The following is a 57,671-nucleotide window of genomic DNA, read 5'->3' on the forward strand; positions in this document are numbered from 1 at the left end:
GGGACTGCAAAGGTAGAAAACCTTTTCTATTTCGCAAACTTTATTTTTTTAATTTTCCGTTCGCTTTTTCCCCTTTTCAACACCCGCTTCATTACTGATTTGGCGGGCTGCAAAGGTGCAGATTATTTTGGTTTTTGTCAAGTGAAATATTCACTTTTCTTTAACTTTTTTCTATCTGCCTGATGTTCAAAAAACAACGCCCCTTTCGTTTGAGCGGATACAAATGTAAGGAGAAACATGCTATCGTCCCAAAAGAATTTTCAAATAATTAAAACAATATCCTAACTGCCTGAAAATTAATTACAAGCTACAACCCATATTGTGTGCAATAGCTACCATGACTCTTGTATCCGGCTCTCATTACCTATCATCCCCATTTTTAAAACGCGCGGAGCAACCTCTCAGCAGCCAACAATTCTGCCCAAAAACACAAAATGGGCGCGGTTTTTTTTCCGTAAGTTTGAAATAGATATGGATACACCTTCTTTTCCGCCGCATTTTTTAGAGCAATTAAACGCCGAACCGGGCTTTGATAAGGCAAATTTTGTTGAAGCGCATCAATCCGGCGCACAAATTACTTCGATAAGATTGAACCCTTTTAAGCCTTCGGGCATAAAAACGGATAAACAAGTGCCCTGGTGCGCCGATGGCCATTACCTGGATACCCGCCCCTCCTTTACTTTCGACCCATCCTTCCACGCGGGTGCTTATTATGTACAGGAGGCATCATCTATGTTTATCGATCATATGCTGAAAACCATTCGCTCCGAAAAAGAAGATACTATTAAGGTGCTGGACCTTTGCGCTGCCCCGGGTGGTAAAAGCACGCTGCTTAATTCGGCTTTGCAAAGCACCGACCTGCTGGTGGCAAACGAGATCATTAAAACGCGTGTACCTATATTAACGGATAACCTGAGCCGCTGGGGAACATCCAACACCATCGTCACCAATAACGACCCGCGGGACTTTACTTCGCTTAAAGGTTTTTTTGATGTGGTGCTCGTTGATGCGCCCTGCTCGGGCTCGGGCATGTTCCGCAAAGACCCCGCCGCCATGAACGAGTGGAGCGAAGCCAACGTAAACCTATGCCACCAGCGGCAGGAACGCATCCTGGCTGATATTTACCCCGCCATAAAAGAGGATGGATACCTTATATATAGTACCTGCAGTTATTCGCACCAGGAGAACGAGGATATACTGGATTGGCTATGTGCGGAATTTAATATGGAGAGCATTCGTATACCTATATATAAGGAGTGGGGAATTGTGGAAACCGAGTCGCCGCTGCAAAAGGCATGGGGCTACCGCTTTTACCCGGGCAAGGTTATGGGCGAGGGCTTGTTTGCCGCCTGCCTGCGCAAAAAGGAAAGTACCGGTGGCGCAAGTAACTATAAGAACAACGCCCACCAGAAACTGGCCGCCGCCGAGCTGGATATTGTGCGCAGCTATGTAAACGAGCCCGACGATTTCTACTACTTTAAAGTAGCCGACGACTGGCTGGCCATTAACCGCGAACACAAGGAAAGCCTGAACATGCTGCACCGGCAGCTGTACATCAAAAAATCGGGTGTGCGGATTGGTAAACTGGCCGGCCGCGACCTGATCCCCGACCATGAACTGGCCCTGAGCCTGCTTATTAACAAGGATGCAGTTTTATCTACTTCTTTAAATAAGGACCAGGCCATCCAATACCTGCGCCGCGATAATATAGATATTGCCGTAAATGATAAAGGCTGGAGCCTGATGGAATACGAGGGCCTTGCTTTGGGCTGGGCGAAATTGCTGCCGAACCGCATCAACAATTATTATCCGAAGGAGATAAGGATAATGACACAGCAAATCAGTTAGCAGTTTGCGGTGGGCAGTTAGCTTAACCACTGCGTCATTGCGAGGCACGAAGCAATCTCTAAGCTTTGTATAAACGCTCTGCATTCCGGGAGATTGCTTCGTACCGCGCAATGACGTGGTGGGCGACGGCGCTTGTTACAAAAAAGGAGGCACAGTTTCCTGTGCCTCCTCCAAATAATCCAGGTGATACTTTAATTATTCTGCATCATGGCTGGGTGTAACATCAATTTTAGCTTCGCGTTGCAGCTTTTTTAGCATTTCGTTACCTATCAGTGCATCTATCATACCGTTACCACCACCGTTCTGGCCGTTTATCAGTATCTCTGGCACTAACTTGATCCCGTTCATGGCCAGGGTTTCGGCTACGCGCACTATGGCGTATTGTTCGGTACCCATGGCTTCGGTTTTTTGTTTGGTAACTTCGGCTTCGGCCAAACCTATTGCTTTAATTTTACCGGCATCGGCATTACCGTTCACTTCGGTAGCGGCTGCATCGGCTTTGGCATTGATGGTTTTGGCTTCGGCATCGGCGCGGGCAATAATGGTTTTATTTTCCGCATCCGCTTTAGCGTTGATCACCCTCGATTCGGCATCACCCCTCGCGGCAGCAACTTTAGATGCAGCCATCTGGGTGTTTATCTCTACCTGTCGGGTAGATTTTACAACCTCAGGCTGCATATCGGCGCCGGCTTTGGCGCTTTCAAATTCCTTACGCTCTATCTGGGCGCTTTTTTGTATTTCGTAAGTAACGCGTTCTTGCTCGGCTATTTTACGGTCGGTAAGGGTACGCATTAAAGCTTCCGGAGGTACAATGTCGCCTATCAGCGTATCCACGCCTTCTACGTTGTACTCGCCAAGCACCTTTCCTATCTGCGCACGGGCGTCTTCCTGCCTGTCGGACCGGTTGGTTAAGAACTCTATCACACCACTTTTTTGTGCCGAGTTACGGAAGTAGTTGGCGATGGTGGGTTCCAGCACCTGCGATACCAGGTTTTTCATATTACCGAAACGGGCTATCACCTTTGGTGCATCGTTACGCGGTATGTGGATGATCTGCGATACGTCCAAATTGAACGTAAAACCATCGTGCGACCTTACGCTGATGGTACACAGATGCTTATCCAGCTCGTGCGATTCGGTGCGGCTGTTTGCCCAGTTGAGCACGATGTTGGTGGTAGGCACAATTTCTACCGAGTGGGTGTAAATGTTTACGGGGTGCTTACCTGGGTCAAGTGGCTCGTCCCAAACACCTTTATCATATTTCTTCACGATGTTACCATGGGTAAAGCCCACGCCGCTGGTGTCTTTACCTTCGGGACCAACGAAGGAGTTTACTACGCCCACGTAACCAATGTGGATGTGGATCATCTCCACCTGTTCTACCACGGCAAACCATGGGTTAAGGTAGTAGGTACCGGCCAGTATCACATCTTCCTGCAAGCCTTTGCGACCGCCGGCCTGTATAAAGGCCATCGGGTCCTGGTAGTTACGGTGCCCCGCAACCGAGCCACCGGCAATGTCACCTTTTTCAAGCGGTTCGCCATCTAACGTGGTAACAATACCTACTTTGTTCTCCTGTATCCGGGTGATAGGCACCATGTCTATCTCGAACAGGAAAGTGTTGATACGGTAACTACCCGGCGTTAAGAACGCAGCTTGCGGGCCTTTTTGCCCATTGTTTTCCAGGAAAGCCTGCGAATCCTGGAACTTATCGCAGGGTACAGGTTTACCCAGCACACGACCGCTATCCATTGGTGCGCCGTCCTTTGCTTTTACCAGCCCCAGCTTATCCTGCGGGATAACGGTGAACTGCTCCATGGTAATGGTGTACTGCCAGGGCCACATGCGCCAGTACAAACCAGGGGCAAGCGGCTTTCCCTGCATACCGGCTTCGCCATTTACAGCGATGATACGGCCATCCGGCAGCCGCTTGTCCCCATAGAGGGTAAACTTTTTAACAACCAAACCAATACGGTCATCAGGAACGATGATCATACCAAAAAAAACCTGCAGTACAAATTTGTACATAAAAAGGGCGGCACACAGCGGCAGCACCCACCAGAATTGGAGAATTGGAATAGAATCAGACATTTTGTTTTTTGATTAATTTACCGGAGCCCTTAAGGTGCGGGTTCCTCACAATAACTTACAGCTTTATGAGACCTTGGCTGTATAGCGTTTAATATGATTCCGCAGGTTTATTGTTGTTACAAAAAACTATGAAATTATTTTTTAGATAAGTTATCTGCCACGGCTTATCCTTTCTTTCCGGCCTTAAAGACGCTTTTGCTCGTCATTCGTACCGCTGTTTTTGCGGGATGCTTTGTTATTGCTGCCCAGCGAGCGGGAATAAGATAGTTTGATGATAGGAAAGCTACGCGATTCGGGGTTGTAATTTACCCTTACTTTAGAATTAAAGGCATCGGTAGTGAGCAGCCCCATTTGGCCGCGATAAATTGCGGTACTAAAAACATCAGATACACTGAGTTGCAGGGTACCGCTTTGGCCGGAAAGCTCCTTTTTAAACCCAAAGTTAACCACGCCGTTACCGGCTGAACGGTAGTTACTATCATAGGCCGATGAATTGTAGTATCCCGACAACTCCAGCGCATAATTGCGGGGCAGCTTAAAGCTTTCGGTAAAATTCAAATTATAGCCGAAATAAGTTTTCTTTAGCAGCTGCGGAAAATAACTGATCTCATAGTGGTGTACGCCGCCCAGGAAGCCGTAACTCATCTCCCACCATGGCGTTGCTTTTATAGGAATAGTTGCCTGGAAGGTGATGTTATTTTGCAGGTCGGCATTTTCGGGGATGAGGTAAACCAGGCCGGCGGTAGGGCCGGGCATAATTTGCGTACCCAAAATGGGATTGATATCCCTGCTGTACATAAGGGCAAATAAATAATCGCCCCTGTTAAAGGCCAGTTTTAGGTTATGGGTGATGGTGGGTTTAAGGCCCGGGTTACCTGTGAATACAGAAACCGGGTCGTTGTAGGAAACATACGAAGCCAGATCGGCAAAGGAAGGCCGGGTGACACGTTCGGTGTACGATAACTGCAACTCATCGCTGGTATTAAGCTTGCGTGTAAGAAAAACGCTCGGGAAGAGCTTGCTCAAGCGGCGATCTATCAAGTAAGCGGCGTTAAGCGATTGATCGGTACTGTTGCGCGAATACTCGTACCTGGCACCGGCAGATATATTAAAAAGGCTATCGGGCTGCCAGTTTATAATGGTATAAGCAGCGCCAATAAATTCTTTTGTACCTAAATCGTTGGAGGTGCCCGCGCCAATGTTTACCCATTTATCTCCCACCAGTTTTTCAATGCCTGCAGTGCTTCGGCTACGGGTGTAGGTGCTTTTCAAACCGCTTTCCAGCCTCAGCTGTTTGCTGAAGGTATTGGTATAATCTAATTTGACTACACCAACTTTGATATTGGCATTGGCCACATTACGTTGAATTTCTCCAAACAGGCTGTTACTAAAATTACTTTGTATCTGCGTTAGGCCGTTGCTGTTGTGGCTGAAATAATCCAGGTCGATGTTTAGTTTTTGATCCTTGCTTATATTTTGTTCCAAATAAAGGCTGGGATGCAGGTAGCGCGTATGATTATTGCCCGCCAGTTGCGAGTCGAAAACCAGGTTGGTATCGGGCAGCAGGTAATTGCCAAAGTTATGGTTGTTGTTTTGGTCGATAGTGATATCGTAGTAAACACTACCACCTATGGTAATTGCAGAATCGGGGCGAAAATCCAACCCACCGCCAAAACCATGGTAATTAGAAAGGGGTTTACTTTCTCCATTATAATGAAAAGCGGTTTGCCCGCCAATAATCCCCACGTTCTCGGTGCCTTCGGCCTGCAGCAGTGCATAGCTGCGGCTGCGGTAGTAGCTATAGGAAAGCCGCTGGCTCCACTTTCTACTGTTATGATTGAGGTTGAGGTCTGTAGACCCTTTCTCCCCTTTACCATACCCGGCAGATGCGGATACCGAGCCGCTGGTACCCGTCTTTTTATTCTTTTTGCTTACTATATTAATAAGGCCTGCGTTGCCGTCTGCATCGTACCGGGCGGGCGGCGTGCTTAACAGTTCTATCTTGTCAACATCATCTGCCGACATGCCGTTTAGCAGGGCCGATACCTGTGCGGTGGTAAGTCGCAGCAGTTTACCATCCAGCATTACCATTACCCCGCTTTTACCGTTAAGACTTATCCCGCTATGTTGCGGATCGATCACCACACCGGGCGAACGTTGCAATACCTGTAAAACGGAACTGCCTTTGGCCATCAGGCTGCTTTGTACGTTCACCTGCAGCCCGCCGGCAAGCTGCTGCACCAGCGGTTTTCTTGCGCGGATAAGCACTTCGCCCAGTTGTTTGCTGGCAGCAGTTAATATAATTATCCCTGCATTATAGTTGGGTTGTGCGGCATTGAGCACAAAAGAATGCGAAAACCAGGTAGCATAACCAAGGCTGCTCACTTTTAAAATATAATTCCCGTTTGGTAGACCGTTTAAAACAAAGTTTCCGCTTTCATCAGACAAAACGGAACGAACGGCAGAACTATCCGGGTTTTTCAGGATCGACACCGTAGCAAAGCCGACAGCCTCGCCTCCTGTCGAAACCAGCTTACCGCTGATTTGGCTATGGGCAGATAAATTAAAAAGCATTGCAATAAGCAGGGTGGATAAAGTTTTCATGCTGCAAAAAAACCTTTGCCGGAAGCCTGCGAAAAATGGAATTGATGAACGGTAACAGCTAATTGACAAGCGGCAGTTAAATGCCAAAAGCACCAGTTTGAGCAGCGTGCAAACTGCAATTTGCAGCTTATCCTTTGCCGGAGGCATTTCGTCAATTAAAACCGGCAGTTAAACTACCTGCCTGTGTTTATTAATGCAATAGCTGTAACTTTAACCATCATGGCATCCATTACCAGGCAACAAAACTGGCTGTTTAAATACAAGCTTTATCACATTCCTTTCTGGATGTTGTATAACTACGTGTTTTGGGCACTGGCAATAGACAGCCCATACCGGGCCGCACAGGAAATATTTTTTTCTGTCTTCTTCGTCAAAAGTTTCTTTTATGTGATCTTCCCTGCGTTCGCGGTATATTTCAACTTGTATTTTCTTATCCCGCGTTACCTGCAAAAAGGGCGTTACGGTTGGTATATTCTTTTCCTGGCCCTGGCTATCATCGCCTCGTCTTTGCTTATCGTGCCGGGCTATTACCTCAGCGCCTGGCTGGCCGGCAGCAATGCCGAAAAGATGTTTGGCATCACCAGCGACTGGAACGGTTACTATCACCAGGCGAAATCGGAACCTTTGAAATCCACCATAGCCGCCATTACGTTAGCCATGAGCATTAAGCTCACCAAAAATTGGATAGAAGGCCAAAGACGGCAGCAGGCGTTGGAAAAAGAAAAGCTGGAAACGGAATTGAAGTTCCTCAAATATCAGTTTAACCCGCACTTCCTGTTCAACAGCATCAATTCCATTTTCTTTTTGATCCATAAAAACCCGGATATGGCTTCGGCCTCGCTTGCCAAGTTCTCGGAGCTATTGCGGCACCAGCTTTATGAATGCAACGATCACCTCATCCCATTAAGTAAGGAGATCGCTTACCTGGAGAACTTTATCGAACTGGAAAAACTCCGCCAAAATGAAAGCCTTATTGTAGAGTTCGACTTGGAACACACCTATCCTCCCGATGCCCGCATCTCCCCATTTATCCTGATGACCTTTGTAGAAAATGCCTTTAAGCACGTATCTAAAGATAAAGACCGCTCAAACCGGATCAGTATATCACTAAAAGTAAAAGGTACGCAACTCCAATTCAGCGTTGCGAACAGTGCTTCGGCAAACGGATCGGCCGAGGTGATCAATTATGGCGGCATTGGCCTGCAAAATGTAAGGCGCCGGCTCGATCTGATCTACCCCGCGGCTTATCTTTTGGATATTGAGCAAAGTCCGGAGCGTTTTAGCGTAAAATTGGAATTACAACTGATGCAGGTGGAAACCGCTCCATCAACACAATTAATAGCCGGCTAACATGATTAACTGCGTAATTATAGACGATGAGCCCCTGGCCAGGGAAGGTTTGGCAAGCTATGTAAGGGAGGTAGATTTCCTGAGCCTCGCCGGCGTGTGCGAGAACCCGCTCGAATTGCTCCCGCTGATAGATCGTGGTGCCGCCGACCTGATCTTCCTGGACATCCAGATGCCTAAAATGAATGGCATCGAATTTCTGAAGATACTGCAAAAGCCGCCGATGGTAGTTATTACCACCGCCTACCCTTCTTATGCTTTGGAAGGATTCCAGCTTAACGTGCTCGATTACCTGCTGAAGCCCGTTACCTTCGAACGTTTTTTTAAAGCGGCGGCAAAAGCAAGGGACTATCATAAATTGCTTACCCCCGACCCCGCAAAACCTGCCGAAAACTATTTTTTTATTAAATGCGGCAGCAAATACGAAAAGGTTTTATTTGACGAGATCCTGTACGTAGAAGGCATGCAAAACTATGTAACCATTTACAGCACACGGGGTAAATACGTAACCATGCTTTCACTCAAAAACCTGGAAGAAAAAATGGCAGAGAACGCCTTTATCAGGGTGCATAAATCTTTTATTGCTGCTATAAGCAAGATAGACGGTATTGAAGGAGGCGAATTATTTATCGGCAGCAGCCGCATCCCCATCAGCCGCACTTACCGCGACCAAGTGATAGAACAGGTAGTATCCAAGCGGCTTTGGGATAAAAAATAGGCCCCATGTGCAACACATCTATTTAGCTTCTTCTGGCGCGCAGGGCCCTTCTCCCGTAAAAGTATTATCTACAATGGCGCGGATAACCTCATCGATCTCGTTACCCACTACCAGTAAAAGATCAATGGCTTCTTTATTCTCCTGGCTGCCGAAGTCGTCAAAATCTATCACATTGATAAGCCCGAGCATACTGGCCACCGGGCGGCGCAATTCGTGCGAGCTTAGGGAGGCTATCTGGCGCAGACGTTCGTTTTGGGCAACAATCTCCCTTTCGTTTCGTAAACGCGCCGTTATTTCTCTTGCAAAGCAGCCTGTACCCACAATTTCCTTTGCATCATTATATATAGGATTAAAGCTCACCTCAAAATATAAAGGCTCGCCCGGCCCCGAGTGTGTATTCTCATATATAACGGTATACCGCTCGCCACTAAGTGCCCGGCGGTAATATTCGTTCCATATCGCTATAGTTTCATCAGGGCCGTAAACAATAACCTCATTGCCGTTAATCGGCACAATGCCTGTTTCTCCATAAACCACATCGCGATACGATGCGTTGAAATAAACATAGCGGTTATTTTTATCTAAAGACCAGATCAGGTCGTCGGTATTATTAATAAGCGCTTCCAGGTTGCTGCGCGCCCAGTTTAATTCCTCTTCAGCAACTTTTTGCCTGGTTATGTTTTTAACAAAAACAGTTAAACCTTCGGCAGATGGATAAGCAGCTACACGGAACCACAAGTTAGGGCGGGCGAAATACTCGGTAAACTTCAGCGTTTCCTGAGTTTCCATCGCACGCTTCAGCATTTCTTCTGTTAGCCGCCCCTTCAGCGTTGGAAAGATCTGCCAGATATTATTGCCGATAAGCTGTTCATTTGTCTGGTGCGCTACAATTCGAAACGCTTCATTGGTTTTAATAAAACGCCATTCTGTATCTAAAATGAGGAATGAATCGGTGATGCTCTCAATAAAATTATTCAATTGTGCTGCCGTGCGCTTTGCTTTGTCTTCGCTCTTTAGTTTTTGGCTGATATCCTGCCCTACGCCCTGGATCTCGCTCACATCACCCTTCTCGTTTATAATAGATATAAACTCCCATTCGGTTGGATGGCGTTCTCCTGCTTTATCCAGTTTTTCCCGCAGCAACGGTATTATTTTACCAGGGCTGGCAAGGCACTCTTCGAAAGCCCGTTGGCAACGCTCCATATCCTCGGGCGCAGTATTAATAACAAAATGCTGTCCGATCAAGTCTTTTTCGGTATATCCGAAAACATCGCAATAACGTTTATTTACAAATGTAAAACGGCCCGCATTATCCAGGCGAACCAGGAAATTAGTCTGAGAATTTATCAGCGACTGTAAAAACTGTTCGCGTTTAAGTTCATTGCCGGAGACCACATCTTCTACAATCGTTTCTGGTGGAGCATATTCTTTAAGTACGCTTAAAACAATTTGATGGCCGGTAATGATATCTGTGTAAATGCTTCGCCTCTCGGTTATATGATGCTCCTGCGCTCCGTTGCCGGGCACAATGCGGTAACTCACTTCAACCGGCATATCTTCCGAAAGCTCATTTAAGGCTTCGCGCAGCTTACAAACGTCTTTCGGGTGTACCATCGTGTGCCAAAAATCAGCCGATGTGGGCACCTCGTTTTCGTTATATCCCGAAAGCATACTTATCCCTACGCCGATAGTAATATACTGTTGCAGCTGCAGGTTAAATGCTATAACACATTCGCTTATTACAGGCAAAACGCTTGTTTGCATACGTGATAATGAGGTCCAATTATAAAGTTATAACATTTTAAACACTAAATGTTATTCCATCAGCTATTTAGCACTAATTTGTGTATTATATTCAATTAATAATAAGGCTTTTAATTTATTATAAATTTATTTACCTTTGCATCCCCGCAGAACAGACTCCGGGGACAATGTTGAATACATAACAATAAAAAATGGCAACTAAGATCAGACTGCAAAGACACGGTAAAAAAGGAAAACCTTTTTACTACATTGTAGTAGCAGACGCCCGCGCACCACGCGACGGCCGTTTCATCGAGCGTGTAGGTTCATACAACCCTAACACTAACCCGGCTACTATCGACATCAATTTCGAAAAAACTCTTGAGTGGGTTAACAACGGCGCACAGCCAACAGACACTTGCCGTGCAATACTTTCTTACAAAGGTGTTTTATACAAAAAACACTTAGAAGGCGGTGTAAAAAAAGGTGCATTAACTGCAGAACAAGCAGAAACCAAATTTGCTGAATGGTTGGACCAGAAAGATAGCAAGATCACCGGTAAAAAATCAAATCTTAACGCTGCAAAAGACGAAGCCCGCAAATTGGCTTTAATTGCTGAAGCTAAAAAGAAAGATGATAAAGCCGCTGCTATTGCTGCTAAAAACACGCCACCTGCCGAAGAAGTAGCAGAAGAAGCTCCGGCTGCTGACGCTACTGAAACAGAAAGCGCTGAATAATTATTTTAAAGAGGCAAGAGCACAAGAAGCAAGAGACAAGACAGAAAAATCTTGATTCATGATTCTTTCAATCTTGATTCTAATCAATGGCGAAGCAACCAACAGGTTCTTCGCCATTGTTATTTAATAAGGAATTTTTAAGATGGATAGAGAAGGTTATTTCCGGATAGGTACAGTATTGAAAACCAAAGGGCTAAAAGGCGAGATGCAGTTATATATGGATTTCGACGGCGTTGAGAACATAAAGATCACTTCGGTATTTTTGGATATCGCCGGCAAGCTGGTGCCCTTTTTTGTTGAATCGATAAAACACAACCAAAAGAACAGCGCCTATCTTTACCTGGAGGATATCGACACCATCGAAAAAGCGGCAATGCTTGTGCGGAAAGATATCTACCTGCCCAATAAAGCCAAGCCTAAAAAGAGGAAAGAGGAATTTACCCTTAAAGACCTTAAAGGCTTTATCGCGGTTGATATTTACGAAGGCAAGTTGGGCGAGATCATCGATATCCACGAATTTCCACAGCAACTGATAGCCGCCGTTAACTATAAAGGCAACGAAGTGTTGTTCCCGCTGAACGAGAGTATTATACAGGGCATAGACAGGGTGAAGAACATAGTAACTGTTGACCTGCCCGAAGGCCTGCTGGATATTTACATGGAGTAACTACTCCCCGGCAAACACCACCGATTTGGATGCCATCTTTTTATTCACGCCTGTTATATCTTCCCTGTTTCTCGGGTTAAATCGATACCGGGATACGGTATCGCCTGTTTTTGTAGAAATAAGAGCGATCTCGTAATCAAAATTGTTCGCTTTAGCATATTCAAACTGAGGCGGGTTTCCCTCACTATCCGCCGGCAAAACGCAGCTCAATAAGGTTAAGCCTATGTTAGTCCATGTGGCTGAGCTTTGCGACATAAAACGCTCCCTATCCATACGTACCTTTATTACCAGGTCGGCGCCAAGCATACGGCCAACACTATCAGCCGGCATTGTCCAGGCGGTGCGCAGGTCGGCCATTTTGGTAAGCAGGCGTTTATTAACCGTATCCATACTCATCATTACTACGGGGTATTGTTTGTCGCGGCGGGGGTGGCTGTTTTTAAAATCCAACAGGGCTTGTTCCACTTCTGCCTGCAACTCCCGGCTGGCTGTTTGCTCCTGCAAATACCAGTCGTCCTGCTTTGGCTGCTTACCGCTGTAATACACGTCGGCTGGCAAAACGGCCAGTGTTTTCCCATTGATGCTATTGTTTGAAAGATAGGTTTTGTTTATGTAGACACCGCTGTAGCACGACGATATCAGCAGCGTTATAAAGATAAGGGCAGGTAGTCTTGTTTTCATATATCAGCAAGACGCAGATATTATACATAATATTACAACCCTGCAGAATAATTTGGTTCTATTTTTGAGCCTTTGTTGAAAACCAATCAGGTTTGCTTAATTTCGCATTAATGGGAAACACCGCAGAGGAATTTTTAGAGGCTTCGGAGCTGAAAGTGTTTGAGATGGACCACCGGCGCATCATCAACCATAACATTGGCAAGTATGATGTTTCGGTAGCACGTGGGCTTTCGCGGATGATCAACCTCGATAATTCTAAAAAGAAGGGGCATGCCATTAAATGGAAGGTGATGGAGAACCTGGACAAGTTTTTGCCGGAGTTTGAAGCCAACTTTCAAAAACGAGGCGGCAAAGTAATTTGGGCCAACGATGCCGATGAGGCCACCCGCGAGATCCTGAACATCCTTACCAAAGCAAAGGCCAAAACCGTCATCAAATCCAAATCGATGGTGACGGAAGAAATTCACCTGAATGCTTTCCTGGAGAGCAACAATATCGAATCGGTAGAGAGCGACCTGGGCGAATACATTGTACAACTGCTGGGCCAGCGCCCATACCATATTGTTACCCCGGCCATGCACTTATCCAAGGAGGATATAGCCAAACTTTTCCACGAGCGTTTTGGTACACCGGCAGATGCCACGCCCGAGCAGCTTACCCAAAAAGCGCGTGAACTGCTGCGCGAAAAATATCTGAAAGCCGATGTAGGCATCACCGGCGCTAATTTTTTGATAGCCGATACCGGGAGTATAGCCATCAGCGAGAATGAGGGGAATGCAAGGCTTACAACCACCTTCCCAAAAATACAGATCAGTATTGTGGGGATAGAGAAAATTATCCCATCCATTGCCGACCTTGACTTATTTTGGCCCATGCTATCTACCCACGGTACGGGGCAAAACCTCACCGTTTACAACTCCATTTTAAGTGGCCCGCGCCAACCCGGCGAAACCGACGGCCCCGAAGAAATGTACGTGATATTGCTGGATAATGGCCGCACCAACCTGCTGGCGCAGAAAGAACAGCGCCAGGGTTTGTACTGCATTCGCTGCGGGGCATGTTTAAACGTTTGCCCGGTTTATAAAAATATTGGCGGCCATACTTACGAAACCGCTTACACCGGCCCCATCGGTTCGGTTATTACACCGCATATGCGCGGGATGGAGGATTTTAAACACCTCAGCTACGCATCCAGTTTATGCGGCGCCTGCACCAGTGTTTGCCCGGTAAAAATTGATATCCATAAAATGCTGCTGCTCAACCGACGCGACGCGGTTAATGAGGGCCTCGTCCCTAAAAAAGAGAAATGGGGCTGGGCCATCTGGAAAAAGGGTATGCTTAAACGCAACTTTACTGATTTTTTTGGCGGCAAAATGAAGAACCGCATCCTGCGGATATTCTTTAAAAACTCGTGGGGCCACTTTAAAGATATGCCCGAGGTTGCCGAAAAATCGTTCAGCAAGCAATGGATAGAGCGCAGCCAAACCCCAAAAAACGAGGAAGATTAATGCGTAAAGTTATCCTGAACGTTGCGGTAAGCCTTGACGGGCTTATTGAAGGACCAGATGGCGAATACGATTGGTGCCTGGATGACCAGGACTACGGCCTTACCGAATTCTTCGGGAGCATCGACGCCATATTTATTGGCCGCAAAAGCTACGACATGATCCGCGCACAGCCTAACATGTTCCCCGGGAAGAAAATGTACGTTTTTTCGGATACGCTGACACCACGCGAAAACGAAGATGTAGAAGTTATTAGTTCTGCAAATTTTGAGCAAACTGTCGCAACCATCTTAAACACTGAGGGTAAAAGCATCTGGCTGTTTGGCGGCGCCAGCCTGGTTACGGCGTTTGCAGCTAAGAATTGGATAACAGAGCTGCAGTTGTCCGTCCACCCTGTTATCTTAGGTGCGGGCAAGCCCTTGTTCGAAAATATAAAGGAGCGGTTAAACCTGCAGTTTATACGTCAGCAAGTGTACAGCAGCGGCCTGGTACAGCTGCATTACGCCTTAAGTCCAAAATTTGATATGGAGATGCTGAAGTTGCTATAGAACAGTTTTATTCCATTTAAATCTTACTGAAAGTCAAAAATCGTCATGCTGAACTTGTTTCAGCACCCCATCATAAAAGTCGCCACTATATTAATTCAATCTGCACGTTGGTTACCTGCCATATGAGGTGCCGAAATAAATCGGCATGACGGAGGGAATCAAACCGCCCACTGCAAACTGACTAATGTTTATCCCCGAAACCAAATTCTTTATAAGTATTTGGCAATTCATCGCGATTACTAAAAGCGAAGGAGTAGGTAGCAAACCAGGTCTCAAAATCGGCATCGTTGGTTTTTGATGCCTCGATATGCACACAACGAATCATGTAGATGCCGTCGCGGCTCGGGCTAAAGTAAATTTGCCCTGTAGCATCGGTGGCCAGTAGTTGGGGGTGTACGTTTCCGCTCGCGGTTTTAATGTACAGCAATACATTGCTGTTTTGTAAGGGCTTACCCTTAAAATATACAGCCGCGGTAATATCATCGCCATAGCTTTTTTTGTACGGGTTTTGCTTAAGTATTATCTCCAGATCGTTGCCCAGTAGTTTACTGTATGCGTTGCCGCCGCCATTATCAACGTTAACCAGGGTTTTTAAATAATAGCGGTATTTCTCTACCAGGTTTAAGCGGCTGTCGTCCTTAATTTTCTCGGCTAAATTATCATAGCCCTGTTTGGTAAGGTAAGCCACAAAATCCTCGTGCGGCAGCTCGATGATATCGTCCTTGGTATTCATTTCAACCATTACCATCCCGCTGCCGTTTACGGTATAATTTAACACGGGGCTGGCGCTATCTTTAGCCACCTTAAGCAGGTCGGTTAATTTGGAGCCCTCGTAGATGCTGAATTTGGCTGTCTTTTTAAAGTTGAACCTGTATTCACCGTCCTGCGTCAGGTTATCACCGGTAAGGAGGTGTACATTCAGCTGGTCGCCTTTATGCAGGTAAAAGCTCTCGGGGAGTAAAAAACTATCGGGCGCAAAGGCGGTTAGGCCAATTATGGCAAACAAAAAAAATAAAATAGCGTAAAAGTGCTTCATAGCAAAAAGATGGATTGCGTAAACATACAAAGTTTTAAAAACTTCTTAGCTTTACGGTAATGATTTTCGACCGTAAACATATCGATAATGACGGTTTAATAACGTTCTACAAGAAATTATTATTGCCGAGGCTGGTTGAAGAGAAAATGCTGATCCTGTTACGGCAGGGTAGAATCGGCAAATGGTTTTCTGGTATTGGGCAAGAAGCAATAGCTGTAGGCAGTACCCTGGCCATGGATGCCGACGAGTACATTTTACCCATGCACCGCAACCTGGGCGTATTCACCGCCCGCAATATCCCCATTTCCCGTTTAATGGCGCAATGGCAGGGCAAACTCTCCGGCTTTACCCGCGGGCGCGACCGCTCCTTCCATTTCGGCACGCAGGATTATAAGATTATCGGGATGATATCGCACCTGGGCCCGCAAATGGCCCTGGCCGATGGCATTGCACTGGCTGATAAGTTAAGCGCCCGCAAAAAAGTAACCTTAGTATATACCGGTGAAGGCGCTACCAGCGAGGGCGATTTCCACGAGGCCATTAACATCGCCGCCGTTTGGGACCTGCCGGTAATTTTCCTGATAGAGAACAACGGCTACGGCCTCTCTACCCCGGTTAATGAGCAATACCGCTGCGAGTCGTTATCCGACAGGGCCATTGGCTATGGTGTTGAAGGGCGTAAAATTGACGGCAATAATATCCTCGAAGTTTACCATACCATTAACGAGCTGGCGAAAGATATGCGCGAACGCCCGCGCCCCGTTCTGCTGGAGTGTATGACTTTTAGAATGCGCGGGCACGAAGAGGCATCGGGCACCAAATATGTACCACAGGAGCTGTTTACCGAATGGCAGAAGAAGGATCCGCTGGAGAATTTTGAAAAATACCTGCTGGATGAGCAGGTGCTCCGCCCGGAGTGGGTGCCTTATTTACGAAATGAATTTACCAAGCTGATAGATGCCGAAATAGAAAAGGTTTTCAGCGAACCGGATATTATTCCGCATCTGCAAACCGAGGTAGACGGCATGTACAGGTTGTATAATATGCCTAAACAACCCCCGTACGAAGTTTTATCCAATAAGCGCTACATAGATGCCATAAGCGATGGGCTGAAGCAGGCGATGCGCAAACATAGTAACCTGGTGATCATGGGCCAGGATATTGCCGAATACGGCGGCGCCTTTAAAATAACGCAAGGCTTTGTGGAAGAGTTTGGCAAAGAACGTGTTCGCAATACGCCGATATGCGAATCGGGTATTGTGGGTACGGCGATGGGCCTGGCGTTAAACGGCTATAAGGCTATTGTAGAAATGCAGTTTGCCGATTTTGTAACCTGCGGCTTTAACCAGATCATTAACAACCTGGCTAAAACCTATTATCGCTGGGGGCAGGCAATTGATGTGGTGATCCGTATGCCGGCTGGTGGCGGCACCGGTGCAGGGCCATTCCATTCGCAAACCAACGAGGCATGGTTCACCAAAACACCGGGACTTAAAGTGGTTTACCCCGCTTTCCCCGATGATGCCAAAGGTTTGCTGATGGCGGCTATAGACGACCCGAACCCGGTAATGTTTTTTGAGCATAAAGCCCTATATCGCAGCATCTCGGGTAACGTACCCGATGATGATTACTACGTAGAAATAGGTAAAGCAAACATTGTACGCCCGGGCACCAAAGCCAGTATTATTACTTACGGCATGGGTGTGCACTGGGCCATAGAATACGCTGAAAAACATCCAGAGCATTCCATCGAGATCCTCGATCTGCGCAGCCTGCAGCCCTGGGATAAAGAAGCGGTTATAAAAACCGTAAAGAAAACATCCAAGGTGATGATCCTGCACGAAGACACCCTAACCAGCGGCTTCGGCGGGGAAATTGCAGCCTACATCGGCGAGCACTGCTTCAAATACCTGGATGCCCCCGTAATGCGCTGCGCCAGTTTAGATACTGCCAGCCCCATGAACAAAGCCCTCGAAGACCAGTTTTTGGCCAAAGCCCGGTTGGAGGAATGTATGGAGGTGTTGTTGAAATTTTAGTTATCTTAGTGATATGCTAACGTTAAAAGAAATCTATGAACTCGACCCGAACCAACGTTACATCGACGAGGGAGCAGGTTGGGGCGCCGAGCAAATGCTTAAAGCAGGCATTCCTATTTTTTATCGTGATGAACAATACCCCGAAACCTTAAAAGGCGAGTTTTTTGTTAAAGAGCACCCCAATGGCGAAAGGTTTATTGTTCGGAAATATTTAGCAGAAAATTTCGAATTGTTAGAGGAAGCAGTAAGGCCTATAAACTCTTTATAATGCCTGAATTAGTTATTGTTGGTGGACCTAATGGCTCTGGGAAAACAACTTTGACTTCTTTTCTTATCAAACACAAACGAATTAAAACTGCAATTATTAATCCGGACGAGATTGCATTAAATCAATTTGGAGACTACCGTTTTCATGTTAAAGCCGCACGTGTCGCATTAGATGCCAGGCATTCTGCAATTGCTCAAAAGAAGGATTTTGCGTTCGAAACGACATTTTCCGGCAACTCCGAAATAAGGGACATTCTTGCTGCGAAATCTGCCGGGTATAAGACAATACTTTATTACGTAACGCTGGAATCTATAATAGATAACATCATACGAGTAAAAGAGCGGACAGATACCGCCGGTCATGCCGTTCCAAGGGAAGATTTAGTGCGTCGGTATGAGAAAAGTCGCATTAATCTTCTAAAAAACATTGCTTTGTTTGACCAAGTGTATCTGTACGATAACTCATGGGCAATGCGGTCTAGGGTCGCCATTTTTGCTTTGGGCAAATTACTATGGCTCAATCCTAAACACAAAAATCATTCATTTTACAAAGAGCTATTAGCCTCCAACAACTCCACCTCCGCCACTGGGCTAAATAAATAAACCCTCCGGCTACTCACTTCCACACATTTATAGCGCTTGCGCAGCTTTTCTTCCTTACGGAAGATGCGACCATCTTTTAGTTTGAACAGGGATTTTATGGGCAGCTTCTCTACGGTATGCACCGATTCTTTCGGCGCGTCGTATTTACGCAGGGAGCGGAACAGCGTCAGATCCGAACAGCTGGATGCTGCAGGGTTATTTAAATAACTGACGATGGCCTGCTTAATATCCGGCGGGAAAACATCCTTCTCGAAGAAGGGCTGCATCATTTTTTTGAAGTTAGCTTTCCACTCGGTGCCGTGTGGCTTTGCTTTTTGTTTATGCTCATTCCATGTATGCAGGTGAGCAAACTCGTGCACGGTGGTCACCAGGAACGCGTAGGGGTTCAGATCGAAATTAACGGAGATACGGTGGCCCTTGCCGTCGTGAGGGGCGCGGTAGTCGCCAAACTTGGTTCCGCGGTTGCGCGAAATTTTGAACTCGCATTTAAAGTAATCTATCCAGCGCCCAATTAATGGTGCCGCATCCGGCGGAAGATATCTTTCTAAAATTTTTACTTTATCCAATGGTTACCTCTACTCAAAGATAGTTTATTGGGCTGAAAGTAAAAGGCGAAAGGCAAAAGGTTAGGAAGCGATGACAGAGGCGAACTCTTTGTTACTTCAACAGATTATACACCAAAAACGCTGCCCCATAAGCCAGCAAGGTCATGTAAACAAACTGGGTAGCGGGCCAGCGCCAGTCTTTGGTTTCGCGGTAAACTACCGCTACGGTGCTGGCGCATTGCATGGCAAAAGCGTAGAACATCATTAAGGAGAAGGCAACGGCCAGCGTAAATACCGGGCTGCCATCGGGGTTTTTAGCGTTGCGCATTTTTTGCTGTACCGAGTCTATGCGGTCGGCATCGCCATCAACGCTATAGATAGTTGCCATGGTGCCTACAAATACCTCGCGCGCGGCAAACGATGTTATCAAAGCTATCCCAATTTTCCAATCGAAACCCAGCGGCCTTATCACAGGCTCGATAGTATGACCTAAAACACCCGCGTAGGAGTTTTCCAACTTTTCGGTAGAGATCACCCGGGCAAGGCTATGGGGTTTCATGCTTTGCGCGTATTGGGGTTGACTGTATTTTGTTTCGATGTTTTTAAACCTGTCGCCGGGGCCATAGGAGGAAAGCACCCAAAGGATAATAGATACCGCGATGATCACCTTCCCTGCTTCCAGCACAAAGGTTTTGGCTCGTTCGTACATCGAGAACAGCACATTGTTCCACCTTGGCATACGGTACACAGGCAGTTCCATGATGAAGTATCCGCGTTCGCGTGATTTTAAAATAAACTTCATTACCCAGGCCACGATCACTGCCGATACCAGGCTAAGCACATACATACCGGTAAGCGCGAGCCCTTGCAGATTAAAGATCCACCAAACGTTACGACTGGGCACCACCAGGGCGATGAGCAGTGTATAAACCGGCAGGCGCGCCGAGCAAGCTACCAATGGTGTTACCATAATGGTGATCATCCTGTCCTTCCAATTTTCAATGGTGCGGGTACTCATGATAGACGGTACCGCGCAGGCAAAACCGCCAATCAGCGGCACTACCGATTTACCATTGAGCCCCACCTTGCGCATGATCTTATCCATCATAAACGTAACGCGGGCCATGTAACCGGTATCTTCCAGTATGGATATAAAGGCGAACAGGATGGCTATCTGTGGAATGAAGACCAGTACGCCGCTTAAGCCGGCAACTACGCCGTCTATCAGCAGGTCCGTTAAAGGGCCGGTGGGCAAGGCATCGCGCAGGCCGCGCTGGATAAGCACAAACAGGTCTTCGATAAGCGACATCGGGTACGCCGACCAGGCAAATATCGACTGGAACATAAACAACAAGATCCCCATAAAAATAACAAACCCAAAAACGCGGTGGGTAAGTACCTTATCTATCTTGTTACTGTGGCTTTCGTCCTGCGCGGTTACGGGCGTTTTTACCGTATCGTATAAAACATCGTTGATGTAATTATAGCGGGCAATGGTTTCCGTAGCCTGTGCTTTTTGCGAGTGAAAGGAATGTTCCTTTTCCAGCTCCTCTATCCTGTCGCTTTGGGCGGGCGTTAAAAATTTTAAGGTTTCGTGCTGGTGCGCCAGTTGCAGGGCAAAGTACGGGTTTTCGGTGTCTATTTCCTTGCAAATGCTGTCGATCAGATCCGGCGCTATGGCTTTCACATCTATGCTCCCCTCCTGCAAGGCAAACTTATTGGCGAAAGAAATGGCAGCTTTTAAATTGGCAATACCGTCCAGCTTTCTTGCTGAGATAGGTATCACAGGCACACCCAGTTTTTTTGCCAGCAGATCAATATTAATAACAACCCCGCCTTTTTTGGCAAGGTCTATCATATTGAGGGCAATGATCACCGGGATCTTCAGATCGGCAACCTGTGTGTATAGTAAAAGGTTTCTTTTAAGATTGGTAGCATCAAGTATAACTACAACCAGGTCTGGCGTAAGTTCGGTCGCTTTCTCGGCCAATACCGAAAATACGATAGATTCATCGCGGCTTTTGGGGTATAAACTATATGTGCCGGGAAGGTCTATTATTTCGGCGCTGCGGCCATCCGGTAACTGGGAATAGCCGATCTTTTTATCAACCGTAACACCCGGAAAGTTTCCTATTTTTTGGTTTAAGCCGGTTAATGCGTTAAAAAGTGTTGATTTACCGGTATTGGGATTACCTACAAGCGCTACTCTGATATCAGCTTTCAATGACTAAACAACTACTGCAAAATAATGGTTGATGCTTCAAATTTGCGCAGGCTTAATTGATAGCCTGATACATGGATAGCGATTGGATCGCCAAGCGGTGCTATACGCGATACCCTTACTTCTTCGCCGGGCAGGCAACCCATCTCCATCAGCTTAACAGACATCTCCAGATCGGTAAATTCCTTTACTATACCTGTTTCTCCTACTTCAAGTTGCGAAAGTGTCATCTGTGTAAATTTGAACACAAATGTAAGCTTATTTATATTAAATCCAAATAAGATGAGCGGGTATTTTGACGCTGATTGTTTAAGCCCTGTAAACTTTAACGGGAGTCTTTTTCATGCCGAAATGGGGGCAGTTGCAATCTTTTTTAAAGATGCCGCAGGAAGATAAAATAACTGTCGCCACAGCCGCTATAAAAACATACTTAAATACTCTCATGATTCAACGCATTAGATGTAACCAAAACACCAAATATGCCCATACATGCACCAACGGTATCGGCAAACAGGTCAGCCGCTTCGCCGCTGCGCCAGGTAAACACGTACATTTGCAGCATTTCTATCAGTGCGCCGTAGCTAATTAAAACAATGGTGTTTTTCATTGCTATTTCAATGCGCACTTCGCGGGTTTTAAACTTGCGGATGCTGCCGTAGCAGTACAATACCGCCAGCACAAAAAACAACCCGCAATGTGTCAGCTTATCAAAGCCGGGGAAAAACAGGTGCGACGAACCAATACCCCCCATGGGTACACTGCATATCACCAAAACAAATATGGCCCACAAAATAGCGGGCCAGTATGGTTTAATGCGGGTTAACATTACGCTCCTACCAAGCTTGCATAGTCGTCTGCAGACAATAAGCCTTCTGCATCAGCTGCATTGGTTAAACTTATCTTTACCATCCAGCCATCGCCATAAGGGTCGGTGTTTACCAACTCGGGCTGGCTATCCAGCAGAGGGTTTATTTCTAAAATTTTCCCGTCGAGCGGCATAAACAGGTCCGATACTGTTTTCACAGCTTCAACGGTACCAAAAACATCTTCTTTGGCAACATCCTGGCCTACGGTGTTGATATCCACATAAACAATATCACCCAATTCACCTTGTGCAAACTCGGTGATACCAATTGTTGCTGTATCGCCTTCAACGCGTATCCACTCGTGGTCTTTTGTATATTTTAATTCGGCAGGAAAATTCATGTCTGTTTATTTTATGTGTTCAAAAATAATAAAACTTTAAGGTATAACAATAACCCGTACGATTTTAACATTATAGCGATGGGGTATTGCAGAATGGCGAGTTGACTCACCCGACCAACGCTATCGCTGGGCCACCCTCTCTGCTCCGCAAAGAGGGTTAAGATGATTATACTTTCTAATGTAGCTCGCCCTCTTTTCGCGCAGCGAAGAGAGGGCCGAACAGCGATAGCGCATTCGGGGTGAGTAAATTGCCACGCTGTGATGTCTGTTTGACGGGTTGCAGCCGTCCAATGGATTCTTTGGGTGCTATTTCTTTCCCCTCCAGTGTACAATACTATTTCATTTAAAACTAAAAGCAGTTAAATATGTTAACTATAAAAACAAAAAATAACCTACAAAATGAAAAAGATTAGTTTAGTAGCAATGATAGCGCTCGCAGCATTATCATTCCAGGCATGTAACAACGCCGCAAAAGACAGCAAAGAAACCGCCGACAGCGTAAACGCTGTTAAAGACACCACCACCGACGGCAGCACCGGGATAGCGGTTGATGAAATGGATGCAAAATTTGCAACCGATGTAGCTAATGGCGGCATGGCCGAAGTAGCATTGGGTAAAGTAGCTGCCGAAAAAGCAACCAACGCGCAAGTAAAAGAATTTGCCGCAATGATGGTAGGAGACCACAGCAAAGCCAATGAAGAATTAATGGCGATAGCTAAAACAAAAAACATTACGCTGCCTGTTGCACCGGATGAAGAGCATCAAAAAATGATGACCGATATCTCTGCCAAAACAGGTACCGACTTTGATAAAGCATACGTAGATGCCATGGTAGACGGGCATAAAAAAACCGTTAGCTTGTTAGAAGATGGTTCAAAAAATTGCAAAGATATGGAGCTGATGGCATTTGCTACCAAAACATTACCGGTAGTAAAAGCACATTTAGCTAAAATAGAAGCTATTCAAAAAAGCTTGAAATAATTTTTGCTGAATATTACTTTAAAAGGGAGAGGCAAATGCCTCTCCCTTTTTTGTGCGCCATGGTTGCATAAGGCCGCTTAATTGAATAATTTAGGCAGATAAAACCCTTCGCGCAATGAAAAAGTATTTCCCTGTATTATTACTGCTGTTACTTGGCTGTCAACTCTTAAAAGCTCAAAGCATTCAATCCAAAACACAGGGGCTCACCAAATACAGCGGTTACTTTAATTTTTACTGGGACGAGAAAGCAGGTAAGATCTACCTGGAGATAGATAAATTGAATCAGGAGTTTCTTTATGTAAACTCACTCCCCGCAGGTGTGGGCTCTAACGATCTCGGCTTAGACCGCGGGCAAATCGGCGATAGCCGTATCGTTAAATTCATTAAAATAGGCCCAAAGGTAATGCTGATACAACCTAACTACAGCTATAGGGCTATAAGCAACAATGCCGATGAGCGCAAATCGGTAGAAGAAGCATTTGCACAATCGGCCATCTGGGGGACTGCTGCGGTTGCCGATGATGGCGATAAAGTATTGGTAGACCTTACCCCTTTCCTGCTGCGCGACAACCACCGCATTGCCGACAGATTGAGCGGCAACGACCAGGGCAGTTTTAGTGCCGATGAAAGCCGCTCGGCCGTTTATCTGCCCAATACCAAAAGCTTCCCGGAGAATACAGAGTTTGAGGCGATGATAACCCTTGCCGGGAAAGCCAGCGGTGCGGAGATCAGTTCGGTAACGCCCGATGCCAATTCGGTAACCGTGCGCATGCACCAGTCATTCATCAAACTGCCCGATGATAAATATAAGCCGCGCAAATTTGATACCCGTTCGGGCTACTTCGGCATCGAATACATGGATTTTGCCACCCCCATTGGCGACCCGATAGTTAAACGGATGCTGAGCCGTCACCGTTTAGAAAAGAAAGATCCATCGGCAGCCGTAAGCGAGCCGGTAAAACCCATTATTTATTATGTTGACCGTGGCGCACCCGAGCCTGTACGCAGTGCTTTAATAGAAGGCGCCGGCTGGTGGAACCAGGCGTTTGAGGCGGCTGGATATAAGAACGCCTTCATCGTAAAATTACTTCCCGAGGATGCCGACCCGATGGATATCCGTTATAACATTATCCAGTGGATCCACCGCTCTACCCGTGGCTGGTCTTACGGGGCATCCATCAATGATCCGCGCACGGGCGAGATCATCAAGGGGCAGGTATCCCTGGGTTCACTGCGCGACAGGCAGGATTATTTAATTGCTGAAGGCTTGCTGCAACCCTATGAAGATGGCAAACCGGTAAGCGATAAAATGCTGCAGCTGGCCCTGGCAAGGCTGCGCCAGCTATCCGCACATGAGGTTGGGCACACACTTGGCTTACAGCATAATTTCACTGCCAGCGTAAACGACAGGGCATCGGTAATGGATTACCCGCCGCCCGTGGTTAGCCTGAATGCTGATGGTACCATTGATGTAAGCAAAGCCTACAAAACCGAGATTGGCGGTTACGATAAACGAGCCATCCTTTACGGATACCAGGATTTTGCGAAAGGAACTAACGAGGATGAGGCTTTAAAGGGCATCATATCCGAAACCATTAAGCAAGGCTATTTATATATTTCTGACGAAGACGCACGCCCTGCGGGAGGTGCCCACCCGCAGGCCCACCTTTGGGATAGCGGCAATAACGCTGCCGATGAACTAAACCGGCTGATGGTTCTGCGCAAGCAGGTGCTGTATAATTTTTCGGTGAAAGCCATCCGGCAGGATGCGCCAATGGCTACGCTGGAAGAAGTTTTGGTGCCTATGTACCTTATCCATCGCTACCAAACCGAAGCCGCATCAAAAATGCTGGGCGGTTTATATTACAGCTTCGCACTCAAAAATGATGGGCAAACCATTACCAAAATGGTACCCCCCGCCGAGCAGTGGAAAGCTTTTGATGCATTGATGGGAACCCTGAAGCCGGATGCCTTGGCGTTGCCCGAGAAACTGATAGCCATGATACCGCCACGCCCCACAGGCTACCCGCGCACCCGCGAAACCTTTAAATCGCGTACTGGTGTTACGTTTGACCCGATGGCGGCTGCCGAATCTGCAGCAGGCACAACATTATCGTTCATGCTGAATCCGGAGCGCGCTGCAAGGCTGATAGAATATCAGTCGCGCGATAACACTCAGCCGGGTTTACTGCCTGTATTAAACAAATTAGTTGCCCAAACATGGAAAGCGCCGCAACCAACAGGCTACAATGGCGAATTGCAAAGGCTGGTGAATAATTTAACCCTGAAACAAATATTGCAGTTAGCCGCCAACACCAACGCCGCCGAAAGCGTACGCAGCATGGCCTTACTACAAATAGATGATCTAAAAAAATGGATGCAAAGCGCCTTGCCAACAGCTACAGACAGCCGTAAAGCAAATCTCCTGTTCGGGCTATCGCAGATAAGCCAGTTTGAGAAAACACCGGATAAATTCCAGCCGGTAAAAGCCCTGGCCATGCCCGATGGTTCTCCTATTGGCGCGGATGAGGATGGTATTTATTAATAATTAAACAAAAGCCCCTATCTTGTGGTTCTCTTAAATACAAATATATGGCAACACCCATTATAACAGGTTTAATGGCTTACGGCATGTCGGGCCGCATTTTTCATGCCCCCTTCATCCACAGCAATCCCGGTTTTACGCTAAAAGCTATTGTTGAGCGCAGCCAGAAAAAGGCATCTGCCGTTTACCCGGATATTATCAGCTATGACAATGTAGAGGAATTGCTGAATGATGCAGAGATAGAGCTCATTATTGTAAACACGCCCAACAACCTGCACCTGGAGCATGCCATAAAAGCTATGCGCGCAGGCAAACACGTATTGGTGGAAAAACCTGCCGCTGCTACTGTTGAACAGGTAAAAGAACTATTTGATGTTGGCCGCGAAACCGGCAAGCATGTAATGATATACCAAAATCGCCGGTACGACAGTGGATTTATATCAACTAAAAAGATGATCGAAAGCGGCCGGCTGGGTACGTTGCAGGAGGTGATCTTCCGGTTGGACCGTTATAAAATGCAAATAAATGCAAAAGCATTTAAAGAAACCAAAGAAACCCCGGCCAATGGCCTGGTGTACGACCTTGGCGCGCATTTAGTTGATAATGCTATTGCTTTATTCGGCCGCCCCTTGTCGTTCAATAAAACTACCGGCATTTACCGCGAAGGTTCGGAAGTGCCTGATTATTTCCATTTCCATTTAACTTTCCCCAACCAGTTAAATGTATTTTTAATATCGGGCCTGCTTATAGCACAGGAGCAGCCGGGCTTTATTGTGAACGGCACCTTAGGCAGTTTTGTGAAAGCACGTACCGACGTACAGGAAGGGCAGTTAGATAAAGGCATGATGCCAACTGATGACGGTTATGGCATAGAACCCGAAGGGCACGAAGGCACGCTGACAATCGTCGGCGTAGATAATGTAAAGAGCACCGAGCCGGTACCATCCGATAAAGGCGACTATATGCAAATATTTGATGCCGTTTATCATACAATTCGCAATAATGCGTTATTCCCTGTAACCGAGGAACAAATTGCCTGGCAATTAGAACTGCTGGAAGCTTAATAAATTTAACCCCCGTTTCGCTTAAATATAAAAATGAAGAAATTATTAGTTGCCATAACCCTGCTGATCGTTGCAGGATGTTCAAACGCCCAACCCCCGATACCCCCGGTAATTGCACCTTATAAGATGCTTAAACTGGACAACACATGGACCACACCTGCCGACCTGAAAAAGGACAAGCCGGTAATGCTTATCTATTTCGCGCCGGATTGCAGCCACTGCCAAAAGCTTATTTATGATATGAAGCCCGTGATGAAAAGCTTCAAGGATATCCAGGTAGTGATGATCACGTTTACCGATATCCGGATGGTGAAAACCTTTAATGAAGATTTCGGGCTGTCGGCCTATAAAAATTTCACTTTGGGTACGGAAGGCTACACCTACACTGCCCAAAAATATTACCAGATGAAAACCACGCCATACATCGCTATTTATGCTAAAGATGGCCACCTGGTACAGGCTTTTGAGAAGGTGCCAAAGATCCCGGAATTGGTTGCAGCGGTGAAGAAGGCGTAGTGTTGAGTCGGAAGTCCGCAGTCGGAAAGTCCGAAAGATCTTGCACATTCCTTTAATCCCGTTGTCATTTCGAGGGAAGCGTAGCGACGAGAAATCTTCTACGCTTATATACAACCGCTTTGCAAGCCCGAATTGCATATCCAACAAGATTTCTCCTCGCTATCGCTCGTTCGAAATGACAAAATTTATAACGAAAAATCCCCGGTTGCAAGCAGCCGGGGATTTTTGTTATTGAGATATTTTTAAATTATTCGCCGCCAACATGGTCATGCACGCCTTCTTCGCGGAACAATTTCGCGCTGAAGAAATCATTGTTCATGCGGGCTATATTCGTCAGTGTGATCTCTTTAGGGCATTCTGCTTCGCAGGCGCCGGTGTTGGTACAGTTACCAAACCCTTCTTCGTCCATTTGGGCAACCATGGCTTGCACACGGCTGTAACGCTCGGGCTGGCCCTGCGGCAATAAACCCAACTGGGTAATTTTTGCCGATACAAACAACATAGCCGATGCATTTTTACAAGCCGCAACGCAAGCGCCGCAACCAATACAAGTAGCCGAGTTGAAAGCCTCATCAGCTACTACTTTAGGGATCAGTATCGCGTTAGCATCCTGCGCACCACCGGTATTTACCGAAATAAAACCGCCTGCTTGCTGGATCCTGTCGAACGCGGAACGATCTGTACCCAGATCCTTTATCACCGGGAAAGCTGCCGAACGCCATGGCTCGATAGTAATGGTTTCGCCATCTTTAAACGTACGCATGTGCAGCTGGCAGGTGGTTATTGCCTTTTTTGGCCCATGCGGATGGCCGTTGATATATAAAGAGCACGACCCGCAGATCCCTTCGCGGCAATCATGGTCGAAATAAATTGGCTCGTCATTCTTTTTGGTAAGGCTTTCGTTCACCACATCCAGCATTTCCAGGAACGACATATCCTCAGAAATACCTTCTGCCTTATAGGTAACAAATTTACCTGCCGTTTGTGAATTTTTTTGGCGCCATACTTTCAGCGTCAGATTCATGTTTCCAGTACTCATATTTTGTGAGTTGTGAATGGTGAGCAGTGAGTGGTGAATGGTGAGGTTTTAAAACTCACTACTCGCCATTCACCACTAACTATACTATTTATAACTACGTTGTGATAACTTAACATTTTCGAAGATCAGTTCTTCTTTATGAAGCTCTTCTTCCTGATCCTCACCTTTAAACTCCCATGCCGATACGAACGCGAAATTATCGTCATCCCTCAAGGCTTCGCCCTCCGGTGTTTGCGATTCTAAGCGGAAGTGGCCACCACATGATTCGCGACGCGCTAAAGCGTCGGTTACCATCAGTTCGCCCAATTCGATGAAATCGGCAACGCGACCGGCTCTTTCCAACGCGGCGTTAACCTCGTCGTTCTCACCGGTTACTATCGCGTTCTTCCAGAAATCCGCCTTCAAAGCCTTTATCAGGCCTTTAGCGTGGGTCAATCCCTCTTCGGTACGTGCCATGCCGCAATATTCCCACATAATGTGGCCAAGCTCGCGGTGGTATTCAACAACTGTTTTGTTGCCTTTTAGCGCAAGCAGTTTGTTGTTGTAGGCAATAACTTCCTGTTTTGTTTTTTCGAATGCCGGGTGGTTCTTGTCAACCGGTTTCGGGCCGATGGTAGCCAGGTAATCGCCAAGGGTATAAGGGATAACGAAGTAACCATCAGATAATCCCTGCATCAGTGCAGATGCACCAAGGCGGTTAGCACCGTGGTCGCTAAAGTTACACTCGCCCATGGCGTAAAGGCCCGGTACGTTTGTGCTTAAGTTATAATCAACCCAAAGGCCGCCCATGGTATAGTGTACCGCAGGGTAAATGCGCATGGGTTGTTTATACGGGTTCTCGTCGGTAATTTGATAGTACATATCAAACAGGTTACCATATTTTGCGCGTACGGTATCTTCGCCAAGGCGTTGTATCGCTTCAGCAAAATCAAGGTAAACGGCTAAGCCGGTAGTACCAACACCTTTGCCTTCGTCAGACATTTCTTTAGCGTTACGTGAAGCCACGTCGCGCGGAACCAGGTTACCAAATGATGGGTATTTACGTTCTAAAAAGTAATCTCTGTCTTCTTCTTTAACCTGTGCGGCAGTAATTTCTTTCTTCTGAAGTTTTTGCGCCGTCTCAACCGTTTTTGGAGCCCATACACGGCCGTCGTTACGTAACGACTCGGACATCAGCGTAAGCTTGCTTTGGTGATCGCCGGTTACCGGGATACAGGTAGGGTGAATTTGGGTATAGCAAGGGTTGGCAAAAAAAGCGCCGCGTTTGTGTGCGCGCCATGCTGCCGTTACGTTTGAACCGATGGCGTTTGTAGACAGGTAGAACACGTTGCCGTAACCACCTGTTGCAAGCAATACTGCATGCCCTGCATGGGTTTCTATCTCACCAGTTTTCAGGTTACGGGTAACAATACCTTTCGCCTGGCCGTCAACCAAAACAACATCCAACATTTCGGTACGGGTGTACATTTTCACCTTACCTAAATGGATCTGGCGGTTTAGGGCCGAGTAAGCGCCTAATAACAGCTGCTGCCCTGTTTGGCCGCGTGCGTAAAACGTACGGGATACCTGCGAGCCACCGAAAGAACGGTTATCCAGCAAGCCGCCGTATTCGCGGGCGAATGGTACGCCCTGTGCAACACATTGGTCGATAATATTTACCGATACCTCTGCCAGGCGGTAAACGTTGCCTTCGCGGGCACGGTAATCACCACCTTTAATAGTATCGTAAAACAAACGGTAAACGCTGTCGCCGTCGTTCTGATAGTTTTTTGCTGCGTTGATACCACCCTGTGCCGCAATAGAGTGCGCACGGCGCGGGCTATCCTGGAAACAAAACGACTTAACGTTGTAACCAAGCTCGGCCAATGATGCGGCTGCGGAGGCGCCGGCCAAACCGGTACCAACAATAATTACATCATATTTACGCTTGTTAGCGGGGTTAACCAGCTTTAAGTTAAATTTATGCTTGCTCCATTTTTCGGCCAGCGGGCCCTGCGGAATTTTAGCATCTAAACTCATTTCTTTTCTACTTTTTATTTAGTGAGTGGTTGATTTAGTGAATGGTGAGTGGTTAGCTCCATCAAATCAACCTATTCTAACTTAATCAACTACTTTGATAAACTCTGGATAAAATACACCACCGGCATAGCCGCAAACCCCAGGGGTATAATCACCCCAAAAAACCAGGTACCGAAGAAGTAAACTATCGGCTGGTATTTGCGGTGTACCCATCCCAATGTGCGGAATGCGCTCTGGAAACCGTGTAGTAAGTGGAATGCTACTGCACCCATCGCAATTACATAAAATGCAACATACCACAATTTGCTAAAGCTCTCCTGCACACGTGCGTGGATATCTTTCACCCTTACAATTTCCACATTGTTTTCTGTGGAGATAGACCTTTCAAATTCAGCAACCTGGGGAACGTATTCGCCAACAGTAGTTACATTGGTTGCCAGGTCGGTACGGTACTCTTTAAATTTAAGCACATGGTCGTACTTGTAAACAAACCAAAAATCGCTCATGTGTATCACAATGAACAATAACAGGATAGAACCTAAAAGCCCCATGTTTTTTGACGACCATGATGCATCCGATTTTGGCTGCACGGCATAACCTACCGGCCTTGCCCTGCGGTTTTTAATAGTTAGCACCAAAGCATACACCGCGTGCACTATAATACTGATGTACAGGATGTACGCAATAACCTCGATAGGTGGAAAATGCGTTAAGAAATTTGCGTAGCTGTTAAATGCAAAACCCTGGTCGTCTTTAAAAAGCAACAAGTTGCCGCCCAGGTGAACAATTAAAAAAGTACACAAAAACAAGCCAGTTAAAGCCATTATCAGCTTCTTTCCCAGTGATGAGTTAAAGGTTTGTTTGAATTCGCTCATTATTGATTCAGATTTATTTAGGCAAAAGTATTTATTAAAAGCCAAAAGATATAAATGGTTTCGGCTTTAGATAGGGATTATCATTATTTAGAAACAATCTAAAAGAAAAATATTTCACATAACTGTACTGCACTGTATTTTTTTTGATAGCTGTTATGGAAACCGCCTGTTTATTGCATCCATCAATAAACCACACAAATTATGAACAGGCTAAACTTATCCCTCTTATCCATTTTGGCGCTGCTGATGCTACAATATAATATAGCGAGCGCCCAGGCACCACAACTTACTGTTGATGGCAAAAGCAATAACGGCGTTACGCTGCAAAATTTAAAAATAGATGTGGCTATTTACGGCAACATCAGCCGCACTACCTGGCAAATGACATTTTATAACTCCACCTCGCGGATACTGGAAGGCACGCTGATGTTCCCGCTGAAGGATGGTGTGAGTGTAAGTCGCTACGCTTTAGATATAAATGGCAAGATGCGCGAGGCCGTACCAGTAGACCGCGGTAAAGGTACCGTGGTTTTCGAATCGATAGAACGCCGGCGTGTCGACCCCGGTTTGCTGGAAAAAGTGGAGGGCAACACCTTCCGTACCCGCATCTATCCTATCAACCCCAACAGCACCCGTACCGTAATTATCGGGTACGAGGAAGAAATACCCATGGCAGCCAATGGCAGCCTTAAATTTTCGCTCCCGCTGAATTTGAAGGATACGGTAAAAACATTCTCGCTTACCGCATCGGTTGTACAAAGCGCTGCTGCGCCTGTTGCCGATGATACCAGCGGCTATGCACTCAAATTCGATAAACATCAAAACACCTACTCCTCTTCAATAGAAAAAAACAACTACACCCCAAGCCATTCGTTGTCCTTTTACATCCCTAAACCAAAAGATGTTGCCGAGGTGATGATACAAGCGCAAGGCAATAAATACTATTGGTTCATCAATACCGCTATTCCGCCTCAAACTATCGCCAAGCCGCTGCCCCATAATATTGGCCTACTTTGGGACGCGTCGCTAAGTGGCGCTAACCGCGAGATTAAAAAAGAACTGGCGCTGTTAGATGCCTACTTCAAGAAAGTGAACAACGCGCAGGTACACCTTATCGCTTTCAGCAATGCCATCCTAAAAAATCAAACATACGCTATTACCAATGGCAACTGGGATGCCCTTAAAGCCGAACTGGAACAAACCACTTACGACGGCGCAACTAACTTAGCGAAGCTCGATTTAAGCAAGTACCCGGCAGATGAATTTTTACTGATGAGCGATGGGCATCAAACCTTTGGCGATGGACAAATAAAATTAAGCGGCAAACCCGTTTATTGCATCAACTCATCGGCCGCTGCAGATTACAGCAATTTAAAATTGATAGCCCTTAAAACCAATGGCGAACTGATAGACCTAACCCGCGATGATAACACTAAAGCATTAAACGCGCTAACCATTCAGCCGCTGCGCTTTTTGGGCATCAAAGCCGGCAGTACAGTTGATGATAGTTACCCTTCATTGCCGGTTACCGTTAGCGGGGCATTTTCCATCGCGGGTATTACCAAGGATCCGAATCAAACCATTACGCTACAATATGGGTATGGCAATAAAATAAGTTTCGAGAAACAAGTAACGCTCGATCTGCAGACGAACGCGGTTGAAAACGTGGACGTGGCCAAACTTTGGGCGCAGAAAAAGATAAGCGAGATGGATATTAATTATGAGGCCAATCGCCAGGAGATAGAATCCTTGGGTAAGCGTTTTGGCATTGTTACCCGCAATACCTCGCTGATTGTGCTGGAAACCATTAACGATTACATACAATACGATATTGAGCCGCCTACGGAGCTAAGGGCTCAATATGATGCTATTATGAAGCAGCGGGGCGATGTTGCCCGCAGCCCTGCGCGGGAAAACCTAACCACAGCTGAGAATATACTGAAAGAACTTACCCAGTGGTGGGATAACGGCGCAGAGCCTGCAAAAATCACGGCAAGCAATGCCAGCACGCCGGTTGCTCCGGCAGTAAATAACACAAGCACGGCAAACGCAAATCGCAACAGGCTTGTAAACCCGGGTGCAATAAACCGTAACGGCCAAGGGCATAACATTACCGGGGTTGTGGTGGCAAAGGATGATGGCTTGCCAATTCCGGGTGTTACCCTTAGGGTGAAGGGTACCAATACGGGTACACAAACCAACGCTGTCGGCAGGTATAGCTTATGGGTGCCAAACAAGGGGAAGTTACAGGTATCTTATTTAGGCTTCAAATCGCAGGAAGTAAAAATTGGCGCAAGCGGCTTTTTAAATGTCACCCTCGAGGGGTCTTCTAACCAATTGAACGAGGTTGTGGTTATAGGGTATGGTACCGTTAGGAGACGGGATGTTACAGGTTCGGTTTCAACAATTAATTCGGATGAGGCAGTCAGCAATAACACCGCGCCGGAACCGCCTGCTGTGGAGGAAATGCAAGTTGCGGCGGTTGCTCCTACGCCAAGTTCAGGTGCGCCGGGTGCGTCCCCGGCAGTAACTTATAAAAGTTCAAACATAGCAGCCGGGCTAAGCGCAAAAGTTGCAGGTTTGGCGGTGCAATCGCCCAATGAAGCTAATAAACAATTCCAAGGGCGGGCAGCCGGTGTTAGTGTGATAACGCAGGGTGCGCCGGGCCCGGGTTCTTCTATTGTCATCAGAGGGACATCAAGTATCGCCAACGCAAAACCGCTAATAATAATAGATGGGGTACCGAGTGGTAGTTTGGATGGCTTCAATCCAAATGATATTTCTGATATCAGCGTTTTAAAAGATGCCGGCGCAACAGCCGTTTATGGGGCAAAGGCAAGTAACGGGGTTGTTGTAGTAACTACCAAAAAGGGCGCTGCAACACGCCGCGCGATAACTGCTGACACTATCACAAGCGCATCAAACACAAATGAAGGTATCAGTATAGCCTACAAAACTCCCGATATGGAATATTTGAAAACCATCCAAAACACAGGTAAGGCCGGGCAATATCAAAAATACCTGGAGTTGCGCTCGTCCTTTACCGGCGACCCGGTTTATTATTTTGATGTAGCCAATTACTTTATAAAAATAGGTAACAAGGAAGTTGGCGCACGCATACTAAGCAACCTGGCCGAAATGGACCTGGGCAGCTACGAATTATACAAGATGCTGGGCTATAAATTAAAACAGCTTGGCGATTATGAAGGCGAAGTATTCGCCTTTAAAAAGATAACCGAACTGCGCCCACTCGATCCGCAAAGCTACCGCGATTACGGATTAGCGTTGGAAGACGCCGGCAAGCACCAGCAGGCGTTGGATGTGCTTTATAAAGCCATGGTAACCAGCTATACCAGCGATGCAGAAAACCTTTACAATGGTGTAGAAGAGATCTTTTTGCCGGAGATAAACCGCATTATAGCTATGCACAAGAGTAAGCTAAATCTTACAGCCATCCCAAAAAAGGTGATCAAAGCCTTGCCTGCGGATATAAGAATTGTGATGAACTGGAATATGAACAACACCGACATAGATCTTTGGGTAACCGACCCTAACGGTGAAAAATGCCTGTACAGCCATAACCGTACAGCACTCGGCGGTCGTATATCTGACGACATGACCCAAGGTTTCGGCCCCGAGCAATTCCTGCTTAAAAAAGCAATAAAAGGCACCTATAAAATAGAGATCAACTATTACGGCGATACACAGGCTACTATAGCTGGGCCAACCACCATAATGGCCGAGCTATATACCTATTACGGCACCCCGCAGGAAAAGAAAGAACTCATTGTGCTGCAAATGAAGAAAGATGCCAAAGGTGGCGTGTACATTGGCGACCTCGATTTTAAATAAATGGTTGATTTCCCGGAGTGGTAGTATTGCCATTCCGGTTTTTTTATCAAACAAAATTTTGTCCGCGGAAATTATTTTCGCTTATTTAGGGCTACTAAACCATACGCATGAAATTACTTTACACCGCATCATTTATACTGTTATTAGCATCTTGTAAACAAGCCCCAAAATTAGATCTAACCATCAAAGCAGATGGTGTTACCAATGGTACCGTGCAGTTAAAACAAGCCAGCGAACTAACCCTTAACGAACCCCTTAAAAATGGTGAGCTAACAAAAAGCACGCAATTACAGGCACCCGGTTACTACAGCCTCTGCGTAATAGATAACGAAAAGCCCATCACCTCTAAGATAGCTTATGATATTTACCTGGAAAATGGCAGCTATACCATCCAAACTAATCCGGCAAAGCCCCAGGATTATCCTGTAGTAACTACTACATCCGCAACGCAAAAAGAGCTTAATGATTACTATCAATTATTAAACAAGTATGCGGGAGCGATAGATCATCAAATAGATTCGCTTACCCGTTTCCTGCAGTCTAACGCGGCGGCGGCTTTAAACAAACAAAAACGGGCTGCCATTTATACCAGCACCCGCGCAATACAAAAACAACGCCGCGAGCTGGATTTGAAAGTATTGAAAGAATACACCGAAAAAAATCCGAAAGCCAAAATTGGCGCGCACCTTATTGTACAGGTATATTATCCCGAATACGCGGAAGCTTATAACGAACTTTTTCAAAAGCTGCCTGAGGATGTAAAGATGAGCGACGACGGTTTAAAGATCCAAAACAAATTGGGAAATATGCTGAAACAGCTCACCGGCGCAACTGCCCCGGATATTGCCGGCAATACACCCGATGGCAAACCATTCGACAAAAAGGCCATCAACAAAAAAATTATTTTGGTTGAGTTTTGGAAGCCCAGCAACGATGTTAGCCAGCTGATGCACCAGCAATTGGTAAAAGGAATTATCCTTACCCCTGCAGACAGGAAAAACTTTGGTGTGGTAACGGTATCTATAGACGAGAAGAACGATGCATGGTTAAACGCGATCAAAAACGACAATGTACCATGGCAGCAGCTAAGCGATAGCAAAGGCGATCAATCTCCAAACGTGGCCAAATGGGAAATAAAAACCGTACCGATGTATTGCCTGGTAGATAAAAACTGGAAGATGATCAAATCAAACATCCCTTTCGGCGAAATAGATACCGAGGTGCACGAGTACCTTAAGAAGAATTAACTGATAGCGATCACCTTATCTTTCAGCACGCCAAAAATATTGTCGTTCTTCATGCTGCGGATGGCCACCTTACCGGTAAATCTGCCGAACGACGGCAGTATGGCTTGGTTCTTACCGAAAGCGAAACAGGGCAACGTAACGCTTTGCCTGCCCCTGCCAACCAGGTTCACCCCCGGATGGATATGCCCGCAAAGTACGTAACCGCCTTCCGGCCTTATATTGGCGTCGGCAAGGGGATGGTGCAGCATCAGGAAGGGGCCAACGCTTAGCTCCTCCGTCAGCACAACATCCAGGTCGAGGTAATGCTTATCGTGGATGATATCGTGGTTACCTTTCACCAGGATGATCTGTAGTTTGGGGAACTGCTTGCGCCACATCACAAACCAGTCCCAATCGGCATTCAGGTCGCTGTGGAAGAGATCGCCCAGGAAGATGATCTTTTCGGGGCGATGCTCGTGTATAAGGTCTGATAACATAGCCAGATCGTCCTGCTCCATATCCCGCGGGATGGCAATGCCCGCTTTGCGGAAGTGCCCAACCTTCCCCAAATGTACATCAGCAGCTATTAAAGCCTTCTGCTGTTGCCAGTAAATGGCCTTCTGCGGCAGCAATAACAGATCCTGGTCTAAAAAATTAAAAGGGGTACCCGCACTCATCGTCATAACGGGGCAAAGATAGGGATTGATTTACTAATTTGCTTAGCAGGATGGCGGTTAAATTAGGCTACCGTCCGGGGTGTCCAATTTGTGAAATATAGACACATTGGACACCCCTGAACGCACCTGGACACCTGCCAAAATCACTTACAAAAACTTCCGAATTTTTGCATTTTTTACGGATTTATTGTACTTAAACAGCCCTTTTGCGAGCGTAATACAGGCGTTTTTTTCGAAAAAAAAGTGCCACAAAAACAAAAAACCCGGCTCATCACCGGGTTCTCCTATTTATAATCACTTAAACTATTATTTATTGTATCTCAAAAACGTTGCTGAAGCTGCCACCGTTTGGATAGTAACCGGTGATGATCAGTCGGCCGTTCTTCAGGTTGGTGATAACGTTATCCATATCATCAACACTGTTAATAGGCTGTTTGTTGATCGAGGTGATAACCGACCCAACAGGGATCTCGGTATCATCAAATATACCGCCTGCCCGTACTTGGGTTACCAAAACGCCAGAGTTTACATGGAACTTGCTTTTCTGTGCAGCGGTTAACGGCTGGAAGCTTGCGCCCAGTTTGTTAAACAATTCTGCTGCAGATTTAGAAAGCGCTGCGGATTTGGCAACCGGAGCCTCTGCTTTAAGCGTTACATCAAAGTTCTTTTCGCTGCCATTGCGCAATACAGTTATCTTGATGTTATCGCCGGGCTGTAAACGTGCTACACGCTCTTGTAAGTCTGATGATTCATAAACGGTGTTACCTTCTACCTTGGTGATGATATCGCCCGGCTGGATGCCTGCTTTCTCTGCACCGCCGCCTTCAACTAAAGAGTTTACGTAAAGGCCGTTTGTTTTGTCGGTTTTTAAACCTTGTGCGGCTTCGGGGTCACTAAGATCGGCAAAGCTGATGCCAATGTAACCGCGTTTAACCGAACCATACTTTTTAATATCGTTCAATACTTTCTTAGCTAAATTCACCGGGATAGCAAAGCCATAACCTTCATATGAGCCGGTGTGCGAAGCAATAGCCGCGTTAATACCGATCAATTCGCCGGCTGTATTTACCAATGCGCCGCCGCTGTTACCCGGGTTAATAGCAGCGTCTGTTTGTATGAACGATTCTATACCTTTTCTCAGGGTTGGCTGTTGTTGGGTAACAGGGCCAAATGGATTCTGGTTCTGCTCATCATCATCTTTACCAATAATGTTGATGCTACGGCCTTTCGCGCTCACAATACCGGCAGTAACGGTTGATGTTAATTTAAAAGGGTTACCTACGGCTAATACCCATTCGCCAACGCGTACGGCATCCGAGTTACCTAATTTTACAATCGGCAGGTTGGTAGCGTTAATTTTAATGAGGGCAAGGTCGGTATTAGGGTCGGTACCGATGACTTTCGCCTCAAACTGGCGGTGATCATTAGTAACAATGGTAATTTTCTCGGCCTTTGCCACAACGTGGTTGTTGGTTACAATATAACCATCCGGAGAGATGATCACACCCGAACCTGATGCCATCTGCGGGCCCTGAGGACGCATACGCTGGCCAAACATCTGCCCGAACATTTGCTCAAACTGATCCTGGTTACCGCTGCCTTTTGCCGCGTAAGTAGTGCGGATATAAACTACCGCAGGGGTAACCTCTGCTGCTGCCTGCGTAAAATCTGCCGCACCGGCAGATGATACCATTGGCGCGTTTGAACGGTTGCTTGCAAAATAAACTTTTTGCTTGTCTTCGAAACTCATGCCCTGGTCGTATTTGTTTTCGGCAAACTTATACACCCCTAAGGCTAAGGCACCGCCTGCAAAGGCGGTTAATAGTGTTAAACCAAACTTTTTCATATTTTTATTCAATTCTCTTTTATGTTTACGGTATTATCTACCGGTAGTCAAATTTAATACCATATAGACGATATAAACAATGATAAGTTATGTGCAATTTTGTTAAAAATTGTTAAATTAAAATTAACAAGGCCAAACATTTGTTATGCCCCGTTAGTCTTATCAAAGCAACGGCCATCTTTTAATAAATTTCACAGTGAATATAAAGTTTTATAAATACCAGGGAGCAGGCAACGATTTTATTTTGATAGACAATCGCGAAGGCATTGTAAATCAACTGAATAAAGAGACTGTTGCCAAACTTTGCGATCGCCGTTTCGGTATCGGCGGTGATGGCTTAATGCTGCTGGAAAACCTGGAAGGCTACGATTTTAAAATGGTGTACTACAATGCCGACGGCAACGAGGGCAGCATGTGCGGTAATGGCGGTCGCTGCATTGTAGCTTTTGCCAAAAATCTGGGCATCATACACGATGTGACAAATTTTCTCGCTACCGATGGCCCCCATTATGCCAAAATTTCAGAAGAAGGCAATTGGGTAAGCCTGCAGATGATAGATGTAACCGACATCAGCAAAGACGGGGACGCTTATGTACTTAACACCGGCTCGCCGCATTATGTAAAAGTGGCGTCCGACCTGGAGATAAAAGACGTTTACAACGAGGGCTACGCCATCCGCAATAACGCTACCTACAAAGCCGATGGCATCAACGTAAACTTTGCCGAAAAAAATGGCGAAGGCTATTTTGTGCGCACCTTTGAGCGTGGCGTAGAGAACGAAACCTATGCCTGCGGCACAGGCGTTACGGCAGTCGCGTTAGCCATGGCCAAACACAACAGGCAGTTCGGCACCATTAGCACACCTATAAAAGTTTTGGGCGGCAACCTCAATATCCGCTTTGATAACGATGGCGAAAAATTCAGCAATATCTTTTTAGAAGGGCCTGCGGAGTTGGTGTTTGATGGGGAGATAGAACTGTAATATTGTGCTCTTAAACATGAACAGTCATATTTTAAATAAATACGGTGTGACATTCCGCGAAGATGCCAATGGGCACAAATTGCCAGATGGTGAAAGTGTTCTTTGCTCTTATTTATATATATGGCGAGCACTGGAGGACATTAATGAATTTATTAGTGATGTTGATAAGTGTTTACAAGGGCATGCTTCATTGGTTGAAGATTTAAGTTACAGCGACTCCCATTTTGGAATTTATGGTGAGTTATCAAACGAATCTCTCGAATTACACGATGAGCACAGAACCTATTTGCTCTATATTCCTTTAGCTGATTTTAAAGAGCTTCTACTATCCTGGAAAGAGTTTTTATCGAAATAGAAATAACATTTTTTGAATTTAAGCATGAGGACAATAGAAGAACTAAATAAAAAAAGGTGCCCGTTGTTAGCATCGACGAGTCACTCGACAAGTACGATAATGTTGTATTGTTCCCCGATAAAGTTGCCAAAGCGAACGAAATGCTGCGCACAATAGGGCTGCCAAAGGATAAAGAAAAAAGCAAGCAAGAGTAGAGTTTACCCCCACTGTTAATAATTATTACAGAAATTTCTTCCACTTACACTAAATTCTCTTTACGTTTGAATTTTTTGTTGATGTAGCTTTCATTAATTTTTTATCAGAATTGATGATGTTACGCGTAGACAGCAGCAAACCTTGCCAAATAATTTATGCCATTGCCCGGCACGATTACCTGTCGTACGTGATAGAACCGCACATTGTGCAGCTAAACCCCAACGGGGAATTTTCCTTTACGCACCAGCGCCTGTTCAGCAACACGGCTGTCGAATTTAGCCACTGTATTGATGATACCGACCGCAAGCTCATCAAGATCCTGGAGGATATGGAGCAGGGGAACATCATTAAAAAATTCTATAAAAAACCAATCCGCCCCTTCGAGTACTTCGCCAAAGTGTTTAACGATCAGGTTTTCGACGTGATCCGCCCGAAAATTGAAAAGAAAATAGTGGAGGCACTAAGCTTATTAGGCAGCAACGATAAACAGCTGTACCTGATGAGCAAGGAAGGTTACCCTGCCGGGCGCAAGGTGCATATTGCCGACGAGCCCGCTTCGGTGCTCTTCCATTTCCGCAGGAACGAGGAGGAGATCCGCTACTTCCCTACTATCAAATACCAGGGCCTGCGCATCGAATTTATGTTTAAGGATGCCGAGATCATTTGCAACCATCCAGCATGGATGCTGTTAGACGATACCCTCTACTATTTCGATAAAGAGATAGAAGGCAAAAAACTGCAGCCTTTTTTAAATAAACGCTTTATCTCTATCCCAAAATCGTCGGAGCATTCCTATTTCGAAAAATTTGTTGCCCCGCTGATAGAGAAGCACAACGTTTATGCCGAAGGTTTTACCATTAATACCGAAAAGTATGATGCTACCGCTTTTCTGAAGCCCATTTACGTTGAGGGCGGAACTTCGCAGCTACAGCTATATTTTAAATATGCCGGTTATATTTTCCCATACGGGGATGGCAGGCATGTGTCCGTACGGATGGAGCGCACCGGCGATGATTACCTTTTCCACCGCATTAAGCGCTCGGTTACCTGGGAAAAAGGCAAGCTGGCACAGCTGGAAGCATTAGGCCTGCAAACAACTTCTTCGCTTTTCCAAAACTTAGAAGTGGCGCATGGCGATGATGATACCGATAGGGCCTTCCCTGTTTTTGAATGGCTTAACCACCACCACGACGAGCTGATTGAGAAAGGCTTTGAACTGGAACAACCCGACGGGCAGAAACGCTATGTATTTGGCACTACCAAAATAGACCTGGAGATCTCTGAGAATAACGACTGGTTCGATATCAACGCTGTAGTATTCTTTGGGCCCTACCGCATCCCGTTCATCCAGCTCAAGAATCATATCCTCAACCATAAAAAAGAATTTATACTACCATCGGGCGAAATAGCGGTTATTCCCGAACAATGGTTTTCGCAATATGGCAACCTGCTGCATTTTTCAGAAGGCGGCGACGGCCTCAAACTTCGCCGACACCATATTGGCCTGGTGAACGACCTGGAGGGCGAAATGGCCGAAACAGCCATGAGTCGCAAGTTGCAAAAGCTTACCAATTACGAGGAAACTGAAGATGTACCGATGCCGGTAAATTTTGCAGGCAGCCTTCGCCCCTACCAAAAGGCCGGTTACAACTGGTTCCATTTTTTAAAGGAATACCATTTTGGCGGCTGTTTGGCCGATGACATGGGTTTGGGTAAAACCATACAAACCCTGGCCCTGCTGCAAAAACACAAGGAAGATACCGAAGCGGCGGGCAGCAAAGCTACCTCGCTGGTGATCATGCCTACGTCGCTGATATATAACTGGCTTAATGAGGCCAAAAAATTTGCGCCGCAGCTAAGGCTGATGGTGCATACCGGCGCTTTCCGTTATAAATCGGCCGATGTGTTTGCCAATTATGATGTGGTTATAACTACCTACGGCATCAGCCGCATAGATATTGAGATGTTTAAGGCTTATTACTTCGATTACGTGATCTTAGATGAGAGCCAGAACATTAAAAACCCTTCTTCTAAATCGTTCCAGTCGGTAAGGCAGTTGAAATCGCGCTTTAAGCTGATATTGAGCGGTACACCGGTTGAGAATTCGGTTAACGACCTGTGGACGCAGATGAGCTTTATTAACCCTGGCTTACTGGGCGCGCAGATCTATTTCCAGAATGAATTTGTAACGCCGATAGAGAAAAAGAAGGACGAGGAAAAGGCACGCAAATTACAGGCCATCATCAAACCATTTGTACTGCGCCGCACCAAGGAACAGGTTGCAACCGAGCTGCCGCCGAAAACCGAAAACCTTTTCTACTGCCAGATGAGCGAAGAGCAGGCCGAGGTTTACGACAAGGTAAAATCGGAATATCGTAACGAGCTACTCCGCAGTATTGAGGATGGCACTTACGCCAAAACGCAGATCCAGGTATTGCAGGGGCTGATCAAACTTCGGCAAATAGCCAATCACCCGGCAATGATAGACCAGGAGTATGAAGGCGATTCGGGCAAGTTTGAGAACGTGGTACATACCCTGGCCAACGTGTTGGATGGCGGCCATAAGGTGCTGATCTTTTCGCAGTTTGTAAAACAGCTGAACATTTACCGCGAGCATTTCAACCAGAATAATATCCCTTACGTATACCTGGATGGCAGTACCCAAAACCGCGGCGATGTAGTAAAACAGTTCCAGGAAGATGCCAAAACACGGGTGTTCCTTATCTCCATAAAAGCAGGCGGCGTAGGTTTAAACCTTACCGAGGCCGATTACGTTTTTATCCTGGATCCATGGTGGAACCCGGCGGTAGAACAGCAAGCGATCGACCGTACGCACCGCATCGGGCAAACCAAAAACGTATTCATCTATAAATTTATCACTAAAGATACCGTAGAAGAAAAGATCCTGGCCCTGCAGCAGCGCAAGCTCAGCGTAGCCCGTTCGCTTATTACCACCGAGGAAAGCTTTATCAAGTCGCTTACTGCGGATGATATTAAGGAGATACTGGGGTAGTTATGGCGGTGAGGACACCGCCATAATGAAGAGGTTGCCTGGCGGCGGTGTCCTCACCGCCGCCGCCGTTAACTCCAAACAAAAACACCCGCCATTTTGTATACACATTGCCATAATCATTCGGCCCCACCCGAATAATTTGCCCGCAGGCCCATAGCTTGCTTTTGCTTTTTGTAACATTGCAGAAATTTTTAATTGTTGACAGCTACCGCTAAAAAAGTACTTTCTTATTTGCTTAAAGCCACTATACTGGTTTTGGCCTTCTATTTTATTTACCATAAGTTTTTAAAAAAGAATTCGGATCTCAGGCAATTCGAAGATCTTGTAACCCACATCAGCCGGCAGCAGGTAATTATTACTTTATCTGCGGTTGTGGTTTTAATGCTGGTCAACTGGCTGCTGGAGAGCTTTAAATGGCAATATCTATCTAAGCGTTTAGCAAACATCTCGGTATGGGAAGCCATCGAGGCTGTTTTTTGCGGATTAACCTGGGCCATCTTCACCCCCAACCGCATCGGCGAATTTGGTGGCCGGGTAATGTTTTTACCCAACCGCAAGCGCATCCATGGTGTTTTTGCTATGGCAGTCGGTGCCTTTGCGCAGAACGTAATTACCAATGTTGCCGGTGTCCTGGCTTCGCTTTGGTTTATTTATAGCTTTTTTAATTTAAATGCCTGGCTATTTTTAGGAATCGCGGTATTAGCATTTATATTCCTGGGGTTGCTGCTTGTAGTATACTTCCATATCAAATGGCTGGTTATCCTGCTCGATAAGGTCAAATTCCTCAAAAAATATCATCGCTTTTTTGATATCATGGGCCGGTACGAAGGCAAGGAACTTTTGGTAGTTATGGGCTACAGCCTGGCGCGTTTCGCAGTGTTCTCTGTTCAATATTATTTGGTTATCCACTTGTTATTGCCCAACCTGCCGCCGCTGCCAATGATGCTTACGGTAGTGGTGTTTATATTTATCCAATCGGCCCTGCCCTCGCTTGATCTGCTGGACATTGGCGTGCGTAATTACACTGCAACCTATCTTTTTACTTATATTACTAACCAACATATCGCCATAATGGCGTCGGTATCATCTATCTGGCTTATTAACCTCATTATCCCGGCCATCATGGGGTCGGTATTTGTACTTAAACTAAAATTCTTTGATCGCACATAGTATTATTTCCCTGTTTTTAACCGGCCTTTACTTGCTGGTGCTCGCTTACCTCATTAAAGGATGGGCCGCCCTAAGGCGCCCAAAAACCGAAGGCGCAAGCCATACTACAAAAGTAACCATACTTATCGCTGCCCGGGATGAGGAGGAGCGCATCCGTTACACCATCGAAGACATCATAGCGCAGGACTATCCACGCCATTTGGTGGAAGTAATTATTGTGGATGATCACTCTACCGACAGCACTGCCGATATCATTCGCAGCTATGCCGCCGACGGCATTACATTAATGCAGCTAAAGGAAGATAAACCCCTCAACTCCTATAAAAAGAAAGCCATTGCCGAAGCCATTGCCCGCTCCACCGGCGACCTGATGGTAGCAACTGATGCCGACTGCCGCATGGGCAAAAGCTGGCTTAGCTCCAGTGTAAGCTATTACGAAACGCATAACCCGGTGATGATCTCCTCGCCGGTTACCTATTTTGAGGAGAAGACCTTATTTGAATTGCTGCAAACGCTGGAATTCTCTTACCTGATTGGCATCGGCGCGGCCTTTATTGGCAACGGCAGGGCATCTACCTGTAATGGCGCCAACCTGGCCTACCGTAAAGATGTTTTTTACGAGGTAGGCGGCTTTAAAGGCATAGATGATCTTGCATCGGGCGATGATGAACTGCTGCTGCAAAAAGTTGCCGTTAAATATCCAAACCGCATCGGCTTTTTAAAGAACCGCGAAGCCATCGTATATACGCATGCCAAGCATACCCTGCAGGAGTTTTTACAGCAGCGCCGCCGCTGGGCATCAAAGTCTACCAAATACAAGGATAAATGGATAGTGGCGCTGGCGGTATGTATCTGGCTGTTCAACCTGTCGCTGCTGGTGAATGCCGCACTGGGCTTTTATGATACTTTCTTCCTCAAGCTCTTCCTGGTTCAGTTTCTTTTGAAATATATTTTCGAGTTGGCTTTTTTGCTGCCGATAGCCTCTTTTTTCAAGCGTATCAAATTGGTGGGCTTGCTTATCATCCTCATTCCCATACACATTGTGTACTTTGTTTACGTTGGGCTTATCGGCAATACCCGCAAATACTCGTGGAAGGGGCGCACCGTGCGCTAAATTCTTAAAACTTAACAGTAGAAAAAGCAAACAAATCCTGTTTAGATGGAATTATTCATTATTTTAGGCTGCCTATTATAATAATGCAAAACAACCAGGATAGTTCAGGCGAAGACGAACTGATCAGGCTGCTGTTAAAACGGCAGTCGGAGTTGAATGCTTTGCTGGAAATTACGCGGGCCATCAACAAAAACGAATCTACCTCTAACCTGATACAAATGCTGGAGGTGATACTGCAGCACTACCTGCAAATTGGAAAATTCCGTTTTCTAATCGCTAAAGACAAAGTTTACAGTTGCATCTCCAAATACGGCGGTGAGATAGAACCGGCACCTGTTTTAAATGCCACATGGGCGCATCTTAGTAAAATAAAATCGCCGGTTGCGCTAAGGGGCCATACCGACCCTGTACTGAGCGCTTACGATTATTATATCCCAATTTATCATAAAAATAAGGCTCTTGCGTATGCGCTTATAGGGCAGTTCCCTACTTCGGGCGAAATGCTGAACAACGATCTTACGTTTATTCAAACGCTTATTAACGTTATCGTAGTAGCGCTGGAGAATAAAAAACTTTTCCGCGAACGCCTGCAGGCCGAACGTTTTCAGCGCGAAATGGAACTGGCTGTTGAAGTGCAGAATATGCTGATCCCGCTACGGGTGTATAAAGAAGTGGGTGTAGAGGTTGGGGCAAAATATCTTCCGCACCAAAATATCGGCGGTGATTATTTTGATTTCTTCCGGCTGAACGCGAACGAATTTTTATGGTGCATTGCCGATGTATCCGGCAAGGGAATTTCCGCAGCCCTGCTAATGGCCAATTTCCAGGCGAGTTTGCAGGGACTGGCGGCTATTGAAGACGACCTGACCACCATAGTAGAGCGATTGAACAAGCTGGTTATCCACAATACCAAAGGCGAACGGTTTATCACCCTGTTTTTGGCGCGCTTTAACCAGCAAACCCGCAAGCTTAACTACATCAATGCCGGGCACAACCCCACTATTTTATATTGCGATGGTGAGGCGTTCCCGCTAAAATTGGGAACTACCATGATAGGTGCCTTTGATGAGCTGCCGTTTTTAAACGAAGGCGAAATAGATATCGAGCCCAACACGCTTTTCTTTAACTATACCGACGGACTGATGGATCACGAGCTGCAGAACTACAAAAACTGGAGCGAAGAAAAGTTACTGGAATTCGTAATAGCCAACGGCGACATGACGCCCGACGATCTTAACGAAGCGGTGCTGACCCATATTAACACCGTTGTAAAGGGCAAGCCAATTGATGATGTTACCTTGCTGACGGTGAGGGTATCGTAGTAAAAACCATGTCATTGCTGCGAAGCGCGGCAACCTCATAGGATGTTCCACATTGCACAGCTGTGATGCAATGTGGATTTGCACGTTTGCTCGTCCTCTGAGGTTGCCACGTCGCTATCGCTCCTCGCAATGACAAAGCGGAAAAAAGGTTACCCAAACAACAACCCAAACACCTCCTCAATCCTACCCACTACTTTTACATCAATAGTATAACGCGATAGGTCCAGCCGGTTTTTGTCTTTTGCGCCGGAGGGCATGTTGTATTTGGAAATGAAGATCTGCTCGAAGCCCAGCTTCTGCGCTTCGGCAATGCGTTGCTCCACACGGTTTACGGCGCGAATCTCCCCCGATAAACCTATCTCGCCTGCAAAACAGGTTTTAGCCGGGATGGGGATATCCTCGTGCGAGGATATTATGGCCGCGGCAAGGCCTAGGTCTATAGCCGGGTCTTCCACCCGGATGCCACCGGTAATGTTCAGGAACACATCCTTTGCGCCAAGGCGGAAACCGCAGCGTTTCTCCAGCACGGCCAGCAGCATACTCATGCGTTTGGTATCAAAGCCTGTTGCGGTACGCTGTGGCGTACCGTAAGGTGATGTGCTTACCAGCGCCTGGGTTTCTATCAACATGGGGCGCATACCCTCCAAGGTGGCAGATATGGTAATGCCGCTCAGCGGCTCATCGCGTTGCGATAATAATATTTCGGATGGATTGGACACCTCGCGAAGTCCTTCGCCCAGCATTTCGTAAATGCCCAGCTCGGATGCCGAGCCGAAACGGTTTTTGATAGTGCGCAGTATGCGGTACACGTGGTGGCGGTCGCCCTCGAACTGCAAAACGGTATCAACCATGTGCTCCAGGATCTTGGGGCCGGCAATCATCCCGTCCTTGGTGATGTGGCCTATCAAAAACACCGGCGTGGAGGTTTCCTTGGCAAAGCGAAGCAACTCCGCAGTACACTCCCGCACCTGGGATACACTGCCCGGGGTAGATTCTACATGGGCCGAGTGCAGCGTTTGGATCGAATCGATCACCACCAGGTCCGGCTGTAAGTCTTCTATTTGTTTAAATATATTTTGGGTAGAGGTTTCCGTCAATATATAACAGTCCGTGCCCGCTGCCGACTGCCCACTGCCAACCGCCGTAAGCCTTTCCGCCCGCATTTTTATCTGGTGGTCGCTTTCCTCGCCGGATACGTAGAGCACTTTGATGCCCGGCATGTTCAGCGCCAGCTGTAGCATCAGGGTAGATTTACCTATGCCCGGCTCGCCGCCAATTAACACCAACGAACCTGCCACAATCCCGCCGCCTAATACCCGGTTAAATTCCTTGTCGGGCGTAAGCAGGCGGTGTTCTTCCTTAAAAGTAATATCCGCAACCTGCACGGGTTTATTGGCCCGTACGGATGATGCGGGGCTGGCTTTCCAGGCGGGTACCGATGAATTGGCTTTTTCCAAAACCTCCTCCACCATGGTATTCCATGATTGGCAGGCGGGGCATTTACCCAGCCACTTAGGCGATTCGTAGCCACAGCTCTGGCAGAAATATGCGATCTTAGTTTTAGCCAATTCGATTTAAGATTTTAGAATTACGATTTACGAATGTAATTGCCAATAAAATTAGCAATTTATTGGCAATTACTCAAATTAATTTCAGCTTGTTCGCGTTCGACATGGGGCGCGAACAGCCCGAACAAGCCCGAACAAAATATTTACCTGGTAATTATCGCCAATAACAAGCAAATCGAAAACCGCGGCGATTTTGGGGAGAACATCTTTAAACAATTCAAAAGCATTTACCCAATAAGAGCCGGGGCTTAAGAAATATCTGCTCTTATTATTATCAGTTGGTTGGTTGTTTATAGTCCGCAAGGTCCTCTATCGAGTTTAGGTTAACCCATAAATTCTGCTTCAGACAAAAATTGCATAACCCATAAAGCGTTCCTATGGAACGCAGCCATATCGATTAATTTTTTTCTACCCATAAGGTATCCCGAAGGGATACTCATTGCTTTCTTCGTCCCTTCGGGACGACTCATGGGTAGAAATAAGCGCCACCCCATTTTACGTTCCATAGGAACGTTTTATAGATAACCACAGTGCTAAGCATCCTGTTTTAAGAACGGTATTTTGTGGGTTAACCTAAACTCGATAGAGGACCCTGCGGGGACAGGAAAGGGCTATGCCTGTGTATTCGCCGTAGCAATTAGAGATGCAATTAAAGCGCCGTAAAACTTCTCAGTTAGCGATGTTAAAGCAACGCTTTTCTTTGTATCTGAAGGCTTCACTTGCCATAAGTCTTCGTCGGGAGAAATAAAAGCGATAAGAGTTGCGTAAAGCACTTGTCTTTTCTGTAGCAAAGAAGCGTCATTTTCTATTAGCCCGCTTTTAGCAAATATCGTTTGGGGTTCCGGGCTGTTGAGGACATTAAAAGCAATACTAAAAATATCAGCCCATTGTAAGAAATCATTATCGGAGGCAAACGAGATGCTTTTTTGTAGCACATCATGTAATCGGTTTCTAGCTTTTTGCAAGCTCACCTTTTCATCTATTGTATCTTCAAATCTATATGCGAGATAATATCTCACGTTCCAATTTTCGCCTCCTAATGATTCTTTTTGTTTGAACCACCTGCAAAACCAAAAATTTGAATACTTATCATAAACAGCTTCAATGTATAAACTGCCTTTTAAGGAATTTGGCGTTCGGCTGTCTTTAAGTTTCGGCGAGGTTGGCAACCGATAATGTAATGATAGTTTTAAACAACCATCTTTCTCTAAATATCTAAACCACTTAACTGGATTTGCAGCCACAATATCTCCATCGAGGCCTACTCTGTTAACGTAGTTTCTAAGCAGTATATAACCAACCGTTTCGCAATTTTCAAAAACGTTGCTATCAAGATAATCCCGGGGGATGTTACCGTTTTTTATGTAATTATTGTAATTACATATCAACGAGATAAGTTGTGCTGTGTGAAGGCTCATTGGTGCGTAAATTTAATATTTACATCGTACCCTCGTAAATCAATTTAACCAAAAAGAGCAGATGCTTTTTCAAACATCTGCTCTTTTCTTATCTGCATATCTGCACATTTAAAATCTGCACATCAGGTTACAATTTTATTTCCTCGTCTTTAGAAGAGAAGAAGTGGAACTCGGTAATCTGGTAAGCAGGGTTGCTTTTTACCTTTATCCACTGGTTGTATTTAAAGTACCATTTCATCTGGCGGTTAAAGATGCCTTTTTTGATGAATGCCTCAATGTACGGGTGTACAACAAGCGTAATATTTTTCTCGTTCTGCTCTTCCAGTATGAAATTGAAGTTGTTCTCAATATCATCGAGCAGCAACACGGTTGGGCGAATGGTGCCGGTACCATGACAAGCAGGGCAAACCTCGCTGGTAACAATGTTCATCTCTGGCCTTACACGCTGGCGGGTGATCTGTATCAACCCAAACTTGCTTGGCGGCAAAATGGTGTGCTTTGCACGGTCGTCGGCCATTTGGGCCTTCAGGTAATCAAATAGCTCTTTACGGTTGGTTGGCTTGTGCATGTCAATAAAATCGACAACCACTATACCACCCATATCGCGCAGGCGCAGTTGGCGGGCAATTTCTTTAGCCGCTTCCTTGTTTACCTGGTAAGCGTTCTCTTCCTGGTTCTCTTTATTGGCTGTACGGTTCCCGCTGTTCACGTCAATAACGTGTAAAGCTTCGGTATGCTCAATAACCAGGTAAGCGCCACCGGCAAGGTTAACGGTTTTACCAAATGCCCCTTTTATCTGCTTATCAATACCATGATGCTCAAACAAAGGCTCTTTATGCTTGTGCAGGCGTACGATGCCTTCCATCTCCGGAGAGATCTCATGGATGTAAGATCTTACATCGTCGTACATACTCTGCTCATTCACATGAATGTGATGAAAGTCCGGGCTCAAAATATCCCTCAGGATAGTTGATGTTCTGCCGATCTCCCCCAAAACCTTCCTGGATGGTTCGGTACCGTGGAGCTTGGTTACAAAGGTTTCCCATTTGGATATTAAGTCCAGCAGGTCTTTTTGCAACTCGTCCACACCCTTCCCTTCAGATACGGTGCGTATAATTACGCCGAAATGTTTTGGTTTGATACTCTCAACAACTTTACGCAGGCGGTTACGCTCTGTATTACTCTTTATCTTTTTTGAGATGGATATCACCTCAGAAAAAGGCACCAATACAACATAGCGGCCCGCAATAGACAGATCGCTGCTTAGCCTTGGGCCCTTTGTTGAGATGGGCTCCTTAGCAATTTGTACAGGCACAAGCACTCCTTTAGCCAAAACATCAGAGATCTTGCCTCCTTTGTTTATGTCTGCTTCCAGCTTAAAGTTATCTAAAAGCTTTGATTGGTATCCCCCGCTACGTACTTGTTTGGTAAGCTTAAGCAGGCTTTGTACCTGCGGCCCCAAATCAAGATAATGCAAAAAGGCATCCTTCTCGTATCCTACATCCACAAAAGCAGCATTCAGGCTCGGCATAATTTTTTTAATGCGGCCTAAATACAGATCTCCAACAGTATAATTGTTAGTGATTTGCTCTTTATGGAGCTCTACAAGTTGTTTATCCTGTAATAATGCAATAGTAGCCCCGTTGGGGGATGAATCGATAATTAATTCTTTTATCAATTGCTACTCCATTTCTTAAAACGGCACCGTAAGGCGCCGCCGGGTGGAAAAAAAACTAAACATAAATAGTCCCGCATACCTGCGGGACTTAAGCTATTTACAATAGCCTATTTTTTCTTATGTCTGTTTTTTCTTAAACGCTTTTTGCGTTTGTGGGTAGCCATTTTATGTCTCTTACGTTTTTTACCGCTTGGCATGATAATAATTTTTAAGTGTGGTTATTTTTTTAATTCCTTTATAAATTCATCTATCCGGCTACTCTCTGCAGGGTCGCCTATTAGTTGCTTGCATTTTTCATAAGCTGCAATCGCTTCTTGTTTTTGGCCCAGTTGCTTATAACTTTCGGCCAGGTAAAAGTAGGGCTCAAGCTCTTCTTTTATGGCTATCATGGTTTTAAACCTGCCAACCGCTTTATCGTACTGGCCGCTCTTCATGGCAAACATGCCTAAATTGAGCAATGCCGAGTGATTTTTCGGGTCCTGCTTTACTACTTCAAGCAATAAGGCAATTCCCTGCATTGGCATACCGCCACCGTTTACATAGGCAACGCCTAACCCGGTTTTGGCCTCCAGATCTGCCGGCTTTAGCTTAGTAGCATTTAAAAACGCTTCCGATGCTTTGGCGCTCAGGGCAACCTGCTCGTTAGCATCCTGCGAACGTTTGGTGGCTTCGTTAAAACGGTTACCTGCATTTACCCAGTCATCAAACGCATTTGTTTGCTGCGCTATCTCCTGGTAATAAAACGCTGCCGGGGCCGGCTGTACAGCTGCATCCCATAAAGCCGCCAAACTACGCTGAACCGATGGCTTTGCAGCAAACGACGCCGTTTTTAGCTGGCTTTCCAATGCTTCAATCTGCTTTAACTGTTCTGCATCCAAACTTTGCTTTGCCAGTGCCGATACCGAAGCTTCGGATAATTCAGCAGCTGGTTTTGCATTGGCATCAACAGCAGTAGTAGCGGGCTTGGCAGCAACCTCTTTAGATTTTACCAAACCTTTAACAGGTTGCAGATACAAATAGCCCATAGTAACAATTACTATTGCACAAACGGCTATCTGTTTTTTATTCATTGCTTATTATTTGCTTGCTTTAGCAGTGGGTTTGTTACCTGTACGTACTTTCTCTACAAAAGTTTTAGCTGGTTTAAAGCTTGGTACAAAATGCTCGGGGATAATAATGGCAGTATTTTTTGAAATGTTACGCGCGGTTTTTTTAGCTCTCTTTTTAACTACAAAACTTCCGAATCCTCTTACGTAAACGTTCTCGCCACCTACCATTGAGCTTTTCACTACTTTGAAAAACGCTTCAACGGTTTCCTGCACGTCAACTTTCTCGATACCTGTTTTAGAAGAGATTTCAGCTATAATTTCTGCCTTGGTCATATCCTGTTTTCTTTATTTAAAATGTATAAATACTTAACTGTTTTGGGGTTGCAAAAGTATCGCTTTAAAATTAAAGATTAAAATAATTAACACATTTTTTTTGTAGAGTGCCAAAAACAGCATTTACAGGCTTAAATTATGATACTGAGATGGATAAAGTATCTTTGCATTTGATGAGTATTTGGGGAGAACTGATAAGCTGGTATGAGGGAAATAAGCGCGACTTACCCTGGCGCAACACCACCGATGCTTATATTATATGGCTATCAGAAATTATACTGCAGCAAACCCGCGTAGAGCAGGGAATGCCTTATTTTTACCGCTTTGCAGAAAAATATCCAACCGTTACGCACTTTGCGGCAGCGCCCGAAGATGATATTTTAAAATTATGGCAGGGCCTGGGTTACTATTCGCGGGGGCGCAACATGCTCAAAACAGCGCAGCTGGTACAGCAGTTATATGGCGGCCAGTTTCCTACCTCCTACGAGCAGCTTATAAAGCTAAAAGGAATAGGCGAATATACCGCCGCCGCCATATCATCTTTCTCGGCAAACGAAGTGCGGGCCGTAGTTGATGGCAATGTTTACCGTGTGCTGGCCCGTTATTTTGGTATTGATGAACCTATAAATTCGCCAAAAGGCAAAAAAATATTTCAGCAACTGGCAGATGAGGTGATGGATAAACAACGCCCGGCATTGCACAACCAGGCCATGATGGAATTTGGCGCGATGCTTTGCAAGCCAAAAAACCCGGCCTGCGGCATTTGCCCGGTACATTTAGGATGCGCTGCATTTAAAACAAACGCCACCACATATTTGCCGGTAAAACTTAAAACGGTAAAAATCCGGAAACGATATTTTAACTATTTGTTAATAATGGACGGCGAAATGTTGCTTATGAACAAGCGCGGCGAAAGTGATATATGGGCCAATATGTACGACCTGCCATTGATAGAAACCGAAGCCTTAATTGAGCCGGCACAACTATTTCAGCGCCATAACGTAAAAGAAATTCTTGGAAGCAATATGGCTATTAAGGATACTTCGGAAGTAATAAAACACGTACTTACACACCAGCATCTGTTTATTCAATTCATTATTTTAGAGGGGCAACCCGAAAATTTACAGCCCAACTGGTTTTACACTGCACTTGATAATTTAGAGAATTTAGCTATGCCGCAGCGAATTTTTATATTTATAAAAAAATTTTTTAATTTCTAAATAATTCTCCGTTAATTTATGGCATGTCTGGAATTAATAAAGTAATACTTGTTGGTCATTTAGGAAAGGACCCGGAGGTAAGGCATTTGGAGGGTGGCGTGGCCGTAGCCAGCTTTCCGTTAGCTACCTCAGAAACGTTTAACAAAGACGGCCGCAAAGTAGAACAAACCGAATGGCACAATATTGTAATGTGGCGCGGGCTGGCAGATGTAGCCGCTAAATTTTTACAGAAGGGGAAATTAGTTTACATTGAAGGCAAATTACGCACCCGTTCTTTCGAGGATAAAGAAGGTATCAAGAAATACACTACCGAGATAGTTGCCGAAAACTTTACCATGCTTGGCCGCAAAACAGATTTTGAGAATGGCGATAACCAGCCACGCAACGGCGTGAAACCAAATAACGATAATGAAGGCATCCGCATCAGCGATGCCGACGATCTCCCTTTTTAACCTAATTTTAATTTAAATTACAAAAGCCTCCGGTATTCATCGGAGGCTTTTGGTTTATACAAGAAACCGGCAAGCTATTTACACCCCGGCGTTGTCTGCGGGGAAGTTGAGGTAAAAGGTTGTGCCTACGCCGATGTTTGTTTCGAACCATATTTTTCCGCTGGCGTTTTCGATGGAATTTTTTACGAATGCAAGCCCCAGGCCAGTCCCCGAACTTTTAGTAGTAAAATTTGGCTCGAAAATTTTATCGCGCATGTTCTCGGGGATCCCGTTACCATTATCTTTTATGGTTAGCAGCACATTTTTGCTGGTTATCAAAAAGTTTATCTCTATGAGGCAGTCGCGTTCGGGCGGGGTAGCTTCTATGGCGTTTTTAAGCAGGTTGTTAAAGCAGCGCAGAAGCTGGTCGCGGTCGGCGGCTACAAAGAACGGCGTAGTGGGCGGCATCATCAAAATTTGCACGTTATCCATCTGTTTAAAAATAATAACGGCCTGCCCCAGCATCTCAAACAAATTAATGCTTTCTATACGGGTATCGGGCATTTTGGCGAAGGCCGAAAACTCTGAGGCGATGTTAGAGAGGCTTTCTATCTGCTCTACAAAGGATTTACTAAAGCGCTCAAACTTCTGGTCAAACTTGGGGTCCTTATCCTTCCACGATTTATCCAGCAGCTGCAAACCCAGCTTTAAAGGCGTAAGCGGGTTCTTAATTTCGTGCGCTACCTGCTTAGCCATTTCGCGCCAGGCGGTCTCCCTTTCAGATTGTGCCAGTTTATGCGCGCTGTTCTCCAGCGCCGCTATCATGTTATTATATTCTTTTACCAGGGCGCCTATCTCATCATCGCGCTCCCATTTAATAGGTTCGTTCTTTTTGCCGTAGATGGTTTTACTCAGGTTATACTGGATAAAGTTTAGCGGCGCGGTTATTTGCCTTGCAATAATAACCGCAAACAGGCCTATAGCTATAAATACCAGCGCATAAACGTTTATCATAATATTTAGCAAAGAGCCGATGCGCTCGGTATAATCAGCCTCGTTGGCAAAGTATGGCAACTGCAAGTAGGCAATTATCTCGTGTTTAGAGTTTCTTAATGGCGCGTAAGCCGCCTTATAGGTAAGTTTTGAGATGCGTTCCTCGTTTACAAACTCCGATTTTTGTTCATCATTTAAGGCAATGAATGCCCTCCCGTTCATGCGGGGAGCAATCAGGCCATAATCGTAAATTTTGGGCTGGGTAGATATCAGGCGAACGCCGTTAAGATCGTAAAGGGTTAAATCGGTTGTATAATTATCCGCAAGTTTATCAAAGGCAACCCGGCCTTCTTCGGTGATGCTACCTACGTACTCGTTTATCGGCCCGTCCTCCAAAATGCTTGCTATCTGCATAATTTTGGCCCTGATATTTTTATCCTGCTGGCTTTGGTATTGCGTACTTATAGATACAAAGGTGATTATCCCCACCAACACCAGTGTTATAACCACCGCAAATATCATAGAGAACTGGATGCGGGTTTTATAGAGGACCCTGTCGAAATTGATTTTAACGTTCCAGTTGATACGGTTGTTGTTGATATTGAAGATCTTAACCTTTATCCACAGCAGCCTTATCAGTAAAATTAACGAGGCAAATGCCAGTATCACCACAAAAAAGAAAGTTAAAGCGGTTACAATAGCCGCTACGGCGTTTTCCTCCTTAGTTACTACAATAAGGTTGCGGTTGGTTGGCTTATACAATAAGTGGCTATATTTGGTAAACCTGTCAAACCAGCCTATCCGGCTGCCGGTATTTACCTGCGTGGTATACTTTTTTAGCTCACCTTTAAACTCTTTATTATTTACGCTATACACATAATTGCCGCTTTGGCCTATCAGCATATCATCGGCATAAAAAGCATAGGAGTAATCTTTAAACTCCTCCTCTGGCTTGTCGCTCTTATCAATAAGCAGTTCGGGAAAGGTACCGGTTGCCAATAGCGGCCGGGCCTTCAGTTCTATTACAATGGTACCAAGCGTGCTCTCGCCATCTATAACCGGCAATATGGCAAAGTAGCTTTGAAAACCAAACGACTCGTTTTCGCGATAAAAGTAGCTGGAAACCTTAAACGAGCTGTACTGCACCATATCTGTAAATATCTCTAAAGGATACTCAGCGTCATCGGCAGATAATGGCTTGTTGTTTAGATCAAACTCGTGTATTTTAAAATCGTATTTAGAGAGGTACCTGTCAAAGTAAAGCTTTTGCAGGCGCGTAGACAGATAATCGTTGGCGTGCGTGCCACTTTTAAAGTATTGAATAATTGCCTTTTCCTTAATGATATCCTTCTCTATCTTTTTAAATAAGGTATCCGCGGTTACGTCATCCGGCAATTCCAGGCGCTGTATCAGCACCCGGCGGGTTGATTGCTCTTTTGCCCCTTCAAAACGGTAAAGTTTTACGGATGAAATAAGCGCGCATATTAAAACGATGAGCAGGAACGACCCGGCGGTGAACTTCCTTCCATCGTACAAAAAACTATACCCACGTGATAACACCAATATTGCCCAAAACAGGTAAAACAGGCTAAACTCCACATACCAGGTTACCAATGCTGTTGTGATGATAATGCCTACCCCAAATATTAAAGCCTGCCTGGCAATGGGGATGTTAAGCTTAAAGCAAACTGTTAAAATAACATCTGTAAGTAATACAAACATTAAAAAGCTAAAGCAGAGCATTAAAACCCCAATAAGGCTATACACCGACAGGTTAAGCACGTTGT

The 57,671-nt window shown here is 45.8% G+C and carries 47 protein-coding genes (1 of these 47 running past the window's edge); 26 read left to right on the forward strand and 21 right to left on the reverse strand.

The annotated features are described in order from the left end of the window. Window positions 1–183 (forward strand): hypothetical protein (locus IDJ77_RS27745; RefSeq protein WP_224751245.1); only part of this gene is annotated, 183 nt, incomplete at its 5' end. Between the two features lie 288 nt (window positions 184–471). Further along, on the forward strand, window positions 472–1,848 hold the full coding sequence (locus IDJ77_RS26200) for a methyltransferase RsmF C-terminal domain-like protein (RefSeq protein WP_191191963.1): 1,377 nt from the start codon (window positions 472–474) through the stop codon (window positions 1,846–1,848). Between the two features lie 195 nt (window positions 1,849–2,043). Here IDJ77_RS26200 and IDJ77_RS26205 read toward each other — a convergent pair whose 3' ends face one another. Continuing rightward, window positions 2,044–3,939 carry an SPFH domain-containing protein gene (locus tag IDJ77_RS26205; protein ID WP_191191964.1) on the reverse strand — a complete coding sequence of 632 codons (1,896 nt, stop codon included), beginning with the start codon at window positions 3,937–3,939 and terminating at the stop codon, window positions 2,044–2,046. A 183-nt stretch (window positions 3,940–4,122) separates the two neighbouring features. After that, window positions 4,123–6,543, reverse strand: coding sequence for an outer membrane beta-barrel family protein (locus IDJ77_RS26210; RefSeq protein WP_191191965.1), 2,421 nt, complete (start codon window positions 6,541–6,543; stop codon window positions 4,123–4,125). A 219-nt stretch (window positions 6,544–6,762) separates the two neighbouring features. Here IDJ77_RS26210 and IDJ77_RS26215 point away from each other — a divergent pair, with 219 nt between their 5' ends. Together IDJ77_RS26215 and IDJ77_RS26220 are read left to right on the forward strand one after the other, a co-directional pair. Further along, window positions 6,763–7,893, forward strand: coding sequence for a sensor histidine kinase (locus IDJ77_RS26215; RefSeq protein ID WP_191191966.1), 1,131 nt, complete (start codon window positions 6,763–6,765; stop codon window positions 7,891–7,893). A gap of 1 nt (window position 7,894) precedes the next feature. Further along, on the forward strand, window positions 7,895–8,608 hold the full coding sequence (locus tag IDJ77_RS26220; RefSeq protein WP_191191967.1) for a LytR/AlgR family response regulator transcription factor: 714 nt from the start codon (window positions 7,895–7,897) through the stop codon (window positions 8,606–8,608). Window positions 8,609–8,626: 18 nt separating this feature from the next. Here IDJ77_RS26220 and IDJ77_RS26225 read toward each other — a convergent pair whose 3' ends face one another. Further along, window positions 8,627–10,372, reverse strand: a complete 1,746-nt coding sequence (locus IDJ77_RS26225) for a PAS domain S-box protein (RefSeq protein ID WP_191191968.1) — start codon at window positions 10,370–10,372, stop codon at window positions 8,627–8,629. 191 nt (window positions 10,373–10,563) lie between these two features. Here IDJ77_RS26225 and IDJ77_RS26230 point away from each other — a divergent pair, with 191 nt between their 5' ends. Next, window positions 10,564–11,088: a 30S ribosomal protein S16 gene (locus IDJ77_RS26230; RefSeq protein ID WP_191191969.1), complete on the forward strand. Its 525-nt coding sequence runs from the start codon at window positions 10,564–10,566 to the stop codon at window positions 11,086–11,088. 142 nt (window positions 11,089–11,230) lie between these two features. After that, complete coding sequence (gene rimM, locus IDJ77_RS26235; RefSeq protein ID WP_191191970.1) at window positions 11,231–11,755, forward strand: ribosome maturation factor RimM; 525 nt, start codon at window positions 11,231–11,233, stop codon at window positions 11,753–11,755. Here the strand turns inward: rimM and IDJ77_RS26240 are convergent, their stop codons facing one another. After that, entirely contained in the window at window positions 11,756–12,436 is a 681-nt protein-coding gene (locus IDJ77_RS26240) for a hypothetical protein (protein ID WP_191191971.1), read from the reverse strand. A 110-nt stretch (window positions 12,437–12,546) separates the two neighbouring features. Here IDJ77_RS26240 and IDJ77_RS26245 point away from each other — a divergent pair, with 110 nt between their 5' ends. Continuing rightward, window positions 12,547–13,944: a LutB/LldF family L-lactate oxidation iron-sulfur protein gene (locus tag IDJ77_RS26245; RefSeq protein ID WP_191191972.1), complete on the forward strand. Its 1,398-nt coding sequence runs from the start codon at window positions 12,547–12,549 to the stop codon at window positions 13,942–13,944. Next, window positions 13,944–14,489, forward strand: a complete 546-nt coding sequence (locus IDJ77_RS26250; protein ID WP_191191973.1) for a dihydrofolate reductase family protein — start codon at window positions 13,944–13,946, stop codon at window positions 14,487–14,489. The genes IDJ77_RS26245 and IDJ77_RS26250 overlap by 1 nt, the downstream gene beginning before the upstream one ends. A 181-nt stretch (window positions 14,490–14,670) precedes the next feature. Here IDJ77_RS26250 and IDJ77_RS26255 read toward each other — a convergent pair whose 3' ends face one another. Next, entirely contained in the window at window positions 14,671–15,525 is an 855-nt protein-coding gene (locus IDJ77_RS26255; protein ID WP_191191974.1) for a DUF4198 domain-containing protein, read from the reverse strand. 59 nt (window positions 15,526–15,584) lie between these two features. Between IDJ77_RS26255 and IDJ77_RS26260 the strand changes: the two genes are divergently transcribed. From IDJ77_RS26260 to IDJ77_RS26270, 3 genes are read left to right on the forward strand one after another with little or no spacing between them, the layout of a single operon-like run. Then, window positions 15,585–17,561, forward strand: a complete 1,977-nt coding sequence (locus IDJ77_RS26260; protein WP_191191975.1) for an alpha-ketoacid dehydrogenase subunit alpha/beta — start codon at window positions 15,585–15,587, stop codon at window positions 17,559–17,561. A 13-nt stretch (window positions 17,562–17,574) separates the two neighbouring features. After that, window positions 17,575–17,829, forward strand: coding sequence for a hypothetical protein (locus tag IDJ77_RS26265; RefSeq protein WP_191191976.1), 255 nt, complete (start codon window positions 17,575–17,577; stop codon window positions 17,827–17,829). Beyond that, on the forward strand, window positions 17,829–18,431 hold the full coding sequence (locus IDJ77_RS26270; RefSeq protein WP_191191977.1) for a zeta toxin family protein: 603 nt from the start codon (window positions 17,829–17,831) through the stop codon (window positions 18,429–18,431). Before IDJ77_RS26265 ends, IDJ77_RS26270 begins: the two co-directional genes overlap by 1 nt. Here IDJ77_RS26270 and IDJ77_RS26275 read toward each other — a convergent pair. The 5 genes from IDJ77_RS26275 to gcvH form a co-directional block, all read right to left on the reverse strand. Next, on the reverse strand, window positions 18,374–18,997 hold the full coding sequence (locus IDJ77_RS26275) for a SprT-like domain-containing protein (protein WP_191191978.1): 624 nt from the start codon (window positions 18,995–18,997) through the stop codon (window positions 18,374–18,376). The genes IDJ77_RS26270 and IDJ77_RS26275 overlap by 58 nt on opposite strands. A gap of 91 nt (window positions 18,998–19,088) precedes the next feature. Then, window positions 19,089–21,200, reverse strand: coding sequence for a ferrous iron transport protein B (gene feoB / locus IDJ77_RS26280; protein WP_191191979.1), 2,112 nt, complete (start codon window positions 21,198–21,200; stop codon window positions 19,089–19,091). Between the two features lie 11 nt (window positions 21,201–21,211). After that, window positions 21,212–21,427: a FeoA family protein gene (locus IDJ77_RS26285; protein WP_191191980.1), complete on the reverse strand. Its 216-nt coding sequence runs from the start codon at window positions 21,425–21,427 to the stop codon at window positions 21,212–21,214. 200 nt (window positions 21,428–21,627) lie between these two features. Then, window positions 21,628–22,023 carry a VanZ family protein gene (locus IDJ77_RS26290; RefSeq protein ID WP_191191981.1) on the reverse strand — a complete coding sequence of 132 codons (396 nt, stop codon included), beginning with the start codon at window positions 22,021–22,023 and terminating at the stop codon, window positions 21,628–21,630. Continuing rightward, window positions 22,023–22,403, reverse strand: a complete 381-nt coding sequence (gene gcvH, locus IDJ77_RS26295; RefSeq protein WP_191191982.1) for a glycine cleavage system protein GcvH — start codon at window positions 22,401–22,403, stop codon at window positions 22,023–22,025. The genes IDJ77_RS26290 and gcvH overlap by 1 nt, the downstream gene beginning before the upstream one ends. A 399-nt stretch (window positions 22,404–22,802) precedes the next feature. Here gcvH and IDJ77_RS26300 point away from each other — a divergent pair, with 399 nt between their 5' ends. The 4 genes from IDJ77_RS26300 (at window position 22,803) to IDJ77_RS26315 (ending at window position 27,509) form a co-directional block, all read left to right on the forward strand. Then, on the forward strand, window positions 22,803–23,384 hold the full coding sequence (locus IDJ77_RS26300; RefSeq protein WP_191191983.1) for a DUF4142 domain-containing protein: 582 nt from the start codon (window positions 22,803–22,805) through the stop codon (window positions 23,382–23,384). A 115-nt stretch (window positions 23,385–23,499) separates the two neighbouring features. Then, window positions 23,500–25,929 (forward strand): zinc-dependent metalloprotease, encoded by a 2,430-nt coding sequence (locus IDJ77_RS26305; RefSeq protein ID WP_191191984.1) that lies wholly within the window; start codon window positions 23,500–23,502, stop codon window positions 25,927–25,929. Between the two features lie 47 nt (window positions 25,930–25,976). Then, window positions 25,977–26,993: a Gfo/Idh/MocA family oxidoreductase gene (locus IDJ77_RS26310; RefSeq protein ID WP_191191985.1), complete on the forward strand. Its 1,017-nt coding sequence runs from the start codon at window positions 25,977–25,979 to the stop codon at window positions 26,991–26,993. A 33-nt stretch (window positions 26,994–27,026) separates the two neighbouring features. Beyond that, a complete protein-coding gene (locus IDJ77_RS26315) occupies window positions 27,027–27,509 on the forward strand; it encodes a TlpA family protein disulfide reductase (protein WP_191191986.1) in 483 nt (160 codons plus the stop codon). Between the two features lie 247 nt (window positions 27,510–27,756). Here IDJ77_RS26315 and IDJ77_RS26320 read toward each other — a convergent pair whose 3' ends face one another. From IDJ77_RS26320 to IDJ77_RS26330, 3 genes are all read right to left on the reverse strand, one after another. Beyond that, entirely contained in the window at window positions 27,757–28,548 is a 792-nt protein-coding gene (locus tag IDJ77_RS26320) for a succinate dehydrogenase/fumarate reductase iron-sulfur subunit (protein WP_191191987.1), read from the reverse strand. An 84-nt stretch (window positions 28,549–28,632) separates the two neighbouring features. Further along, window positions 28,633–30,567: a fumarate reductase/succinate dehydrogenase flavoprotein subunit gene (locus tag IDJ77_RS26325; RefSeq protein ID WP_191191988.1), complete on the reverse strand. Its 1,935-nt coding sequence runs from the start codon at window positions 30,565–30,567 to the stop codon at window positions 28,633–28,635. Window positions 30,568–30,656: 89 nt separating this feature from the next. After that, a complete protein-coding gene (locus tag IDJ77_RS26330) occupies window positions 30,657–31,442 on the reverse strand; it encodes a succinate dehydrogenase cytochrome b subunit (RefSeq protein WP_191191989.1) in 786 nt (261 codons plus the stop codon). A gap of 201 nt (window positions 31,443–31,643) precedes the next feature. Here IDJ77_RS26330 and IDJ77_RS26335 point away from each other — a divergent pair, with 201 nt between their 5' ends. Together IDJ77_RS26335 and IDJ77_RS26340 are read left to right on the forward strand one after the other, a co-directional pair. Next, window positions 31,644–35,294: a VIT domain-containing protein gene (locus IDJ77_RS26335; RefSeq protein WP_191191990.1), complete on the forward strand. Its 3,651-nt coding sequence runs from the start codon at window positions 31,644–31,646 to the stop codon at window positions 35,292–35,294. 107 nt (window positions 35,295–35,401) lie between these two features. Then, window positions 35,402–36,541, forward strand: coding sequence for a TlpA family protein disulfide reductase (locus IDJ77_RS26340; RefSeq protein WP_191191991.1), 1,140 nt, complete (start codon window positions 35,402–35,404; stop codon window positions 36,539–36,541). Here the strand turns inward: IDJ77_RS26340 and pdeM are convergent. Together pdeM and IDJ77_RS26350 are read right to left on the reverse strand one after the other, a co-directional pair. Further along, the gene (gene pdeM, locus IDJ77_RS26345; RefSeq protein WP_224751246.1) at window positions 36,538–37,203 is read right to left on the reverse strand and encodes a ligase-associated DNA damage response endonuclease PdeM; all 666 of its coding nucleotides are present in this window, start codon (window positions 37,201–37,203) and stop codon (window positions 36,538–36,540) included. The two genes, IDJ77_RS26340 and pdeM, sit on opposite strands and share 4 nt — an antisense overlap. Before the next feature lie 304 nt (window positions 37,204–37,507). Then, entirely contained in the window at window positions 37,508–39,043 is a 1,536-nt protein-coding gene (locus IDJ77_RS26350; protein ID WP_191191992.1) for a Do family serine endopeptidase, read from the reverse strand. Window positions 39,044–39,239: 196 nt separating this feature from the next. Here IDJ77_RS26350 and dapF point away from each other — a divergent pair, with 196 nt between their 5' ends. The 7 genes from dapF (at window position 39,240) to IDJ77_RS26385 (ending at window position 47,194) form a co-directional block, all read left to right on the forward strand. Beyond that, window positions 39,240–40,025, forward strand: coding sequence for a diaminopimelate epimerase (gene dapF / locus IDJ77_RS26355; protein ID WP_191191993.1), 786 nt, complete (start codon window positions 39,240–39,242; stop codon window positions 40,023–40,025). 16 nt (window positions 40,026–40,041) lie between these two features. Further along, complete coding sequence (locus IDJ77_RS26360) at window positions 40,042–40,380, forward strand: hypothetical protein (protein WP_191191994.1); 339 nt, start codon at window positions 40,042–40,044, stop codon at window positions 40,378–40,380. Between the two features lie 56 nt (window positions 40,381–40,436). Continuing rightward, the gene (locus IDJ77_RS26365; RefSeq protein WP_191191995.1) at window positions 40,437–40,574 is read left to right on the forward strand and encodes a hypothetical protein; all 138 of its coding nucleotides are present in this window, start codon (window positions 40,437–40,439) and stop codon (window positions 40,572–40,574) included. A 116-nt stretch (window positions 40,575–40,690) separates the two neighbouring features. Next, window positions 40,691–43,588, forward strand: a complete 2,898-nt coding sequence (locus IDJ77_RS26370; RefSeq protein WP_191192028.1) for a DEAD/DEAH box helicase — start codon at window positions 40,691–40,693, stop codon at window positions 43,586–43,588. Window positions 43,589–43,786: 198 nt separating this feature from the next. Beyond that, complete coding sequence (locus IDJ77_RS26375; RefSeq protein WP_191191996.1) at window positions 43,787–44,758, forward strand: lysylphosphatidylglycerol synthase domain-containing protein; 972 nt, start codon at window positions 43,787–43,789, stop codon at window positions 44,756–44,758. Next, entirely contained in the window at window positions 44,745–45,872 is a 1,128-nt protein-coding gene (locus IDJ77_RS26380) for a glycosyltransferase family 2 protein (RefSeq protein ID WP_191191997.1), read from the forward strand. The genes IDJ77_RS26375 and IDJ77_RS26380 overlap by 14 nt, the downstream gene beginning before the upstream one ends. 83 nt (window positions 45,873–45,955) lie before the next feature. Beyond that, on the forward strand, window positions 45,956–47,194 hold the full coding sequence (locus IDJ77_RS26385; protein ID WP_191191998.1) for a PP2C family protein-serine/threonine phosphatase: 1,239 nt from the start codon (window positions 45,956–45,958) through the stop codon (window positions 47,192–47,194). Between the two features lie 149 nt (window positions 47,195–47,343). On the opposite strand, the gene radA is transcribed toward IDJ77_RS26385, so the two are convergent. The 5 genes from radA to IDJ77_RS26410 form a co-directional block, all read right to left on the reverse strand. Continuing rightward, entirely contained in the window at window positions 47,344–48,762 is a 1,419-nt protein-coding gene (radA, locus tag IDJ77_RS26390; protein WP_191191999.1) for a DNA repair protein RadA, read from the reverse strand. 611 nt (window positions 48,763–49,373) lie between these two features. Beyond that, window positions 49,374–50,180 (reverse strand): hypothetical protein, encoded by an 807-nt coding sequence (locus IDJ77_RS26395; RefSeq protein WP_191192000.1) that lies wholly within the window; start codon window positions 50,178–50,180, stop codon window positions 49,374–49,376. A 127-nt stretch (window positions 50,181–50,307) separates the two neighbouring features. Beyond that, complete coding sequence (locus tag IDJ77_RS26400; RefSeq protein WP_191192001.1) at window positions 50,308–51,858, reverse strand: Rne/Rng family ribonuclease; 1,551 nt, start codon at window positions 51,856–51,858, stop codon at window positions 50,308–50,310. 218 nt (window positions 51,859–52,076) lie between these two features. Beyond that, the gene (locus tag IDJ77_RS26405; protein ID WP_191192002.1) at window positions 52,077–52,928 is read right to left on the reverse strand and encodes a tetratricopeptide repeat protein; all 852 of its coding nucleotides are present in this window, start codon (window positions 52,926–52,928) and stop codon (window positions 52,077–52,079) included. Window positions 52,929–52,934: 6 nt separating this feature from the next. Then, window positions 52,935–53,240: an HU family DNA-binding protein gene (locus IDJ77_RS26410; protein WP_191192003.1), complete on the reverse strand. Its 306-nt coding sequence runs from the start codon at window positions 53,238–53,240 to the stop codon at window positions 52,935–52,937. Window positions 53,241–53,389: 149 nt separating this feature from the next. Here IDJ77_RS26410 and mutY point away from each other — a divergent pair, with 149 nt between their 5' ends. Together mutY and IDJ77_RS26420 are read left to right on the forward strand one after the other, a co-directional pair. Continuing rightward, entirely contained in the window at window positions 53,390–54,460 is a 1,071-nt protein-coding gene (gene mutY, locus IDJ77_RS26415; RefSeq protein WP_224751247.1) for an A/G-specific adenine glycosylase, read from the forward strand. A 23-nt stretch (window positions 54,461–54,483) separates the two neighbouring features. After that, on the forward strand, window positions 54,484–54,912 hold the full coding sequence (locus IDJ77_RS26420; protein WP_224751248.1) for a single-stranded DNA-binding protein: 429 nt from the start codon (window positions 54,484–54,486) through the stop codon (window positions 54,910–54,912). Window positions 54,913–54,990: 78 nt separating this feature from the next. Here the strand turns inward: IDJ77_RS26420 and IDJ77_RS26425 are convergent, their stop codons facing one another. Further along, window positions 54,991–57,671, reverse strand: the 3' portion of a protein-coding gene (locus IDJ77_RS26425; protein WP_191192004.1) for a sensor histidine kinase. Its footprint extends 1,066 nt past the window's final position; only the last 2,681 of its 3,747 coding nucleotides appear in the window; the start codon falls outside the window, past its right edge; its stop codon occupies window positions 54,991–54,993.

Origin of the sequence: Mucilaginibacter pankratovii, assembly GCF_014773265.1 — a bacterium.
GTDB classification, from domain to species: Bacteria; Bacteroidota; Bacteroidia; order Sphingobacteriales; family Sphingobacteriaceae; genus Mucilaginibacter; species Mucilaginibacter pankratovii.

Coding starts and splice junctions, on each gene's coding strand:
- IDJ77_RS26230 (WP_191191969.1), top strand. CDS start 10,564: ATGGCAACTAAGATCAGACTGCAAAGACACGGTAAAAAAGGAAAACCT.
- IDJ77_RS26300 (WP_191191983.1), top strand. CDS start 22,803: ATGAAAAAGATTAGTTTAGTAGCAATGATAGCGCTCGCAGCATTATCA.
- IDJ77_RS26420 (WP_224751248.1), top strand. CDS start 54,484: ATGTCTGGAATTAATAAAGTAATACTTGTTGGTCATTTAGGAAAGGAC.
- IDJ77_RS26310 (WP_191191985.1), top strand. CDS start 25,977: ATGGCAACACCCATTATAACAGGTTTAATGGCTTACGGCATGTCGGGC.
- IDJ77_RS26315 (WP_191191986.1), top strand. CDS start 27,027: ATGAAGAAATTATTAGTTGCCATAACCCTGCTGATCGTTGCAGGATGT.
- IDJ77_RS26340 (WP_191191991.1), top strand. CDS start 35,402: ATGAAATTACTTTACACCGCATCATTTATACTGTTATTAGCATCTTGT.
- IDJ77_RS26290 (WP_191191981.1), bottom strand. CDS start 22,023: ATGTTAACCCGCATTAAACCATACTGGCCCGCTATTTTGTGGGCCATA.
- pdeM (WP_224751246.1), bottom strand. CDS start 37,203: ATGACGATGAGTGCGGGTACCCCTTTTAATTTTTTAGACCAGGATCTG.
- IDJ77_RS26360 (WP_191191994.1), top strand. CDS start 40,042: ATGAACAGTCATATTTTAAATAAATACGGTGTGACATTCCGCGAAGAT.
- IDJ77_RS26240 (WP_191191971.1), bottom strand. CDS start 12,436: ATGAAAACAAGACTACCTGCCCTTATCTTTATAACGCTGCTGATATCG.
- IDJ77_RS26250 (WP_191191973.1), top strand. CDS start 13,944: ATGCGTAAAGTTATCCTGAACGTTGCGGTAAGCCTTGACGGGCTTATT.
- IDJ77_RS26325 (WP_191191988.1), bottom strand. CDS start 30,567: ATGAGTTTAGATGCTAAAATTCCGCAGGGCCCGCTGGCCGAAAAATGG.
- IDJ77_RS26245 (WP_191191972.1), top strand. CDS start 12,547: ATGGGAAACACCGCAGAGGAATTTTTAGAGGCTTCGGAGCTGAAAGTG.
- IDJ77_RS26285 (WP_191191980.1), bottom strand. CDS start 21,427: ATGACACTTTCGCAACTTGAAGTAGGAGAAACAGGTATAGTAAAGGAA.
- IDJ77_RS26320 (WP_191191987.1), bottom strand. CDS start 28,548: ATGAGTACTGGAAACATGAATCTGACGCTGAAAGTATGGCGCCAAAAA.
- IDJ77_RS26215 (WP_191191966.1), top strand. CDS start 6,763: ATGGCATCCATTACCAGGCAACAAAACTGGCTGTTTAAATACAAGCTT.
- IDJ77_RS26335 (WP_191191990.1), top strand. CDS start 31,644: ATGAACAGGCTAAACTTATCCCTCTTATCCATTTTGGCGCTGCTGATG.
- rimM (WP_191191970.1), top strand. CDS start 11,231: ATGGATAGAGAAGGTTATTTCCGGATAGGTACAGTATTGAAAACCAAA.
- IDJ77_RS26225 (WP_191191968.1), bottom strand. CDS start 10,372: ATGCAAACAAGCGTTTTGCCTGTAATAAGCGAATGTGTTATAGCATTT.
- IDJ77_RS26385 (WP_191191998.1), top strand. CDS start 45,956: ATGCAAAACAACCAGGATAGTTCAGGCGAAGACGAACTGATCAGGCTG.
- IDJ77_RS26220 (WP_191191967.1), top strand. CDS start 7,895: ATGATTAACTGCGTAATTATAGACGATGAGCCCCTGGCCAGGGAAGGT.
- IDJ77_RS26210 (WP_191191965.1), bottom strand. CDS start 6,543: ATGAAAACTTTATCCACCCTGCTTATTGCAATGCTTTTTAATTTATCT.
- IDJ77_RS26260 (WP_191191975.1), top strand. CDS start 15,585: ATGATTTTCGACCGTAAACATATCGATAATGACGGTTTAATAACGTTC.
- IDJ77_RS26205 (WP_191191964.1), bottom strand. CDS start 3,939: ATGTCTGATTCTATTCCAATTCTCCAATTCTGGTGGGTGCTGCCGCTG.
- IDJ77_RS26410 (WP_191192003.1), bottom strand. CDS start 53,240: ATGACCAAGGCAGAAATTATAGCTGAAATCTCTTCTAAAACAGGTATC.
- IDJ77_RS26305 (WP_191191984.1), top strand. CDS start 23,500: ATGAAAAAGTATTTCCCTGTATTATTACTGCTGTTACTTGGCTGTCAA.
- IDJ77_RS26270 (WP_191191977.1), top strand. CDS start 17,829: ATGCCTGAATTAGTTATTGTTGGTGGACCTAATGGCTCTGGGAAAACA.
- IDJ77_RS26265 (WP_191191976.1), top strand. CDS start 17,575: ATGCTAACGTTAAAAGAAATCTATGAACTCGACCCGAACCAACGTTAC.
- IDJ77_RS26370 (WP_191192028.1), top strand. CDS start 40,691: ATGTTACGCGTAGACAGCAGCAAACCTTGCCAAATAATTTATGCCATT.
- IDJ77_RS26255 (WP_191191974.1), bottom strand. CDS start 15,525: ATGAAGCACTTTTACGCTATTTTATTTTTTTTGTTTGCCATAATTGGC.
- IDJ77_RS26405 (WP_191192002.1), bottom strand. CDS start 52,928: ATGAATAAAAAACAGATAGCCGTTTGTGCAATAGTAATTGTTACTATG.
- IDJ77_RS26200 (WP_191191963.1), top strand. CDS start 472: ATGGATACACCTTCTTTTCCGCCGCATTTTTTAGAGCAATTAAACGCC.
- IDJ77_RS26350 (WP_191191992.1), bottom strand. CDS start 39,043: ATGAAAAAGTTTGGTTTAACACTATTAACCGCCTTTGCAGGCGGTGCC.
- IDJ77_RS26330 (WP_191191989.1), bottom strand. CDS start 31,442: ATGAGCGAATTCAAACAAACCTTTAACTCATCACTGGGAAAGAAGCTG.
- gcvH (WP_191191982.1), bottom strand. CDS start 22,403: ATGAATTTTCCTGCCGAATTAAAATATACAAAAGACCACGAGTGGATA.
- IDJ77_RS26395 (WP_191192000.1), bottom strand. CDS start 50,180: ATGAGCCTTCACACAGCACAACTTATCTCGTTGATATGTAATTACAAT.
- mutY (WP_224751247.1), top strand. CDS start 53,390: ATGGATAAAGTATCTTTGCATTTGATGAGTATTTGGGGAGAACTGATA.